At 27.9% G+C, this 45,842-nt stretch carries 42 protein-coding genes and 1 riboswitch (1 of these 43 only partly in view); of the genes, 25 read left to right on the top strand and 17 right to left on the bottom strand.

Annotated elements, in window-relative coordinates:
• Nucleotides 1-230 precede the first annotated feature (230 nt).
• From EG57_RS0211880 to EG57_RS0211850, 7 genes are all read left to right on the top strand, one after another.
• The gene (locus EG57_RS0211880; protein ID WP_032077429.1) at nucleotides 231-1,520 is read left to right on the top strand and encodes an Nramp family divalent metal transporter; all 1,290 of its coding nucleotides are present in this window, start codon (nucleotides 231-233) and stop codon (nucleotides 1,518-1,520) included.
• Between the two features lie 145 nt (nucleotides 1,521-1,665).
• Nucleotides 1,666-1,774, top strand: a riboswitch (SAM riboswitch).
• Nucleotides 1,775-1,890: 116 nt separating this feature from the next.
• Nucleotides 1,891-2,961 (top strand): methionine ABC transporter ATP-binding protein, encoded by a 1,071-nt coding sequence (locus tag EG57_RS0211875; RefSeq protein WP_032077428.1) that lies wholly within the window; start codon nucleotides 1,891-1,893, stop codon nucleotides 2,959-2,961.
• A gap of 29 nt (nucleotides 2,962-2,990) precedes the next feature.
• Entirely contained in the window at nucleotides 2,991-3,671 is a 681-nt protein-coding gene (locus EG57_RS0211870; RefSeq protein WP_032077427.1) for a methionine ABC transporter permease, read from the top strand.
• A 99-nt stretch (nucleotides 3,672-3,770) separates the two neighbouring features.
• Nucleotides 3,771-4,601, top strand: a complete 831-nt coding sequence (locus EG57_RS0211865) for a MetQ/NlpA family ABC transporter substrate-binding protein (RefSeq protein ID WP_032077426.1) — start codon at nucleotides 3,771-3,773, stop codon at nucleotides 4,599-4,601.
• A gap of 34 nt (nucleotides 4,602-4,635) precedes the next feature.
• On the top strand, nucleotides 4,636-5,460 hold the full coding sequence (locus EG57_RS0211860) for an epoxyqueuosine reductase (protein WP_032077425.1): 825 nt from the start codon (nucleotides 4,636-4,638) through the stop codon (nucleotides 5,458-5,460).
• Nucleotides 5,461-5,572: 112 nt separating this feature from the next.
• Nucleotides 5,573-6,751, top strand: a complete 1,179-nt coding sequence (locus tag EG57_RS0211855) for a trans-sulfuration enzyme family protein (RefSeq protein WP_032077424.1) — start codon at nucleotides 5,573-5,575, stop codon at nucleotides 6,749-6,751.
• A 53-nt stretch (nucleotides 6,752-6,804) separates the two neighbouring features.
• Entirely contained in the window at nucleotides 6,805-8,013 is a 1,209-nt protein-coding gene (locus EG57_RS0211850) for a M20 family metallopeptidase (protein ID WP_032077423.1), read from the top strand.
• 489 nt (nucleotides 8,014-8,502) lie between these two features.
• Here the strand turns inward: EG57_RS0211850 and EG57_RS0211845 are convergent, their stop codons facing one another.
• From EG57_RS0211845 to EG57_RS25170, 5 genes are all read right to left on the bottom strand, one after another.
• Nucleotides 8,503-9,459 (bottom strand): polysaccharide deacetylase family protein, encoded by a 957-nt coding sequence (locus EG57_RS0211845; protein WP_032077422.1) that lies wholly within the window; start codon nucleotides 9,457-9,459, stop codon nucleotides 8,503-8,505.
• 122 nt (nucleotides 9,460-9,581) lie between these two features.
• Complete coding sequence (locus EG57_RS0211840; protein ID WP_032077421.1) at nucleotides 9,582-10,559, bottom strand: hypothetical protein; 978 nt, start codon at nucleotides 10,557-10,559, stop codon at nucleotides 9,582-9,584.
• A gap of 152 nt (nucleotides 10,560-10,711) precedes the next feature.
• Complete coding sequence (locus tag EG57_RS0211835; protein WP_032077420.1) at nucleotides 10,712-11,566, bottom strand: hypothetical protein; 855 nt, start codon at nucleotides 11,564-11,566, stop codon at nucleotides 10,712-10,714.
• A 30-nt stretch (nucleotides 11,567-11,596) separates the two neighbouring features.
• On the bottom strand, nucleotides 11,597-12,121 hold the full coding sequence (locus tag EG57_RS0211830) for an RNA polymerase sigma factor (protein ID WP_032077419.1): 525 nt from the start codon (nucleotides 12,119-12,121) through the stop codon (nucleotides 11,597-11,599).
• Between the two features lie 239 nt (nucleotides 12,122-12,360).
• A complete protein-coding gene (locus tag EG57_RS25170) occupies nucleotides 12,361-12,738 on the bottom strand; it encodes a lactate racemase domain-containing protein (RefSeq protein ID WP_052037880.1) in 378 nt (125 codons plus the stop codon).
• A 457-nt stretch (nucleotides 12,739-13,195) separates the two neighbouring features.
• On the opposite strand from EG57_RS25170, the gene EG57_RS0211820 reads away from it, so the two are divergent.
• The 4 genes from EG57_RS0211820 to EG57_RS0211805 all read left to right on the top strand — a co-directional run bounded on the left by EG57_RS0211820 (nucleotide 13,196) and on the right by EG57_RS0211805 (nucleotide 17,396).
• Complete coding sequence (locus tag EG57_RS0211820; RefSeq protein WP_032077418.1) at nucleotides 13,196-14,131, top strand: ABC transporter ATP-binding protein; 936 nt, start codon at nucleotides 13,196-13,198, stop codon at nucleotides 14,129-14,131.
• Nucleotides 14,124-15,287 carry an ABC transporter permease subunit gene (locus tag EG57_RS0211815; protein ID WP_032077417.1) on the top strand — a complete coding sequence of 388 codons (1,164 nt, stop codon included), beginning with the start codon at nucleotides 14,124-14,126 and terminating at the stop codon, nucleotides 15,285-15,287. The genes EG57_RS0211820 and EG57_RS0211815 overlap by 8 nt, the downstream gene beginning before the upstream one ends.
• 68 nt (nucleotides 15,288-15,355) lie before the next feature.
• Nucleotides 15,356-16,045 carry a response regulator transcription factor gene (locus EG57_RS0211810; protein ID WP_032077416.1) on the top strand — a complete coding sequence of 230 codons (690 nt, stop codon included), beginning with the start codon at nucleotides 15,356-15,358 and terminating at the stop codon, nucleotides 16,043-16,045.
• Nucleotides 16,029-17,396 (top strand): HAMP domain-containing sensor histidine kinase, encoded by a 1,368-nt coding sequence (locus EG57_RS0211805; protein WP_032077415.1) that lies wholly within the window; start codon nucleotides 16,029-16,031, stop codon nucleotides 17,394-17,396. The genes EG57_RS0211810 and EG57_RS0211805 overlap by 17 nt, the downstream gene beginning before the upstream one ends.
• A 63-nt stretch (nucleotides 17,397-17,459) precedes the next feature.
• On the opposite strand, the gene EG57_RS0211800 is transcribed toward EG57_RS0211805, so the two are convergent.
• Complete coding sequence (locus tag EG57_RS0211800) at nucleotides 17,460-18,749, bottom strand: lactate racemase domain-containing protein (RefSeq protein ID WP_032077414.1); 1,290 nt, start codon at nucleotides 18,747-18,749, stop codon at nucleotides 17,460-17,462.
• A 598-nt stretch (nucleotides 18,750-19,347) separates the two neighbouring features.
• On the opposite strand from EG57_RS0211800, the gene ilvD reads away from it, so the two are divergent.
• Nucleotides 19,348-21,006, top strand: coding sequence for a dihydroxy-acid dehydratase (gene ilvD / locus EG57_RS0211795; RefSeq protein ID WP_032077413.1), 1,659 nt, complete (start codon nucleotides 19,348-19,350; stop codon nucleotides 21,004-21,006).
• A gap of 261 nt (nucleotides 21,007-21,267) precedes the next feature.
• A complete protein-coding gene (locus EG57_RS0211790) occupies nucleotides 21,268-22,950 on the top strand; it encodes a PocR ligand-binding domain-containing protein (protein ID WP_242859843.1) in 1,683 nt (560 codons plus the stop codon).
• A 334-nt stretch (nucleotides 22,951-23,284) separates the two neighbouring features.
• Here EG57_RS0211790 and EG57_RS0211780 read toward each other — a convergent pair whose 3' ends face one another.
• Nucleotides 23,285-24,007, bottom strand: coding sequence for a phosphatase (locus EG57_RS0211780; RefSeq protein ID WP_032077412.1), 723 nt, complete (start codon nucleotides 24,005-24,007; stop codon nucleotides 23,285-23,287).
• A gap of 322 nt (nucleotides 24,008-24,329) precedes the next feature.
• Here EG57_RS0211780 and EG57_RS0211775 point away from each other — a divergent pair, with 322 nt between their 5' ends.
• The 5 genes from EG57_RS0211775 (at nucleotide 24,330) to EG57_RS25450 (ending at nucleotide 28,876) form a co-directional block, all read left to right on the top strand.
• On the top strand, nucleotides 24,330-24,881 hold the full coding sequence (locus tag EG57_RS0211775) for a biotin transporter BioY (protein WP_032077411.1): 552 nt from the start codon (nucleotides 24,330-24,332) through the stop codon (nucleotides 24,879-24,881).
• The gene (locus tag EG57_RS0211770; protein WP_032077410.1) at nucleotides 24,875-25,276 is read left to right on the top strand and encodes a DUF1284 domain-containing protein; all 402 of its coding nucleotides are present in this window, start codon (nucleotides 24,875-24,877) and stop codon (nucleotides 25,274-25,276) included. The genes EG57_RS0211775 and EG57_RS0211770 overlap by 7 nt, the downstream gene beginning before the upstream one ends.
• Before the next feature lie 218 nt (nucleotides 25,277-25,494).
• Nucleotides 25,495-25,866 carry a BlaI/MecI/CopY family transcriptional regulator gene (locus EG57_RS0211765; RefSeq protein ID WP_032077409.1) on the top strand — a complete coding sequence of 124 codons (372 nt, stop codon included), beginning with the start codon at nucleotides 25,495-25,497 and terminating at the stop codon, nucleotides 25,864-25,866.
• A gap of 5 nt (nucleotides 25,867-25,871) precedes the next feature.
• The gene (locus EG57_RS0211760; protein WP_032077408.1) at nucleotides 25,872-27,371 is read left to right on the top strand and encodes a M56 family metallopeptidase; all 1,500 of its coding nucleotides are present in this window, start codon (nucleotides 25,872-25,874) and stop codon (nucleotides 27,369-27,371) included.
• A gap of 362 nt (nucleotides 27,372-27,733) precedes the next feature.
• Nucleotides 27,734-28,876 (top strand): S8 family peptidase, encoded by a 1,143-nt coding sequence (locus tag EG57_RS25450; RefSeq protein WP_052037878.1) that lies wholly within the window; start codon nucleotides 27,734-27,736, stop codon nucleotides 28,874-28,876.
• A 58-nt stretch (nucleotides 28,877-28,934) separates the two neighbouring features.
• Here the strand turns inward: EG57_RS25450 and EG57_RS0211750 are convergent, their stop codons facing one another.
• Together EG57_RS0211750 and EG57_RS0211745 are read right to left on the bottom strand one after the other, a co-directional pair.
• Complete coding sequence (locus EG57_RS0211750) at nucleotides 28,935-30,326, bottom strand: MATE family efflux transporter (protein ID WP_032077407.1); 1,392 nt, start codon at nucleotides 30,324-30,326, stop codon at nucleotides 28,935-28,937.
• 201 nt (nucleotides 30,327-30,527) lie between these two features.
• Nucleotides 30,528-32,594: a helix-turn-helix domain-containing protein gene (locus EG57_RS0211745; protein ID WP_032077406.1), complete on the bottom strand. Its 2,067-nt coding sequence runs from the start codon at nucleotides 32,592-32,594 to the stop codon at nucleotides 30,528-30,530.
• Between the two features lie 184 nt (nucleotides 32,595-32,778).
• Between EG57_RS0211745 and EG57_RS0211740 the strand changes: the two genes are divergently transcribed.
• Nucleotides 32,779-33,636 (top strand): SDR family oxidoreductase, encoded by an 858-nt coding sequence (locus EG57_RS0211740; RefSeq protein WP_032077405.1) that lies wholly within the window; start codon nucleotides 32,779-32,781, stop codon nucleotides 33,634-33,636.
• Between the two features lie 98 nt (nucleotides 33,637-33,734).
• On the opposite strand, the gene EG57_RS25855 is transcribed toward EG57_RS0211740, so the two are convergent.
• The gene (locus tag EG57_RS25855; protein ID WP_082085029.1) at nucleotides 33,735-33,893 is read right to left on the bottom strand and encodes a DUF1540 domain-containing protein; all 159 of its coding nucleotides are present in this window, start codon (nucleotides 33,891-33,893) and stop codon (nucleotides 33,735-33,737) included.
• 314 nt (nucleotides 33,894-34,207) lie between these two features.
• Here EG57_RS25855 and EG57_RS0211735 point away from each other — a divergent pair, with 314 nt between their 5' ends.
• Genes EG57_RS0211735 through fdhD form a run of 3 tightly spaced genes read left to right on the top strand, consistent with a single transcriptional unit; the run spans nucleotide 34,208 to nucleotide 36,853 of the window.
• Entirely contained in the window at nucleotides 34,208-35,359 is a 1,152-nt protein-coding gene (locus tag EG57_RS0211735) for a sensor histidine kinase (RefSeq protein ID WP_032077404.1), read from the top strand.
• Between the two features lie 17 nt (nucleotides 35,360-35,376).
• The gene (locus EG57_RS0211730) at nucleotides 35,377-36,039 is read left to right on the top strand and encodes a response regulator transcription factor (RefSeq protein WP_032077403.1); all 663 of its coding nucleotides are present in this window, start codon (nucleotides 35,377-35,379) and stop codon (nucleotides 36,037-36,039) included.
• A 25-nt stretch (nucleotides 36,040-36,064) separates the two neighbouring features.
• The gene (fdhD, locus tag EG57_RS0211725; RefSeq protein WP_032077402.1) at nucleotides 36,065-36,853 is read left to right on the top strand and encodes a formate dehydrogenase accessory sulfurtransferase FdhD; all 789 of its coding nucleotides are present in this window, start codon (nucleotides 36,065-36,067) and stop codon (nucleotides 36,851-36,853) included.
• A gap of 1 nt (nucleotide 36,854) precedes the next feature.
• Here the strand turns inward: fdhD and EG57_RS0211720 are convergent, their stop codons facing one another.
• The 5 genes from EG57_RS0211720 to EG57_RS0211700 all read right to left on the bottom strand — a co-directional run bounded on the left by EG57_RS0211720 (nucleotide 36,855) and on the right by EG57_RS0211700 (nucleotide 41,258).
• On the bottom strand, nucleotides 36,855-37,613 hold the full coding sequence (locus tag EG57_RS0211720; protein WP_032077401.1) for a YibE/F family protein: 759 nt from the start codon (nucleotides 37,611-37,613) through the stop codon (nucleotides 36,855-36,857).
• A gap of 4 nt (nucleotides 37,614-37,617) precedes the next feature.
• On the bottom strand, nucleotides 37,618-38,745 hold the full coding sequence (locus EG57_RS0211715) for a YibE/F family protein (RefSeq protein WP_032077400.1): 1,128 nt from the start codon (nucleotides 38,743-38,745) through the stop codon (nucleotides 37,618-37,620).
• A 152-nt stretch (nucleotides 38,746-38,897) separates the two neighbouring features.
• Nucleotides 38,898-39,464 (bottom strand): hypothetical protein, encoded by a 567-nt coding sequence (locus tag EG57_RS0211710; protein ID WP_242859842.1) that lies wholly within the window; start codon nucleotides 39,462-39,464, stop codon nucleotides 38,898-38,900.
• Nucleotides 39,465-39,712: 248 nt separating this feature from the next.
• On the bottom strand, nucleotides 39,713-40,690 hold the full coding sequence (locus EG57_RS0211705) for a TRM11 family SAM-dependent methyltransferase (protein WP_200880550.1): 978 nt from the start codon (nucleotides 40,688-40,690) through the stop codon (nucleotides 39,713-39,715).
• A gap of 244 nt (nucleotides 40,691-40,934) precedes the next feature.
• Nucleotides 40,935-41,258, bottom strand: coding sequence for a hypothetical protein (locus EG57_RS0211700; RefSeq protein WP_029163389.1), 324 nt, complete (start codon nucleotides 41,256-41,258; stop codon nucleotides 40,935-40,937).
• Between the two features lie 286 nt (nucleotides 41,259-41,544).
• Here EG57_RS0211700 and EG57_RS0211695 point away from each other — a divergent pair, with 286 nt between their 5' ends.
• On the top strand, nucleotides 41,545-41,715 hold the full coding sequence (locus tag EG57_RS0211695) for a hypothetical protein (protein WP_032077398.1): 171 nt from the start codon (nucleotides 41,545-41,547) through the stop codon (nucleotides 41,713-41,715).
• Between the two features lie 92 nt (nucleotides 41,716-41,807).
• Nucleotides 41,808-43,841, top strand: coding sequence for a methyl-accepting chemotaxis protein (locus EG57_RS0211690; RefSeq protein WP_032077397.1), 2,034 nt, complete (start codon nucleotides 41,808-41,810; stop codon nucleotides 43,839-43,841).
• 138 nt (nucleotides 43,842-43,979) lie between these two features.
• Here EG57_RS0211690 and EG57_RS0211685 read toward each other — a convergent pair whose 3' ends face one another.
• Both EG57_RS0211685 and EG57_RS0211680 read right to left on the bottom strand, forming a co-directional pair.
• Nucleotides 43,980-44,417: a hypothetical protein gene (locus tag EG57_RS0211685; RefSeq protein WP_032077396.1), complete on the bottom strand. Its 438-nt coding sequence runs from the start codon at nucleotides 44,415-44,417 to the stop codon at nucleotides 43,980-43,982.
• 134 nt (nucleotides 44,418-44,551) lie between these two features.
• Nucleotides 44,552-45,199 (bottom strand): PspA/IM30 family protein, encoded by a 648-nt coding sequence (locus EG57_RS0211680; protein WP_032077395.1) that lies wholly within the window; start codon nucleotides 45,197-45,199, stop codon nucleotides 44,552-44,554.
• A gap of 376 nt (nucleotides 45,200-45,575) precedes the next feature.
• Between EG57_RS0211680 and EG57_RS0211675 the strand changes: the two genes are divergently transcribed.
• On the top strand, nucleotides 45,576-45,842 hold the 5' end (the start) of the coding sequence (locus EG57_RS0211675; RefSeq protein ID WP_032077394.1) for a sigma-70 family RNA polymerase sigma factor. The gene runs 267 nt beyond the window's last position; the window shows 267 of its 534 coding nt (coding positions 1-267); it begins with the start codon at nucleotides 45,576-45,578; its stop codon lies off the right edge, out of view.

Genomic DNA, 45,842 nt, shown 5'->3' with positions numbered 1-45,842 from the left:
TTGAGCAAAGCTCCAAAAGTTATCCACATTTTTCAACTTTCAATTCTGCAATCATCTAAACTATATATATATGTTTGATTATAAGAAAAAATTACTTTAATAAGGTAACATTCTTAAAATGTAATGCATAATTATATTACTGAAACAAACTTAGGCTAGGGTAAGATATTTAACCCCTAATAAATTATATTATATCTGGAAAATAAAATAAATAGCTGAGGTGTATAATGATGAGAAGTGATAGAAGTGCAATTGAGTTAAATGTTGTCTCTGATGAGTTAACAGTCATCGGTGTTCAAAATAATAAAATACTGTTTAAAATAAAACAGTTATTAAAATATCTAGGACCTGCATTTATTATTAGTGTAGCATATATTGACCCAGGAAATTTTGCAACAAATATAAGTGGTGGAGCTAAGTTCAATTATGAACTGATTTGGGTAATATTGTTCAGTAATATAATGGCCATATTTCTACAAACTATGTCTGCAAAATTAGGTATAGCAACAGGAAAAAATCTTCCGGAGATGTGTGCTGAAGTTTTTCCTAAATCTGTAAATTGGATTTTTTGGATTGTTGCTGAATTAGGAGCTATTGCAACTGATTTAGCAGAGTTTCTTGGTGGAACTTTAGGATTATACTTATTGTTTAAAATTCCTTTAATATATGCAGGACTGTTGACTGGAATAATAACTTTTATGATAGTATATATGGAGAAGTATGGTCAAAGAGCTATAGAAATTATTATAACTTTATTGATAACTATAATTTGTATAGCATATACTATAGAGTTATTTCTTTCCAAACCAGATTGGATTGAAGTAGGTATGCATACCATAATTCCTATGTTGCCTAATAATGAAGCAGTTTTAATTGCTGTTGGTATGCTTGGAGCTACAGTTATGCCTCATGTAATATATCTACATTCTCATTTAGTTCAATATAGAAAATCAGGTTCATCTAATTTAGATAAATTGCAACATCTTAAAATGGAAAAGATAGATATAGTTGTAGCCATGAATATTGCATTTATAGTTAATGCTGCAATGCTTATAGTATCTGCTGCAGTGTTTTATAAAAATGGAATAGCAGTTGGTACTATAGAAGAAGCACATAAATCATTACAGCCTTTGTTAGGAGCTTTCTCAAGTGGTGCTTTCGGAATTGCACTTTTGGCATCAGGATTATCCTCTTCTGCAGTAGGAACTATAGCAGGCCAAACTATCATGAAAGGTTTTGTTAATTTAAGTATTCCAATAAACTTAAGAAGACTTATAACTATGTCACCAGCTATGGTAATTATAGCAATGGGAATCAATCCAATGTATGTGCTTGTGCTAAGCCAAGTTGCTTTAAGTTTTATACTTCCATTTCCAATTATTCAAATGTTATATATATCAAATCGTAAGGATTTAATGGGAATGTTAGTTAATAATAAATTTACTAAGATTTTAGGTGGATTGATAGCAACTGTAATAATATCATTAAATATATTATTGCTGTATTTAACCTTTTTTTAGAATATTTTCATACACATTCAATTAAAAAAATATAAATTTTAGTCATAAAAGGTATTGACAGTGTGGCAAATTATAATTATAATGTAAATCATTAAATACTTAAATGTTTGGGACAGAAACATGAATTTAAAAGTGAATATTTTTTACCTTATCAAGAGAAACTGAGGGACTGGCCCTATGAAGTTTCAGCAACCACATGCAGCGAGCATGTAAAGGTGCTAATTCCAGCAGAACTTTGTTCTGGAAGATGAGAGTGGTATAGAAAATTTATGTACTTTAGTACGGTTTTTTATAATGGAAATCCTCTTCTTCGAAGAGGATTTTTTATTTTTTAAATAAATAAGCAAGTATAAATTAAGGAGGGACAAAAATGATATGTTTAAATAACATTAAAAAAATTTATACAAATGGTAATGTCAAGGTGGAAGCCTTAAAAGAAATTAATCTTCATATTAAAGCTGGTGAAGTTTATGGAATTATAGGGTATAGCGGAGCTGGTAAAAGTACTTTGATTAGATGTATAAATTTATTGGAAAAGCCTACTTCAGGAGATGTAATTGTAAATGGAAAAAATTTAACACAGCTTTCAAGAAAAGAGCTCAGAAAAAGTAGAGAAAAAATTGGAATGATATTTCAAAATTTCAATCTTATGAGAAGCAGAACTGTATTTGAAAATGTAGCTTATCCTTTAAAGGGTAAAGGATTGAGCAAACAAGAAATAAAAGAAAAAGTACTAAGCCTTTTAAAACTAGTGGAACTTGAAGAAAAGGTTGATGTTTATCCTTCACAGTTAAGTGGTGGACAGAAACAAAGAGTGGGTATTGCTAGAGCTTTAGCCAATGACCCTGAAGTGCTTTTATGTGATGAAGCAACTTCAGCTTTAGATCCGCAAACTACTGGAGCGATTTTGAAATTGCTTAAGGATATTAATGAAAAGCTGAAATTAACTATAGTGATTATAACCCATCAAATGGAAGTTGTTAAGGAAATTTGTCAAAAGGCAGCAGTAATTGATGGAGGACAAATAGTAGAACAAGGACCTGTAATAGATATATTTACAAATCCAAAATCAGAGATAACAAAAAGATTTATAGGCTCATTATTTCACTATGAAAAAATTTATGATTTCCTTAAAAAAGAAAACTTTGCTTTTAATGAAATTACAGAAGGAGAGAAGGTGGTAAGAATATCTTTTACAGGAGAAAAAACAGGCCATGCTTTCATTTCCAAAATTTCAAGGAAATTTAGAGTTGATGCAAGTATATTATTTGGAAATATAGAAATCATCCAGCATACCCCAATTGGTAATTTAATAGTAAAGTTAAATGGATCTAATGAAGGTATAGCAAATTCAATAAAATATTTAGAAGAAAATAATATTTCTGTAGATACAATAGAGATTAAAAAAGATGATAAAAAATTAAAAGTTAGCAGTAATTAAATGCTAAAAACTTTATGGAGGCGATAAAATTGATTGAATATTTAAATAATATAGCACCAAATTTAGTAAAACTCTATCCTGATATGATAAAATCATTATTTGAAACTTTTTATATGGTTGCCATTTCAGGAATTATATCAGCAATTATTGGAGTTGTTTTAGGAGTTACATTGGTAGTTACAAGGGAAGGAAATATATTAGAAAATAAGATTATTAATGGAGTGTTTGCAAAAATAATTAATATATTTAGATCTATACCATTTATTATTCTTCTTGCAGCTATCATTCCACTTACAAGACTTTTAGTAGGTACTACCATAGGTACTAAGGGGGCTCTTGTTCCACTCATATTTGGATGTACTCCTTTCTTTGCAAGACAAATTGAATCAGCACTACTTGATATAGATAAAGGAGTAATTGAAGCTGCACAAGCTATGGGCTCAAGTCCTCTAGAAATCATATTTAGAGTAATGTTAAAAGAAGGACTGCCAGGAATTATTCATGCTGTAACCATAACAATTATAAGCTTAATTGGATTGTCAGCTATGGCAGGTACTGTTGGAGGAGGTGGACTTGGTGATTTTGCAATACGCTATGGATATCAATATTTTCAAACTGATATTATGGTAGCTACAATAATTGTACTTTTAATTATTGTTAATATTATTCAATTTTTAGGAGATATTTTATCAAAATTAGTAACACATTAAAAGGAGGTTAAAGTCCTAAATGGACTTTAACGAGTAGTTCACGAGCGGGAGCGAGTAGGATTAACGACTCAGTGTTTCCGACTAAAAGGAGGAAGATTCATGAAAAAATTTACAGGTATATTTTTAGCAATAACGTTATCTTTAGGACTTTTATCAGGTTGTGGAGCAAGCAGTGGTTCACAGCAAACTAGCTCTAATAAAAAACAAGTAGTAAAAATAGGTATAACAGGTGATGATCATAAGATATGGGACAAAGTTAAAGAAAAGGTTGCAAAAGATAATATTGATTTGCAAGTAGTTAGCTTTTCAGATTATGTACGTCCTAATTTAGCACTTGCTCAGGGAGAAATTGATTTAAATGCATTCCAACATCATGCTTATTTAGATAAATTTAAGAAAGAACATAATTTACAAATAATTGCCATAGGTGATACTGTGCTTGCACCTCTTGCAGTATATTCAAAAACTTTAAAATCTGTTAAGGATATTAAAAATGGTGGTAAGATAGCTATTCCTAATGATGCAACTAATGAGGGGAGAGGGCTAAACTTACTTCAAAGTGCAGGACTAATAAAATTAAAAGATGGTGTAGGAAATTTACCAACACTTAAGGATATATCAGAAAATCCAAAAAACATTCAATTTGTAGAGCTTGTAGCAACTCAAATTCCAAGATCTCTTCAGGATGTTGATTTAGCTATAATAAATAGCGGAGTTGCAATAGATGCAAAATTTAATCCAGTTAAAGATTCTATACTTATAGAGGATGTTACTAATGACAAAGCTAAGCCTTATATAAATTTAATAGCTGCTAGAGAAAAAGATAAGGATAATGAGGCTTACAAAAAAGTACTTAAAGCTTATCAAAGTGATGATATAAAGCAGTTTATAAAAGAAACATATAAAGGTGCTCAAGTACCTGTGTTTTAAAAGTTAGTGTTTATCTTATGAAGGAGTTTTGGATATGATTGAAAATAATAAGGGTTATGAACTAAAAGCATCTATTATTAAGGAAGTAGAAAAAATGGGAGCAAATCTTTTAGGGTTTGCTTCTGTAGAAAGATGGGAAGAATTTAAAGACACTAAGTCAGAATTTTTTCCTCAAAATATATGGCCTGGAACTAAAATAGTGATTGTTTTAGGACTACAGATATTTTTACCTATGCTTGAAACAACTCCTTCAGTTGTTTATTCTGAATTGTATAATACTACAAATCGGTTATTAGATGATATGGCATATAAGCTTGCCAATTATCTTAATAAGAAAGGTCATAAAGCACTTTTTTTCCCAAGAGATTGCTATGGTGATATTTCTGTACTTGTTAAAAAGCCAGAAGCAGCTTTTTCTCATGTGTTAGCAGGTAAATATGCTGGACTAGGTACCATTGGATGTAATCATACTTTACTTACAAAGGAGTTTGGTCCAAGGGTAAGGCTTGTATCAGTTTTTACTGATGCTGTTATTCCAGAAGATGAAATGTGTGAAGAGGAATTATGTATTAAATGTAGTATATGCAAAAAATGTTGTCCAACAGAAGCATTTTCTTCAAAGGAGGGCTCTATTTTTAAAATGGATAAAGAAAAATGTGCTAAATATCATGCTGAACTTAAAGGTGCTTATAAATATCCATGTGGAGTATGTATAAAGGTATGCCCTGTTGGAGAAGATAGAAAAATTTATGGAATGGATGCTAATAAATATTTAAAGGAAAAAGAAGTGCTTAAGGAAAATAAGGATACATCGGAATATAGTGGATGGATTCACTGCAGAAGCTATGGTTCAAATTGATCATTATATAAGTATAAATTATGCAGACAAAGAGATTTTAAAAATATTTATTTAGGATAATAAGTTATAAAAATGACTATTTAAATAAATGGAAGTTTGGAGGAAGAGTAATATGAAAAAAAGTTTTGCAACAAGTCTTGCTCATTTAGGAGAAAAGAATCCCCCATCAATATCTTCAGCAAAGTCAATACCTATATCAATGAGTTCAGTATTTGTTTTTGATGATGTAGAAACATTAGATGCAGTATATGAAGGAGGAGTTAAGGGCTATGTGTATTCAAGAAATGGAAACCCAGTTCATGATGCACTGCAGGAAATAATTGCAAACATAGATGAAGGAGAAGATGCTCAAGTATTTTCTTCAGGAATGGCTGCTATTACTATGGCTATTATTTCACAAGTAAAAGCAGGGGATCATATAATAGCTTCAAATGTATTATATGGAGGAACTTATCAATTTCTTAAGGTTGAATTAGATAAATTTAATGTAGAGGTTACATTTGTTGATATTATAAATGATGATGTAGAAAAATACTTTAAGCCAAATACAAAATTAGTATATGTAGAAACCATATCAAATCCATTGATGGAAGCTATTGATATAAATGATATTTCTAATAAAGCTCATAATCATAATGCAAAGTTAATGGTAGATAATACTTTTGCTACAGCTGTGGTATGCCAACCACTAAAATTAGGAGCGGACGTGATAGTTTACAGTGCCACAAAATATTTAAATGGACACAGTGATGTAACAGGAGGAGCCGTAGTTTCAGATAAAGAGACTATAAATAAGGTAAAAAATACAGGAGCATTATATGGACCTATGATGAGTCCTTTTGATGCATGGCTTTTAATAAGAAGTTTGAGAACATTAGAACTTAGGATAATTCAGCATTCAAATAATGCTTTAAAATTAGCAGAGTTTCTAGAAAAACATCCTAAAATTGAAAATGTATATTATCCAGGACTTATAAGTTCACCTTCTTATAAAATTGCAAATAAGATTTTCAATAGTAACTTATATGGAGGTATGCTCAGTATTGATTTGAAAAATGGGGAAAAGGGAGCTTACGATCTTATAAGGGAGCTTGAAACAATAAAGTTTGTACCAAGTTTAGCAGGAGTTACTACATCAGTTTCTTACCCTGTTAAAACTTCTCATAGAGCATTAAATGATGAAGAACTTAAAAAGGCCAATATTTCAAAGGGCTTGATTAGAGTTTCAACGGGATTAGAAAATATAGATGATTTAATTTCCGAATTTGACAAGGCATTAAATAAAATATAAACAATTGAAAGCTTATAGATAAGTTTACTTACATTTAAAGGGGGCATTCATACATGAATATACAGAATGTTAAAAAAATTAAACAAGATATAATTGATGAATTAGAAAATAAGAAAGAAAATTATATAGATATAAGCCATAAGATACATGAGCATCCTGAAATAGGAAATGAGGAGGTTTATGCTTCTGAACTGCTTATAGACACTTTAAAAAAAGAAGGGTTTCAGGTAGAAAAAGCGTTAGCAGGTCATCCTACTTCTTTCATAGCTAGAAAGAAATCCAGTAAAAATTCTGGACCTACTATAGGATTTTTAGCAGAATATGATGCTCTTCCAAATTTAGGACATGGCTGTGGTCATAATATTATAGGAACTGCTAGTACAGCAGCGGCTATTACTTTATCTAAATACATAGATGAAATTGGTGGAGAAGTTTTAGTGTTTGGAACGCCTGCTGAAGAAGGAGGAGAAAATGGCAGTGCAAAGGCAACCTTTGTCAAACAGGGATTATTTAAGGGTGTAGATGCTTGTTTAATGGTTCACCCTGGAGGAGAAAACTCTGTAACTCCATATTCTTTAGCTAATAATCCAATACAATTTGAATTTATAGGCAAAGCTTCCCATGCTGCATCTGCTCCTGAAAATGGTATAAATGCACTAGATGGGGTAATTCAGCTTTTCAATGGAATAAATGCTTTAAGACAGCATGTAACAGATGATGTTAGAATGCACGGAATTATAACTGATGGAGGAAGTGCACCAAACATTGTTCCAGATTATGCAAAGGCTAAATTCTTTATACGTGCATTTACAAAAGAAAATTGTGCTTTAGTTACAGAAAAGGTGAAAAATATTGCGAAAGGAGCAGCTTTAAGTACTGGCGCTAAAGTTAATATAAGCTTTTTTCAAAATGAAGTAGATAACTTTGTTATAAATGAAAAATTTGATGAAGTATTTTCAGAAAATCTAAAATTACTTGGAATAAATATAGATAATATTCCTAAAAAAGGTATAGGTTCTACAGATGCAGGTAATGTAAGCCAAGTAATTCCAACCATTCAGCCTATTATAAAAATAGGTGATAAAAGTTTGTGTGCGCATACACCTGAATTTAGAGAAGCTGCTAAATCAAAAAAAGGGGATGAAGCTTTGATAACAGCATCAAAGGCTTTAGCACTTACAGGGCTTACTCTTTTGACAGATGAACATAAGCTATTGGAGATTAAAGAAGAATTCAACAGATGTAGGAATAGAAATTTGTAGTAACATAATATAAGCACATTGCGATGTAACTTAAAGTACAGTGGAAGTTTGAATTTTAACTTTTATTTTGTGATATATTATAAGGGTGTTCTCACGGCTAAATGTATTAAGCAGAGAGCCAAAATCTACGATTTTGTGCGAATCGCTTACTCCTCTGATGAAACGAAGAGAGTTTCCAATTTAAAATAAAGCTCAAAATTTTTGAAAGCCTAAGAACTTTGTCAAACTCGGTTCCCTCAAACAGGACTAAAGTTCTAAGGCTTTCAAAAATTTTCAGCTAAGAATAATACTAAAACAATTTAGTAATGCACAATTCTCCTTTTAAAAGTTCTACTCGTAAGAGTGAAAAATATTCTACTACTTTCTCCTAGAAATTATATAATAAAACAAAAGTTGGGTTTCTTAGCTTGATGGTTATGAGGTCTGATCCATTACAAAAACTGGAATAGTTTTTGTGGCTAATATATCTATGTTATTTACACTTTAACTCTATGACATAGTTCTAAATTCATATCCTTGCCCTTTTAAATACTCTATTATTTGAGGAAGTGCTTTAGCAGTTTCTTCTTTACCATATGTATCATGCATTAATAAAACTATCTTTTCTTTTGTTCCAACGCTTTTTATTACTTCACTCACCAGCTCTGATGCATTCTTTTTACTGCCTTCTGAGTCAAAGTCGTAAGCATTCCAATCGATACTATACATTTCTTTTTCCTCCAATTTAGTATTAAATTCTTCTAAATTAGGATCTTTATAATATTCTCTTGACATATAACCTCCGGGCATTCTTAACACCCTTGTATTAAAGTCTTGTCCAACTATGTTTTTTATTGCAGCGTTAGTTTCTTCCACTTCTTCCATAAAATATTCTACATTTATCTTGTTTTCAGGATATAGATTTTTTAAATTGTGAGAATAAGTATGATTTGCCAATGCATGTCCTTCTTTAAAAATTTCCTTTACTATTTTTTTACTTCCTTCATTAGTATTTATCTCTTTCCCAATTAAACAAAAGGTAGCTTTTACATTATAATTTTTTAACACACTTAAAATCTTAGGTGTTACTGTTACAGAGGGACCATCGTCAAAAGTAAGAAAAGCTATTTTTTTACCATCATTTTTTTCCTTATTATCTAATATATTTTTTATTTTTTTTGCATCATAAGTATATTTTAGCCCTTCACTACTTACATTATTTCTCTTAACTTTTGGACGATCTTCTTTATGATTTTCTTTTTCTTCATTACTAGGTGTTTCTGATTTTATATTATTTACTGTCTTAGTTTTGTTAGCAGCTATTGTTTTATTAGCTTGTACTATTTTACTATTATACTCCTTATATTCTTTATATAATAAAATAAGAACTATAATTAGAAAGGCTAAAATTAAACGTCTTCTTATAAACTTAACCTTTTTATTTTTTCTCCTCTTTTTTACCTGCATTTTATGCCTCCTAATTAATTACTGTAGGTTTTTACTAACAAGCTGTCATCCATGCTGAAAGCATCTAAATATAGGCCTACATTACTTAATGTAAGCCTATTGATATATTTTCACAATATATACTATTTAGTAACTTCTACTGCCAAATTCCCTTCTTTATCGAAAGATAAATTGATAATTTTTGTTATTACTTGTCCATCTTCAAGTTCTACTTCAGCAGTTACTGTATCGCTAGGCAGATTTTTATAATTGCTATAGAAATTTTCTTTCTTTAAGACATCCATGGCCTTTACTGGAAGCCAATTGAATGAAAATTCGCCTTTATTATTGTCATTAACTTTTATCTTTGATCCTCGCTGCATATATGGCTGAGTTTCTTGCTGAGGCTTATAGAATGTTATGACTGAATTACCTGATTCATAGTCTATTTCGCAACCCAATCCATAACTATGGCTATCCAGATCTATATCCTTTCCTTCAAAGTATTTGTTTTTATATTCATCAAATTCTCCCGCCTTCCACATTCTAGTAAAGGTTTTTTCTACATTCTCTATACTTAAATCCGAACCTACTTTAGAATTAGGAAATGTAATCTTACATAAATATATATCTCCATTGTTTTCCATTTTTTTAAACACTTCATTATCAAAATAATAGAGTTCCCCATTAATTGAGCTATAGGTGATAGATTTTATATTTGCTCCACTCCATAATAGTCTTAAATCTGATTCAAAATTCACTTCATATTCTTTAATTTCTTCTCCCTTTTCATTTACATAAGAAATAAGTTTTCCTTGCGTAATTTTACTAGGCATATCTTTTCCTATGTTGACTTTAAGATCAATTTTTGAGTTTCCAGCATTAAAAAAATCCTTATTCTCTACAGTACGAGCAAACACTTTTGAGTAATTATTTGTTATATCCAATAAGTTATATCCTAATACTGTGGTAAGCGCTAACGACGCTGCCACTAACCTAAATGGTAGTATTTTATATTTAATAAACCTTTTCTTATAATTGGATAAAACATTTTGTAATTTATATTCTTTATTCACAATGTTATCCTCCAGCATTCCTTGATAAAATTTATTCTTTTTCATATTAAATTTGCCTCCTTATTCTTCATTTCTTATTATAAATAATTGTAAGTAACTCATTTAGTTCTAGAACTTCTAAATTAAAATTCCTTACACTAATAAAAGAGATAAAAAGTAAGCTTTTTGTTTCAAAGAAACAAATATTTTTATAATATTTATTTCTTAACTTCTACTACTAGATTTCCTTCTTTATTGAAGGATAAATTTATAGATTTTCTTATTACTTGTCTATCTTCAAATTCTACTTCAGCAGTTATTGTATCACTGGGCAGTTTTTCATAATTGTTAGAAAAATTTTCTTTCTGGAGAATGTCCATAGACTTTACTGGATTCCAATCAAGAACAATTTCACCTTTATTACCATAAACTTTTATCTTTGATCCTCTATGAATATATGATGAATTTCCTTGCTGAAGCTTAAAAGATACTTCCCCATTATCCTCCATTTTTTTAAACATTTCATCATCACAATAATAGAGTTCTCCATTAATAGATGTAAATGTAGCAGATTTTATATTTGATGCATCACATACTAGTCTGAAATCTGCTTCAAAATTAACTTCATATCCTTTAATTTCTTCTCCTTTTTTATTTACATAAGAAACAAGTTTACCTTGTGCAATTTTACCATAGGGTACTTCTCTTTCCGTATTAACTTTTAGTTCAATTTTTTTACTTTCATCAATTTTAAGTTTACCATCATTAGCAGAAACCTTATTGTCTACAGCACATGCAAATACTTTGAAATAGTTATTTGATTTATTTACTTCTGATGAGTCCATATTATTAAATGTTTTAGATACACTCGTAGGTTTCATCTTCAATAAATTATACCCAAGAATTACTATAAAAGCTAAGAATACTGCCGTTAATCTGAATGATAGCATTGTATGCTTACTAGATCCATACTTTTTATCTTCATTATAATTAGATAAAGTATTTTTTAATATACGCTCTTTGTCTACAATATTATTGTCTATCACTCTTTTGAAAAATTCATTCTTTTTCATACTAAATTTACCTCCTTATTCTTAAACTCTTTAAAGTTCAAACTTTTTATTTATTTCTTTTATAGTTCGATATAACCTGTTTTTAACCATTGATTCATTAACTTTAAGTTGTTCAGCAATTTCACATATTTTAAACCCTTTACTGAAGTATAATGTGAATATTTTAAAAGTCAGTATATCTCTGCTTTTTATATATTGCCATAACTCCTTAACTAAAAGTGCATCATCATTAATTTCTTCTTTACATAATTGTGACTCAAGTCTTGAAAAATCCTCATCATCAGCTTGAGAAAATACTGGTATAAAGTTTTTACTAAAGCTAAGTAAACCATAATGCTTAAATAATTCGTGCTTTGCAATTTTTATAAGATATTTTTTGGGTTCCTTAACTTGTCCATGTTTTCTTAACCTTTTGTATAAATTCAAATATACATTTTGCATTAAGTCTTGAATATCATCTACATTTCGGCACTTGATAACAACATATCTCAAAACATCATTATATGTATCCTCATAAATACTTGTAAGCAACTCATCTGGTTTTAAAACTTCCAATTTAAATCCCTCCTACTCTATATAAGGATACAAAAAACAGGCATTTTGTTTCAAAGAAATAAATATTTAATTAAAATCTGGTTTATAACATTATATTTTCTGGCAAATTCGCAGAAAATATAAGCTATATCCTTTGAAATACTCTATTCTCTACGTAAATCTTTTTCTCTATCCAATAAATTATCATAATTAAGTAGCATGTCCTTAACATCTTGATTTCCACCAAGACCTTCACTACATTAGCTTAAAATAATCATTGTGCCGCCTTCTTTTACAGCTTCTTTTACATTTATAATAGTTTTACTAGTTTGATAGAAATTTATGTCTTTATCTTTTACTCCACCAGCATTTAATTCTTCTACAATTTTGTATAAGAATTTGTCGGTTTTCTGCCAAGCCCTTGTAATATTAGGTATAATTAAACAAACAGTTTCTCCAGGATTAACTAACTCTTTAAGTCTAGGACTTCCAATAGGATTGTGTAATGCATCTAGAATTATTTCATCTTCTGATTTTGAAACTTTAAATTCATTTCCTTCGATGACCTCAATTATATTTTTTCCATCTAAGGAAAGATTAACTGTTCTTCTACCATAATTTAATTCCATGTTTTTCATAAATATGCCCTCTAAAATTTTGTAATTTTTATTATAAAATTGAAACTTAATAAAGGAATATATTTTCAGTAAATTATCTATAGTTCTTTCAAGTATAATATTATACAATATATATAATTAACTGAATTTTCGTGCATGTAAAAATTTGACTTAGTATAAGCACTAAGCAAAGCTTCGCAAGTTAAGAACTATTCATTCTTACTTATTAACTATAAAAATTAAGTTTATTGTTTACTCAAGGTTTGATAGCTCAACATATATCATTTCTAAATCAATTGTGTTTCTCAATTATCATTCAGATGCAAAGCATCTCTCTATAACTTGTCAGAAATAATTTATATATTTATTCCTTATACGTAAAACTTTATTTTTTATTTATTTTTAATACATTTTTAATATATTTTTATCTTTTATACTTGTAAATGTTAGGAGAAAATAAAATATATTAAAAAGGATGATGAAAGTGACAGAAAAAGTTTTAGAATTAAAAAATATTTCTAAGAAGAGAGGAAAAACACAGGTATTAACTGATGTTGACTTTTCTATAAATAAAGGTGAGATATGTGGTTTTGTAGGGAGAAACGGAGCGGGAAAGACTACTTTGATTAAAATTATAACAAGTATGTTATTTTCTGATGAAGGCGAAGTTATAATATGCGGAAAGAATCTTAAAACTGAAAGAGAGAAAGCTTTGAAAAATATTGGATCAGTAGTAGAAACACCAGAGATGTATGGATATATGACAGGAAGGCAAAATTTAAATTATATAGCTAGCGTACTGGAAAATGTGACAAAAGATGAAATAGAAAGTGCTATAAAATTTTCTAATTTAGGCAGTAAAATTGATGAAAAAGTGAAGAAATATTCTTTGGGTATGAAACAAAGGTTAGGGTTGGCACAGGCAATCATGGGGAATGTATCTTTACTAATACTAGACGAGCCCACAAATGGATTAGATCCTATGGGAGTTTTTGAACTTAAAAACACTATAAATACTTTAGCTAAAGAAAAAGGAGTAAGTATTTTTATATCTTCTCATATTTTAAGTGAAATAGAAAATATATGTACAAAGGTCGTGTTCATAGATGATGGAAAAATTATTAGTATTCAGAAAATAGGTGATAAAGAAAAAGTTAGTACTGAAAAAAATATGTTTATAAAAACTAATTTTCCTCAAAAATCATCAGAAATTATTCAAAAGATACCTTATGTAAAGCTATTAAAAGTAGAAAATGACGGTATTTCAATTTTAATAAATACTGAGTTACATGATATTTTTGAGATATTAAAAAGTTTACATGAGGATGGAGTAAATGTAGAAGGTTGCTTTGAAGTAAAACAAAATTTAGAAGATAAATTTGTAAAGATGATGGGGGAAGGTAGTAATGAGTAAATATATATGGGAGGAACTTAAAAGAGTTATAATTAAAAAAAAGATTTCCATTATTATTATTGTTATGATTACGATAGCTTTTGGAATCATAAATGTTTCAAAAACAAAAACTTTGGAGGCAAATCTTCAGGGAGATAAGGAGATTCTTAATATTCAGAAGAGTGGTAGAGATAAAGCAGAGACAGAGTTTAAAAAAGCAGAATTTTCACGAGATATAATTGGAACTGAAAAAGAAATAGCTGACATAGAAGAACAATTAGACATAATAAATAATTATGATAAATCAAAACTAGATGAACAAATTCAAAAATTAGAAAAAGAAAATAATCCTAAAAATGAATATAAAATAGATCAGTTAAAATATGAAAAAGAATATAATATAGAAAAAAGTGAGTTAACACCTAGAGGAACATATAGAGCTATAGAAATTCTAATGGTATTTATTCCAATGATTTTTTTACTTAGTATGATTGTATTGTTATCTGATATAGTATCAGGAGAATATGCTCCGAATACCATTAAAAATTTGATTACTAGACCTATTTCAAGAAAAAAAATTATAATATCAAAATTTATTGTTTCAATAATTTTAAGTGCAGGTACTATTATTATAAGTACAATAATATTTATTTTGGAATCTGGAATTCATTTGGGATTTTCGGATTATAGATTGCCCTTTGATGTAGGTGCAAAGTATGTTTTGGATAAATCATTACCTTTAACTTCATTAACTTCACAAATGAAGTATGTACCTGGAAGCCGTATAATGATTCCACTTTGGAGTTCCATTATTATATTAGTATTAATTACAATAATTGTTTCAATGGCTATTGTATCAATAATAATATTTATATCAACTGTTTGTAAAAATTCACTAATTTCGGCACTTACAAATTTTATATTAATTTGCGGAACAGCAATTTGGTATGTGTTAGGATTTGCAGGCAGATATCTTGTATCAGCTAAATATGGTGTTTTCGTAAAATTTTTTCCTACTCCGTATATAATTGATAATCTTGAGATTTTAACAGGAGGTATTTCCCAACAACTTACTAGCAACATAAGTATATTATTTGTTTTAATGGTATGTTTTAGTTGGATTTTAATTATGCTGTTTTTAAGTACTTACATTTTTGGAAAAAGAGATTTTGATTAGTTATTTTTTGAGGATGACTTAAGAGTCAGTACCAAAAAAGTGATATAATTTAAAATTGGGTGATAAATGTGAAAGAAAATATATTGATAGTAGATGATGATAGAGACATAAGGGAAATGCTTGTAAATTATTTTAGTAAAGAAGGTTATGCAGTGGAACAAGCTTGTAATGGAGAGGAAGGACTAAAAATTTTAAAGGCAAAGCCCTTTTCTTTAATACTTTTAGATGTTATGATGCCTAAAATGGATGGGTATACTATGCTGCTTAAGCTTAGAGAATCATCCAATATACCTGTTATTCTGCTTACTGCAAAGGGTCAACAAATGGACAAAATAAAAGGATTTATAAATGGTTGTGATGATTATATAGTAAAGCCTTTTGATTTTACAGAACTTTCATTGAGAGTTATGGCTGTATTAAAAAGAACTAAGAGTAATAACAATTCATGTCAGGATATAATAAAGGTTAAAGATATAGAAATAAATACTTTAGAATATGCAGTTAAAAAAGATGATTTGGAAATAATATTAACTCCTAAAGAATATGAAATTTTATATACACTAGCAATTAATAAGGGAAGAGTATATTCTACTAAAATGCTTTATGAACTTTTATGGAAGGATACTTTTATGCAAAATGATAATACTGTAACTATGCATATTAAAAATTTGAGAGAAAAACTTGGAGACAGCGTTAAGCAAGGAAAATATATAAAAACTATTTGGGGAGTTGGATATAAGATTGAAAAGGATCTTTAAACTTAGAAGTGAATTAGTTTTTTCGGCAGTTATTTCAGCTATTATAGCCATTATATTTGCAGTTATTTTGAAAGAATTTATTTTAGGTTCCTTTTTAAATAATTCTAAAAACACTACAGAATATGTACATGATGATATGATTACTGGAATTGAGTATCAATTAAAAAATATGAATATTAATGATTCTAATAAAGTACAGAAATACATGGATAAAGAAAATAGCATATTATACCTTATTTCTATAGTACATAAAGATGGAAAAGTAATAGCTTCAAACAACAAGCAAATTAAAAGTATAGATGCCAACGAAGTTATAGATGGTAAAAAAACATTTAAATTTTTAAATGGCAATAGAAAGAATTTAGTTAAGATAACTAGATGTGATTATTTAAAAGACGGATGCTACTTATATTATATATATGTGGGTTATGGAAAATTAGAAAATGGAAACATTGTAGGTATAATGACAGGCATAATTTTTATAATTGTTTTTTTCTTGATTATATGGAAGCGCATATCTTATATATCTAAAATAAAATCAACAGTGAGAAGTATTGCAGAAGGTAATTTATATGAAAGAGTACCATTAAAATATAAAAATGAACTCCGTGAATTGGCAGAGGATATAAACTATATGACTTCAGAGATGGAAAAAGAAGATAAAAAAAGAAGTGAATTTCTTACTAATATATCACATGATTTAAGAACTCCTTTAACCACCATACTTGGATATATAAATATGATTAAAAATGGTAAGTATGTATCAAAAGATGAACTTAATAGCTATTTGGATATAGTGGATAAAAAGGGTTTATATTTAAAGAATATACTTGATGATTTTTTTCAATATTCAAAACTTTCTTCTAAAGATATTGTGCTTGAAAAACAAAAAATAGAGTTGAATGAATTAGCAAGGCAGATTGTTCAAGAAGAGGTAGATGAATTTATAAAAAATAACTTAACACTTTCTATTAATTTAATGCAGGAATTTATTTATATTTATGTGGACCCTAATTTATTTTTAAGAGCGATAAATAATCTTTTAAGTAATGCATTAAAATATTCAAAACCTAATACAAGTGTTGAATTTAATATAAGTAAAGAAAAATATAATAATAAATTTTATGCAATAATTTCAGTTTGCAATATACCTGAAGAACCAATTACTGATGATGAAATAGAAAATTTTTTTGAAAGGTTATATAAAAAAGATTTATCTAGACAAAAGGAAGGCAGTGGATTAGGATTATCAATTGTTAAAGACATTATTAAGATTCATGGTGGTTTTGTAAAAACATATAAAGAAAATGATAGATTGTTTTTTAAAATATACATGGATATAAAATTTTAATACATTTTTTAGGCAAAAAACTGTCGCACTAATTTTTTTAGTGCGACAGCCTGTCTATTATTACTAGATCATTTTAGGAAATGTACTTGCAGCAGCGGTCATAACATAAGTTTTTAAGTCCTTGCCTTTTTTCTTCCAAGTAAGTTCTAGAGCTTCGTCTAAAGTTTTAACTACTGTTATATTAGCTTTTTTTAGAAGCTCAGGATCTAAATCAGATACAAATATAACATCATATTTGCTAGCAAATTCGCAGAAAATATAAGCTATATCCTTTGAAATACTATATTCTCTACGTAATTCTTTTTCTCTATCCAATAAATTATCATAATTAAGTAGCATGTCCTTAACATCCTGATTTCCACCAAGACCTTCACTACACTGGCTTAAAATAATCATTGTGCCGCCTTCTTTTACAGCCTCTTTTACATTTATAATAGTTTTACTAGTTTGGTAGAAATTTATGTCTTTAGGAAATCCTCCTGCTGTACCAATAACAAGATCAGCTTTTTCCTTTATAGTTACTCCATCTATTTTATCGACTATTTTGCATCCTTCATAAAAAGCTTCTACATAGTTTCCGCTAACTGCAGCAGCAATTTTTCCATCATGTCCAACAACTACATTAAATATAAAAGTAGGTCTTAAAAATGCAGCAGCTTGCATCATATCTTCATGGATTGGATTACCTTTTAAGTTTGAACAAGCTGAATTTGGATTTTTACCTTCACCTAAGTTTGGTTTAAGACAAAGTGAATGATTATGCATTATAGTTTCATAAGAACTTATTCCTGGAAGAACAGTTTTTCTTCCTCCACCATATCCTGCAAGAAAATGATAAACAATACCACCTGCAAGTATTATATGGTCACATTCTAAAGCTTTTTTATTTACCCATACTGGGGTACCATATGTAGTTTCACCAACATAGGCTAAATTTTCCTTATCAAAGCAATCATGATTGATAACAGATAGCCTTTTGGCTAGTTCTTTTCCTAACAGTTTTTCATGTTCCTCTTTAGTTTGTTCCCTGTGAGAACCTGCTGCACTTATAACAGTTATGTCTTTATCTTTTACTCCACCGTCATTTAATTCTTCTACAATTTTGTATAAGAATTTGTCAGTTTTCTGCCAAGCTCTTGTAATATCAGGTATAATCAAACAAACAGTTTCTCCAGCATGGACTAGTTCTTTAAGCCTAGGACTTCCAATAGGATTGTGTAATGCATCTAGAATTATTTCATCTTCTGATTTTGAAACTTTAAATTCGTTTCCTTCGATAACCTCAATTATATTTTTTTCATCTAAGGAAAGATTAACTGTTCCTCTACCATAATTTAATTCCATGTTTTTCATAAATATGCCCCCTAAAATTTTGTGAGTTTTTATTATAAAATATAACTATTAAAGATACATTTTATTAACAATTTATATAATTTTAACATAAAAGTGCATTATTTTAAATAGTCACTAAATTTTTGTTATATTACTATTTTCTTTATATTGATATTTAGTTTTTTAATAAGTTAGCAAATTTACGATGAATATTGTAAATTAAAGTTATAAAATGTTGAAGAAATGTTGTTATATATGCAAAATGTAATTGAATATTAAATATATTGAAAAAATAAAATATTTTAAATTTTAATCATTATGATAACAAGTCTTAAATTAAAATGTAATATATTAATATTTTACAGTAATATTTTCATAGTATCTAAAGCTTAATAAAGAAGTATATTTTCAGTAAATTATCTATAGTTCTTTCAAGTATAATATTATACAATATATATAATTAACTGAACTTTCGTACATACGAAAGTTTGACTTAGTATATGCATAATGAGGTACAACTTTTTCAGAGGACAGAGGACAATTGACTGAGGGACAATGAAGGTAAGCAATTAACATTTGCAGTTTAAATGTAATATAAACTTTTAGGAGGAATTTATTAATGAAAAGTGATGTTGTAAAAGGAGGAGCAAAAGGTGCTCCAACAAGATCTTTAATGTATGGTATGGGATTTACAAAAGAAGAAATAGATAGACCATTAATAGGAATTGTAAATGCTCAAAATGAAGTAATAGCAGGACATGTACATTTAGATGAAATTGCACATGCTGCAAAGGTTGGAGTTACTATGGCAGGAGGAACTCCAATGGAATTTCCATCTATAGGTGTATGTGATGGTATTGCTATGGGACATGTAGGAATGAAATATTCTTTAGCAAGTAGAGAACTTATAGCTGATTCTATAGAAACTATGGCAATAGCCCATGGATTTGATGGATTAGTTTTAATCCCTAACTGTGATAAGATTGTGCCAGGAATGCTTATGGCGGCGGCTAGATTAAACATACCAGCAGTAGTTGTAAGTGGTGGTCCAATGAAAGCAGGAAAACGTAATGGTTGTGATGCAGATTTTACTACTGTCATAGAGGGTGTTGGAACTTATAATGATGGTAAAATTACATCAGAAGAACTTGAAGATATAGCTCAAAAAGCTTGTCCAGGATGTGGTTCTTGTTCTGGTTTGTTTACTGCTAATAGTATGAATTGCTTAACTGAAGTTTTAGGTATGGGTCTTCCTTACAATGGGACATCAGCAGCTCATTCAGGTGAAAGAAAACAATTAGGTAAATATGCTGGAATGAGAGTTATGGAATTATTAAAAAATAACATAAGACCACTTGATATATTAACATTGGATGCTTTTAAAAATGCAATAACTGTTGATATGGCTATGGCTGGTTCAACAAATACAGTATTACATTTACCAGCAATAGCGCATGAAGCTTCCATAGAACTTGATTTAGATTTATTTGATGAAATAAGTTCAAAAACTCCTTGCTTAACTAAATTAAGTCCTAGTGGAAAATACCACATGGAAGATTTACATCTTGCCGGAGGAATTCCAGCTATGATGAATGAGTTATCTAAGAAGGGGCTTATTTGTGAAAATGCGTTAACTGTAACAGGAAAAACTGTAGGAGAAAATATTAAGAATAAGATTGTACAAGATAAAAATGTAATTCATTCTGTAGAAGAACCTTATAGTAACAAAGGTGGACTTGCTATATTAAGAGGAAACTTAGCAGTAGATGGTGCTGTTGTAAAAGAATCTGCAGTAGCTAAAGAAATGCTTAAACATGAAGGTCCGTCTAGAGTATTTAATTCTGAAGAAGAAGCTGTTGAAGCAATATTCAAGGGTAATATAAATAAAGGTGATGTAGTAGTTATAAGATATGAAGGACCAAAAGGTGGTCCAGGAATGAGAGAAATGTTATCTCCAACTGCCGCAATAGCAGGTATGGGACTTGATAAGGATGTAGCGCTTTTAACTGATGGAAGATTTTCAGGGGCTACAAGAGGAGCTGCTATTGGTCATATATCCCCAGAAGCTATGGAGGATGGAATAATAGGCTTAGTAGAAGAAGGAGATAAAATTTTTATAGATATATCAAATAAAAAGTTAGAATTATTAGTTAGTGAAGATGAACTTGCAAAACGTAAAGAAAAGTATGTTAAACCAGAACCTAAGATAACAAAGGGTTATTTAGGAAGATATGCAAAATTGGTTACATCAGCAAACACAGGGGCAGTGTTGAAATAAAATTATAGTAGTACAATTTAATAATAATGTATATTTAGAAAAGGGTTGTTACACTAAGAATAGACTTTACAACATATTGTATGTAAATTTCTTAGTGCTGTAATCCCTTTTTAATTTTTTGTTGAATTCATTTGCTATTATTCAATACTATTGGTTAAATTTTATAGTAGAATTAATGTAAGTTGAGATTTAAAATAAGTAGGATATAATATATTTGTAAAATGGATTTTAACATTTGAATATTTTAGGATTGGTGACATGATGAAAAAGAATAAATATGATATACAAAAATTTGACTGGGGAGAAGTTACATGGCTGCATGAACCAACTAACTTACTTACTCAGAGACTTAGTTCAGGTTTGGTAAAATTTTTTCCAGGTAAAAAGCAGACTAGACATGTTCATTTTGGAGAAGAACAAATATTATATGTGATTGAAGGAAAGGGTATACATAAGATAAATGGAGAGGAAAAGAAGCTAGAAAAAGGTATGTTGATTCATTGTCCGCCTTACTCAGAACATGAAGTTATAAATACAAGTCAAGAGGAATTAGTTTTCCTTATAACATATACACCATCAAAATTAATGGAAATACATCAGAATTTATCTATTGTAAATGATAAACATATATTAGATATAGTTGATATAGAAGTGCTTGAAAACATTCAAAAAGAAGTATCGGAGCTTTTAAAGCTTTCCGTAGTTATTACGGATAATAATAATAATGATATTACAAAGCCTATAAATTTAAATAGGTTTTGCAGTTTGTACAAAGCAGCTGGATTATGTAAAGAAAAGGAAAGTAAGTATGAAAGTGAATTAAATAAACAGGATAAAGTATTTGAATGCTGCAATAATATAATAACTATAATAGTTCCTATTTTAATAGGAGATAAGATTATAGGTTATGTGAAATGTGGACACCTTATCATAAATAAGTCTAAGGGTACAGAAAAATTAATTTCAGAAAATTGTAAAAATAGAAATATAGATTGCAAAGAATTAATAGCTGCATATAATGATATACCTCTAATTCCTAAAAGCAGGCTTTATGCTCTTCAAGAGTCATTAGGAATAGTTTCTAAGTTAATTTCTAATATTATTGAAAGCAGTTTAGTGGAAAAAGAATTAAGTGAAAAAAATAATGAAATACTTAAAAATACAAAGGAAAAAGTTTATTTGGAAGATGCTTTAAAGCAGGCTAATTTAAAACTTTTAAAATCTCAAGTATCTTCAAGTATTCAAAACTATAATTTCCAGTCTAAAAATTTTTTTCACACGGAAACTATGCAATATCCTATTTCTGAAGAAGAAAAGCTGAAAGATTATATTAAGAAGCTTGATGAAAGTGCTTGCCATAACATCATTTTACAGATTATAACTAAATATGAAGGACTATCTATAGAAGAAATAAAAGAAAATTGTGAAGAACTTCTAATAATTTTAAGCAGGATAGTATATTCAGAAACTAATGATAAGGATATGTTTTTGGATATAAGGTACAAGTATAAGAAGAAAATAAAAAATTGTATTGATTATAATAACTTAAAAGACATAATTTTAGAGGCTTGTGAAGAAATTATAAATATATTAAAAAATGTATTATTAAATGGGAAATATGATATTATACAAAAAGTAAATTTATATATAGAAAATAACTTTAATCAAGAAATTACTTTAAATTTTCTTGCAGGGATGTTTTTTATAAGTCCTAATTATTTAAGTAGTATTTTTAATGAAAGAAATGGAATGTCTCTAAAAGACTATATAAATAAGTTGAGAATAGAAAAGGCTAAAGAATATTTAAAGGAAACAAATATGAAAATATCTGATATAAGTAAAAAGGTTGGATATAGTCAATTAAGCTACTTTGGAAGCATATTTAAAAAGATGGAAGATTGTACACCTAATGGATATAGAGCAAAATTGAAAAAGAAGAGTTGAACAAAATAAGTACAATGCGACGTAAGCGAAGTAATTTTCAACTGTATTCCGGCTGATATATGCTGTGAAGGAAAACTCACTTCATTAAGAAGTTCTAATGCTTGAGATATTGAAAAATTTCTACCTCCTCAAATGCGACGTCCTGTCGCTTTCGGAGCTTTTGCCGTCCTGGCAAAAATTACGAAATTTTTCAATATCTCAAGCAAAGAACTTCTAAAATTCGTTCGCATCTTCCTTCACAGCATATATCACGGAATGAAAGTTAAAATCCAAACTTCCACTGCACCTTTATGTCGCATGATTTTTATATTATACAAAGCATTTTGAATTGAAATTAAAGATTTTTTCCTTTAGCTCTTAAAAAATCAAGAAAATCTTCTTTGCTCTTATTTATTATTAGTTCTTCGGGCATATCTATTTGCTTTAATACTTTTATTGCAGCATCAAAACCACCTATGCGATAGGCAAAATGAGAATCGCTATTTAGTATTATTTTTACGCCATGTTCTTTACATAGACTAGCAATTTTTGAACAATTTTTTTCGCTGCCTATTCGTGAGCTTATAAAAGAACTATTATTTATTTCAATAAGTATATTTTTTTCCTTTGCTTTTTTTACTATTTCTTCTTCATGAATTGGAAATTTAGGGTTACCAGAATGACCTAAAATATGTACATTGGGATTATCCATAGCCTTTAATAAAGCAGTAGTATTTAAATCAGAATTTTTATTTGCTTTCATTATAGGTTCATGGATACTAGCTATGAGTATGTCTAATTTTTTTTGCCTGTCAATTGGCAAATCAAGAGTTCCTTCATAATCTATAATATTCGCTTCACATCCATAAAGCATAGTTATACCAAAAAGTTCTCTAGGAAGTACTTTAAGGTTTCCAAAATACCATTCATGAGGAGCACCAGGCATAGAAGGACCATGATCTGTTGTTCCTAAAAGTTTTAGACCTATTTCGCTAGCGTATTTAGCATTTTCTAATAAAGTAGAGTAAGCATGCCCACTCACTATAGTATGAGTATGCACATCAAGAACATATTTCATTTAAATAAACTCCTTTCAAAATTAAAGTGACTTGATATTATTATATAATAAAAGTTTTTTTGTATATTTAAATTTAAAACTCACATAATATTTTACTATAAAATATTAATTTATATATTAATTCTATGAAAATTATTATGAACTTTTTTACATAGGATTATATATATGTTTATTGACTAAATTTTTATATAAATAATTTTACTTTAATTATCAATTAAAATTGGAAATATAATATTTGACAAATAAATAGTAGTTATCTATAATTTAATTGTTAACCTAATTAATAGAATAAGTTAACAAAAATTAAGTAGGAGGGTGGAGTATGAAATTAAATTTATCAACTAAAGAAATGATATTAATATCAATATTTGCAGCAATAACATCAATATTAGCACAAATATCTATAGTTGTGCCTTTTAGTCCAGTGCCAATTACTCTTCAGATATTGGCAGTATATTTGTCAGCAATAATTTTGGGTAGTAGACTTTCATTTATGTCTCAACTTGTTTATATTTTACTTGGTGCCGTTGGAGTACCTGTATTTGCAAGTTTTCATGGTGGAATAACTTCTATACTGGGTCCTACAGGAGGTTTTTTGATTAGTTATCCTATTATAGCTTTTATAATAGGTAAGGTAACAGAAAAAAATCATAATATTATGATGATAATTTTGGGTTTGTTTATATCATTACTGATTTGCTATACTTTTGGTGTACTTCAACTTTCATTCATAACAAAAATGTCTCTACAAAAAGCTATTATGATAGGAGCAGCTCCTTATGTTCTTTTAGATACTGCGAAAGTTATAGCTGCGTACTTATTTGGAGTTAAAGTTAGGCAAGCACTTGTAGGAGCGAATTTAATAAAATGTTAGTTTTAAGAGCTCATCACTTGTTATGTATTCAGGGGTATGAGGGTAATGGTTATAGTTTCAAATTCACTAAAAATATGGATAGAGTAGTGAATACTTTAAGCGACAACACCTATATAAAAATTGTAACAGCAGTAGATGACATTTGTGAAAAATGTCCACATGAATTGAAGAATGACACTTGCAAAAGTCAGGAAAAAGTTTTTGAATTTGATATTAAAGTATTAAATGAGCTTAAGTTGATAGTTAACAGGACTTATTTGTATAAAGATATTTTAAATAGTATAAGAGAAAATTTAAGCTATGAAAAATTCCAAGAGATTTGTGGAAGCTGTCAATGGTTTCATTATGGGTATTGCAAAAATGGAATATTTGGTAATTCTGGTTATATGAAGTGAAGCTTAAAATAGCTAAGTATAGGTTTAATACTGAAATTAAAATTTTCAGTATTAAACTTTTTGTATAAATAAATATTTTGATAAAGATTGTTTTATACAAGTATGGTATAATTTCTAGATTAATCAATTTTATATATTGAAATAATATTGACAATAGTTGATTACAATTGTAGTATAATATTATGGATTACGATTGTAATTAATAGGAGGATTAAAATATGAGCAATATGCCTAAAATATCTGAAGCTGAATGGGAAGTAATGAAGATTATATGGAATAAAAACCCTTGTACTGCAAATGAAATAATAAAATATTTAGAAGGCAGCACAGAATGGAAACCTAAAACAGTTAAATCGCTTATAAGCAGACTTTTGAAAAAGAATGCTATAAGTTTTAATGAAGAAGGTAGAACATATTGTTATTATCCCTTGGTTAATGAGAAGGAATGTATAAAGGAAGAAAGTAAATCTTTTATACAAAGAGTATATAATGGTGCTGCTAAAAATATGTTATTGAATTTTATTGAGGACAATAAATTGACAGAAGAGGATATAGATGACTTGAAACGTATATTAGATGATAGGAAGTAGAGATTATGTTTCATTTAATGGTTTTATATAAATGGGTATTATACTTATCGTTTTCAGCCAGTATACTGATTTTATTTACTTTTTTTATAGTAAAGCTTTTAAAACAAAAATTGAGATTGCAAATTCAATATATAATAGGACTTTTTATTTTAATAAGATTAATTATTCCTATGCTGCCTCAAAGTTCATTTAGTATATTTAATGTAACACCGATTTTTTTAAATAGACCCCCAGTGGTATCTGCAGTAGATAAATTTGATTATGATCAGTATCTCACTGAAAATCCAGATGAGAAAGCATTGAGAAGTGTTCAAGGAAACAAAGAGTATTGGTATTTAAATCCGGCTATTATTGAAAATAGATCATCGGTATCAACTATAAAATTAACATTTATAATATGGATTGTAGGTGTTGCTTTAGGAGTATTTTATATGATTATGTCATATAAAATGTGTTTGAATGAGATTAGCAGATGCAATGAATTAGCAGATGATAGAATTATAGGAATTTTAGAAAAATGTAAAAAAGATATGAAAATAAAAACTAAAATAGCTGTTGTTAAAGGAGAAAATATAAAAAGTCCAGCAATTTTTGGGATTTTTAATCCTAGAATATTAATACCAGAAAATATAATCGAATATATGAATGATAATGATATCAGAAATATATTTCTTCACGAGCTTTCACATTATAAAAGAAAAGATATTTTGACTAATTATATTATTGAAATACTTAATGTAGTTTATTGGTTTAATCCACTTATATGGTGCTTTATAAAAAGGATAAGGAAGGACATGGAATTATGCTGTGATTCTCTAGCACTTTGTTATGTGGAGAATGACAAGCTAAAGGAATATGGATATACCATGTTAAATCTTATTAAATATTCTAAATTTAATACAAAAAGAAAATTGAATATGGCAGTGGGTATTTCAGTAAATGCTGAAGATATGGTTAGAAGAATTAATATGATAAAACAATTTAAAAGAAGTTCGCCTAAGACATTTATAATTTCAGTATTTATTTTATTAGTTTTTGGAACTACTATGCTTACAGAAGCCAAAATAAATAATGTGTTTCCAAGTAATACATTTTTAAGCAATGTTAATAATAACATTGCCTCTAAATATGTAGTGGATGAATTAGGTAGGAATAGAATAATTGACAATATTGATTATCCTTATAAATATGATTCTAAGGTTATTGGTAGCTGGAAATGTGTAGATTCTGTTGGATATATATCAGATTTCAAAAAATATAAGCAATACAATAAGAAAGAAACATATATTAAAGAGCTTAAGTTTTTTGAAAATGGGACAACAGATAAAAAATGGCTATCATGGACCAAGGGGATTATTATAAATAAAGCAGACAAGCTTTCAAGTGAATATCTTATAAAAGATATTGATGGGGAAACTTATATGTTTTTTCAGTGCAAAAGTGGAGACTATGCTTTTGGATGCAGAAGGCCTAGCTATTATGTATTGAAAAAGGTTAAGTCGTAGCGTAAAAAAATGCGAAGCATTTTTTAGAGGACAATTGACAGAGTACAGAGGACAATGAAGGTGAGTTTTCCTCCTTACGTCAGAAAACTAATTTATTTTTAAAGATTGTTTTGCTAAAGCTAAAGCAAAATAATCTTTAGCTGCATATAGGTCAGCAATGTTTAGCTTTAGCGAAACGAGTCATCAAAAATTTAATTGAAGATTTTTCGTAGCAAAGCGGAGAAAAATCATCCTTCACTGACCTCTGTCAATTGCCCTCTTCCTCTGTCCTCTGAAAAAGTTGCGTCGTATTATGCTTATTATATAATCATTCCTAAATCTATTATAGTTGTTAAATTTATAGTAAAGGAGAAGATACAAAAATGAAGAAAAAAATTTTAATTATTACGATTACGATTGTAATTTTGATTTTGATTGGTGGGGGTATTTTTGTAAAGAAGGCTATAGAAATGGGGGATCCTAAAAATTGGGGAATTAATCCTTCAAAACTTCCAGATATAGTGACAGATAAAGTTTTAAAAAAACATCATTCAGAGCTTGAGAGAATATATGGGTTTCAAGGAAAGGATGTATCTAAAAAAGATTTGTCCAAGGTTTCATTGGAAGTAATCTCAAATATAGGTTTTGATAAATCAACAAAGTGGCCAGAAAAAAGCAAACTTCCACAAGGGTATGATCCAGATAAATGGTTTGATATTGGTAAAGATACAGGTCTTAACTTAAGTAAAATTCATGAAAAAGGTATTACTGGAAAAGGGATTAGTGTAGCAGTTATAGATAAGCCTATAAGATCAACTCATAATGAATTTAAAGATAAGATGACCTACATTAAAATAGGTGATCAAACAAACTCTCATTTTCATGGAATGGCTTGTGCCTCCATTTTGGCAGGCAAAACTTGTGGTGTGGCAAGTGGAGCAAAATTATATTACTTTGCAACTCCAGATTCAAGAGATAGGCAAGAATATTATATGAAGGCTATAGATAAAATTATTGATATTAATAAATCACTTCCTAAGAATGAAAAAATAAGAATTGTATCAATATCTGATGGGGTAGAGAAGAAAGATAAATATTATAGTAAATGGCAAGAAACTATAAAGAAAGCAAATTCAGAAGGTTTAACAGTGGTATACTCTAATTTACTTGGAGAAAAAAAGTTTACATGGGGAGGGTGTTATGCTTCAAAGAATAGAGATAATCCTTTAAATTATGAGATTAGTAATTACTTGAAACAATATAGGATAGATAAGTCTACCATAATTGTTCCAGGAGATTTTAGGACTACTGCTAGTAATAGTTCAGATAACGATTATGTTTATTGGGGTGAAGGAGGCTTTAGCTGGGCTATTCCTTATGTTACAGGACTTGCAGCTTTAGCATGGCAGGTTAACCCAAATTTAACATTTGATCAAATAATAGATAAATTAATAGAAACTAAGACAACTACTTCAGAAGGTCTATATATAATTAATCCAGTGAAGTTCATCGATTCTATACATTAAAGATAACTTATAAAAAAATAGCTTCCACTACTTTAAGTAAAGTGGAAGCTGTTTTTTTTTATATATGAGCTTTTATTTTAAGTTTGCGGCTTATTTCTAGTTCGTTGAAGTCTTCTCTCAAAGTTTTACTTAAGAAGTAAAAGGAAGTTAGGGCAGCAATGGCATCAGTTATAGGATAAGCAATCCAAGTACCTTTTATACCAAATAGTTCAACAAATAGTATAGCTAAAGGTATGAAGATTATAATTTCCCTATATATCGAAAGTAAAAAGCTTTTTTTCGCTTCACCAATTGCTTGATAATAATTTATTCCCATATAATATACTCCAGTTAGAGGTATTAAAGAAATACATAATCTGAAAGCTTTAACCGTTTCATTAAGTAAAGTAGAATCTTTTAAGAAAAAACCTATTATTGAATTTGAAAAGAACATACAAATTAACCAAAAACCAAAGGAAGCTACTAGTACAGTTTTAATTGAAGTAATTAAAACCTTTTTTACTTTATCATAGTTTTTAGCTCCAAAGTTATAAGCAACTATAGGTTGCATTGCAGAGCTTATTCCTATTATTGTTACAAACAAAAACATTGAAACTTTAGTTATTACTCCTACTATTACAATGGCAGCTTCTCCACCTTGGGAATAAAGAAGGTTATTTAATACTACAGAAACTAAAGCATCTTCAATTTCTATGATAAAGGTTGAAAATCCAATAGTTATTATACCAGTTAAAATTTCTCTAGTAATTGAAGTATGAATATAATGCATTGAAAATTCAATATTAAAATCTCTTATAATATTTTTGAATTTATAAAAAGCAAAGATAAAGGCAGTTATTTGAGAGATTACTGTAGATATGGCAGCTCCTTCAATTCCGAAGCCAAGCATAACTATTAAAATGTAATTGATTATTATATTCAAAACAGCACCAATTAAGTTAGTATATAATAAAGCTCTAGTTTGTTTTAGAGAAATCATAATATAACAGGCTACTATTGATAAAGATTGAAAAATACCACCTAATAATATTATGGATACATACTTATTTACTAAGGCATAAGTTATGTCACTAGCGCCAAGCATATAAAAAATAGGTTTTCTAAATACAAAAACAATGAATGAAACTAGCGTTAAGAGAGTTAAAACTAAAGTTAAAGAAGTAACTATTAATTTTTTAAATTCTGAAATGTTATTTTCACCTAAGCTTCTAGCAGCATAAGTTGAAGTACCAATAGCGATTAAAAGACCAAGAGCTATAAGTAGCTTTTGAATAGGAAATGCTATTGTTATAGCTGCAAGTGAAGTAACTCCTATGTAGTGACCTACGTATATTGTGTCTACAATATTGTAAAGTTCCGATACTAACAGTGCAAATATAGCAGGTACGGCAAATTTAAAAAGGGTTCTTTTAATTTTTTCTTTTGCAAAAATATTACTGTCAATTTCCATAAATTTCACCTCAAATTTCAGAAAAGTAAGTTAGGACATTTAAAGAATAATCTCTGCTTACTTATCTCTTTAATTAAATTATAATGGTTTTGGGTGAAATTTACATTCACTTAAAGGTTCAGAAGAAAAGTACAATTATGAGGTGTTGACAAAATAGACAAAGCAAGAGAATAGCTTAATAACACCTGTTTTTAGGTATTATTAAGCCTCTTTTATCAAGATAAGTAAAGCTCCATAGCCTCTGAGAGTAATTTGCAGATTAAATACAGTACTTTTCTTTAGATTTTTAAAATGTATATTAGGAAAAGAGGCTTTATGAAGAATTTGTTTTTCTTCTTTACTCAATCTTTTAGGTTTTCCCATATCAACCCAATAGTTGTATGATGAACCGGATTTTTCATTTATTTCGTAAGTAGTTATTTTTATAGATGAAGGTATATTTACTATATTTAATGAAAGTTTTTGTGCAACAGCATTTTTTACAGCTCTAAGCTTTGAAAAATTTTTAAATGGGATAAGTTTATCTATGTCATCATTGTGATTATAAAGTAAAATTTGATATTCTTTATCGGATTTTGTGACTATATATCCATCATTTTTATCAACTAATGTATCTCCTAGCTTGTTCAATAAGTAATAGGCATAATAGGAAGGCTTTTTTATTCCTTTATCATTTATGAGACCAGGATATCCAAAAAATACTTCATTAGTTAAGTTAACCTGTTTATCTAAAACATCAAAGGCTCTTAAAAAATTCAAAGAATTTGTATTTTTTATTACACTGTTAATAATGTATGGCATCATATATGTTGTATCATAAATATATTCTATACTATCATTAGTATAGAATGGCTTATCTGACACTTCTAACTCATAGTCATTACATAAGAGTTCTATTATTTTATTTTTGGCGTTATCTGACACAGTTGAACTGAATTCAAATTTAAAAGAGTATAAATCTAAATTGTCTAATTCGCCAAAATAATTTAAAAATGACTTTAAAACTTTTAATAAATCTTCAGTGGAAAAGTTTTTATCATCTATAACTATAAGTGGATTTATATTAAGGGTATCTAAAAATTCAAATACATCACTGGTTCTATTCCAATTATAAAATTTAGAACCTGGAAAAATACACATATCTTGACTAAAAACATTTAAAAGTCTTGCGTATTCAAAGCCTATTTCTTCCTGAAGAACTTCAAGTATGTCTTTATTATCTTCTAAAAGAAGATCAAAGGCATCTCCTACGTTTAGCACATTTTTAAAGGACTTATTAAATTCACCAATATCTTCACCCATGTTTATATTTATTTTTGTTATTTTATCTTCGTAGTTAAATCTATCATAATCTTCTAGATAATAAGTTATATATTCAAGACTTTCATTTAACTCAAAGAATTTAATGATTTTTTGAGCTTCAAACTTTTCATCATCAACTTTAAATTTTTTTCTATATTGAAGAGGCGTATATTTATAATGAGCTTTAAAATGTTTATTAAAATATCTAGTGTGGGAAAATCCTACTTCTTCTGAGATTTCGGATATAGTTTTATCTGTATCTAAGATAAGTTTTAAAGCTTCTTGAACTCTATTTGAATTCAATAAATCTGTAAAACTTGAGCCTGTAACATCTTTTATTCCATGCGACAAGTAATCAGTACTTAAAAACTCCTTTTTTGCTATGTCTTGGAGTGTTATGTTATCGTTAGAGTTATTAAATATGTATTTAGAAATTCTATGATATCTCTCTAATTGCTCTTCTTTTTCTTTTAAATCTTCGTTTTCATACATCAAATAGTGAAAATTGTTTATAAGGTGATAAAGAAGATCTATGAGAATAACTTGTATTTCTTTATCATAGTTATCTTGTTTTTGAACTGCTTCACAGGTCATTTTAGCCAAAAATGTTCTTAAAGCATCGTATTTTTCACTTTCCTGAGCTCTATCATCTGTAGTGTTGGTGAAGAAAAACATATTTTCAATATCACTGTAATATTTTTCAAAAAAATAAGGATCTATATGAAAAACTAAAACTTTATTATCTTTATCATTACTTATAATACTGTGAGGTTCATCTAAATTTATTATTTCTATGTCCTTTTCTATGAGTTCATAATTATCTGAACTTATAGTGATATTGAGTTTACCTTTAAGAACATAAATAATTTCTATGGAATTATGCCAATGCATGGGATAATTTATTACATTCTCTAAAGATATTGAAACTGGCATATCGGAAGGATAAGTTATATATTTTTTTCTCATAATTATCTCCTTTCTTTTAAATTAATAATAAAAACGACGAATTATATAATGAGATTTTCAATTTATGATTAGTATAATATATAGAAAAACTTTTTTCAATTTATATAATAAATAATAAAGATTTTAATGAGTAATAATAGATATTAAGAAGAAATATTATTTTAAATGAAAGGAAGATAAAAGTATGGATTTCCCAAAAACAATACCTCCTCAGAAGCAGGATAAACAACCAGGATTAGAGTCGCTTATGAATCCAAAACCAATTTATGATAACATTAATTACCAAGGAGCAAATAAATTAAGTAATAAAATTGCATTAATTACGGGAGGGGACAGTGGAATTGGTAAAGCTGTAGCAGTTGCATATGCTAAGGAAGGTGCAGATATAGTCATAGTATATTTTGATGAACATGAGGATGCTAAAGAAACTCAAAAAATAATACAGGAAAAAGGAAGAAAATGTATGATCATATCAGGAGATATAGGAGATGAAAGTCTTTGTATAAAAGCTGTAGAAAATGTAATAAAAGAATTTGGAAAGATAGATATACTTGTAAATAATGCAGCAGAGCAGCATCCTCAAAATAGTATAGAAGACATTACAAGTGAACAGCTTGAAAAAACATTTAAAACTAATTTTTTTGGAATGTTTTATATGACAAAGGCAGTAATGCCTCACTTGAAAAATGGAAGTATAATTATTAATACATCTTCTATTACAGCATATAAAGGTGATAAAATTTTGATAGATTATTCTGCAACGAAAGGAGCTGTAACTTCCTTTACCAGGTCAATGGCACTTTCGCTAGCAAGTAGGAATATAAGAGTAAATTCGGTAGCACCAGGACCAGTTTGGACACCTCTTATTCCAGCTTCATTTACTGCAGATCAAGTTGGCAAATTTGGTACTGATACGGAAATGTGTAGACCAGGTCAGCCTGTGGAGATAGCTCAAGCTTATGTGTTTCTAGCTTGTGAAGATTCAAGTTTTGTTTCTGGTGAAACTCTACATATAAATGGTGGAAAAATGGTTACTTCATAAATTAAAATGTATTGAGATGAATTTATAAAGAAGTGTTGAAATAGAAAAGATGAGGAGCTGTATTGTTATTACAACATCATCATCTTTTTTATTTTTAATTATTGTCTTTTAAAGCTGCCACAATCTGTACACTCAGTACTTGTTGCAGTATTTTCATGTTTAGTAACTTGAATTTTGTCTAAAGTGCAATAATCCTCAGTTCTAGCATGAAATTTACATTCGGAAACAATACAACCGATACAATTATTTTTTTCCATAATAATACCTCCAAAATTTATTTTTTAAAATTCTACGATATTATTATGTGATATTAATTTATATATATTCATGGTATTTTTTTTAGTTAATTGTAATAAAAAAATATTATGTTTTTTATTATATAGTATTAAATATAAAAGAATATATTTTTCAAAATTAGAGATTTATAGTTTTAATAATTGAGAGATTATCTTCTATATAAAATATTCCATAACTTAACTATAATGCTATAATATAATTAAAAAGTGTAGTTAGTTGTTTAAAATAACCAAAATGAAATTTTTAAATTAAATTAAGTGAGGTCGTATAAAAAATGTACATATTGAGAAAATCTGTGGTAGTTTTTAAATATTTATTTTTAGTACTTGTATTTGTTGATATTCATCATGGATTTAATAAAAAAATTTCAATTATGATACTATTATTTTTGTTTAGTACAGTTATAATGATTAATGATTATGTAAGAAATAAAATATTAAATAAAAATTCCAAGTATAAGTATGTGTCATTAGTTTTTACTATTTGTGGAGCAGCAGTGCTAAAATATTTTGTAAGAGGTTTAGGAGCAAGTGGATATATATTCTTTTCTTTGGCTGAACTTTTTGGAGTAAAAGGAAAATTGTTAAAAATTTTTTTCTTGATCCATGGAACTTCATTTTTTATAGTATCTATTTTAAATATAGGTATTCCCAATACTATAGACAAGCTATCAAATGTGGGAATGAGCATAGTAAGTTATTTTGCTGTGGCTAGTATAATATATTCTATAAAAATGATTCAAGTGGAGAAAGAAGAAACAAAGCAATTAAATGAGAAATTAAAATTAGCAAACATAAAACTTCAAGAATATTCTCTTAGAGTTGAAGATTTAACTATTTCCAAAGAAAGAAGAAGAGTTGCTCAGGAATTACATGATTCTCTAGGACATTCGCTTATGGCATTAACTATGCATTTGGAATTTGCAAAGAAAGTTATAGATTCTAAACCTGATAAGGTTAAGGTAGTATTGGAAAAATCAGAGAAGATTGCAAAGGATAGTGTTAATGATTTGCGAAAAGCTGTTAATGCTCTTAAAGAAGAAAGGGAAATAGAACATCTTAATGAAGCTATAAAAAATCTTATTGATAACTTTGAGATAGCTGGTGGAGTAAAAATTAATTTTAATGAAGATATGAGCATGGATAATTTAGATATTAATATTAAAAATTCAATATATAAAACTATAAGAGAAGCTTTAACAAATAGTATAAAGCATGGAAAGTCAACTGAAATTAATATAAACATGATAAAAAGTAATGAGGGGATAAACTTAATAATAAGTAATAATGGAGTTGGATGTGATAAAATTATAAAGTCTAACGGATTAAATGGAATTGAAAATAGAATAGGTTTACTGAATGGAAGAGTAAGTTATTTTAGTGGAAAAAATTCAGGATTTAGTATAGAAGCCAATATTCCAATATAATAGGAGTGTGACAAGTTATGATAAATATATTACTAGTTGATGATCAGGAAATTGTAAGAGAAGGAATTAAAATGATTTTGAGCTTGGATGAAGAAATAAATATCATAGGAGAAGCTGAAAATGGAAGAGAATTAATGTCATTTTTAGAAAAGCAAATACCAGATGTCATTCTTATGGATGTTAGAATGCCTGTGGTGGATGGAGTAGAGGCCACTAAACTTGTTAAGGAAAAATATAAAGATGTAAAAGTAATTATTTTAACTACTTTTACTGAGGATGAGTACATATTTAAAGGAATTAAAAATGGAGCAGATGGATATATATTAAAGGATGCTGGTTCAGAAGATATAATAAAGGCAATAAAAACTGCTTATAGTGGTAATATACTTCTTAATCCTGAAGTAGCAGCAAAAATAATTAAGGCATATAAGTCTATAAGTACTGAAAAACAAAACCTTGATAAATACAAAGTACAAAAGTATAAATTAAACTTGCTTACCAAGAGAGAAATGGATGTAGCAAAATTAGTAGCTGAAGGTAAAAGTAATAAAGATATTTGCAAAGTTCTTTTTTTATCAGAAGGTACAGTTAAAAATTATATTACAAAAATATTTGAAAAGCTTAAATTAAATAGTAGAACGGAATTAGCTGTTTTTATTAGTCAAATACAACTATATTAAAAAAATTTTTAAGGGAGATAGATTTATGGACAAGTTATTAGAATGTAAGGTTGTAAAAATTGAAAATGGTGAAAGTAGTTACATTAGTGAATTAGTAGTAAGTGAATATCCTCTAACAATTTTGCTTAATGGAAAAAAGATAGCCACTCTTCTTTGCAGTCCTGAAAAACTTAAAGAGTTAACTTTAGGATTTTTGTCGACAGAAGGTATTATAGAAAGATTGGAAGATATAAAATATTTTAAACTAGATGACGTGAAAGCTTTAGTTGAAGTGGAGACTTTTGATAAAAGTGTTTTTAGAAAAAACTTTTATTCAAAAAAGATTGAATTAGAAAATTTAGAAGATAATAGTTTAAAAGATTTTAAAAATTTTTTACAGTGTATAGATTGCACACCAGTAGTTAGTAAAATAACTTTAAAAGCAAATAAGGTCTTGGAATTTATGAAAAAAAATCTTAATTTTTCTGAAAACTTTAAAAAAACAGGAGGCTTACATTGTGTTGCTCTTAGTGATGTGGAAGATATTATTATTATTTCAGAGGATGTAGCGCGTCATAATGCATTAGATAAAGTGATAGGAGAAGGGCTTTTAAAGAAAGTTTTTCTTAAGGATAAAATCTTAATACTTAGTGGCAGAGTATCTCTGGAAATGCTTTTAAAAGCAGGCAAACTTCAAATACCAGTTATTATATCCAAATCTGCGCCAACTAGCTTATCTGTTGCTTTAGCAAAAAAGCTTAATATTACATTAGTGGGGTTTGTAAGAGAAAATAAAATGAATATATATTCTGGTGAAGAAAGAATTATATATTAAGTTAAGATTTTGGCTTTAAATATAATATATTTGCTGTAATTAGAGAAGTAACGGGTATTATGAGTATAATGCCTATTCCACCACATAATATTTGAAAAACTTCTGAACAAAATACTTTTGCATTTATTATAGATGACATTGAATAATGGAGTTCATTAAAATAAATAATTAATGTCATAAATCCTCCAATATATGCAAAAAGTAATGTATTTGTCATAGTTCCTAAAATATCTTTTCCAATATTCATTCCAGATTTCAATATAGAAGATTTGCTTATTGATGGATCATGTTTATACATTTCATACATGAAAGAAGATATAGAAATAGATACATCAATTATTGCACCTAATAATCCAATTAAAACTTGGCATATAACTATTTGTGAAAAGTTCAATTGTACATAAAGAGATAGTGCTGAAATTGTTTCTGATTGTTCTACACCAAAACCTTGTATTTTTGCGTTGTTTCCTATGTCATATGTAATAAGCATGGTTATAAATATAACTAAGGTAACTGAAAAAAGGGACGAAACGGTCTTTTTATTCAACCCATTAATATAAAATAAAGTAACATAAGTAATGGTTATACATCCCACAAAGGTTATTTTAATTGGATCCATTTTAGCAGCAATGAGTATAAGCATAAAAAACAAAATTGAGAAGTTAAAAATTAATGTGAAAAATGATTTTATTCCTCTTTTGCCACCTATTATCACCATTAAAGCAAACAATATAATTAATAGTACTATTGATACATTCATAGCTTTAAAATACTCCAATCTTATGATTTTTAAAAAGTATTACGGATATGTAAATAGTAATAGGTATACTTAAAATGATTCCTATACTTCCAGTAAGTGCACGTACAAATTCAAGGGAAAGATTTATACTTATAATATAAAAAATTGAAAAACCATTTTTCAGCAAAAGCAGTATAAGTGGAATGCTGCCACTAATATATGCAAAAACTAGCGTATTTGTCATGGTTCCCATAATATCTTTTCCGATTTCTTTACCCGAGTTAATAAGAACTTTACTTTCAATATTTGGGTTTTTATCACATAATTCTTTTATAGAAGAGGAAATAGAAATTGCAATATCCATTATTGAACCCAAAGTACCTATAAGAATTTCAATATAAAATATTTGTTCTGGTGGATGAGTAAGAAATTCCATTTCTTCAAATTTAATTCCGTTCCAATGATTTAATTGTATTACAAGAACAGCTATCAACATTGACAAAAGGGTTCCTGATATTGTTCCAAGTACAGCAGAAAGAGTTTTTTTATTTATTCCACATACAATTGATATGGATAAAATAACAAACAATAAACTGGCTATTATAGAAATAAATATGAGATTGTAGCCATGTATAAACAATTTAATTATAATGCAAAAAATTATAATGTTAATAATTACGCTGGCTAAAGAACGAAATCCTTTAAAACCACCTACTAACAAAATTAAAAATATAAATATAGATGTAATATATACAACATATTTATCTCTTTTAAGATTAAGTATCTTTCCAGAAATTATTTTATTATTTGTATCTTGTTGTGTTGATATAAAAACCTCGTCACCAACCTTTAAATTTAAATTATTGACTCCAGAATAGGAAGATGAATTTTCTAATTCAATTTCCTGTCCTTTGAAGTTTCCATTCATAATTATTGATTTAATTTGTTGTTTTTTTATTTGTTCTATATCGCCATTAATATTGGTGACTTTAGATGGAGTTTCTCTTATATATATTATTTTTGCTATAGTTTTGTCATAATAGTTTTCATTGTTTGATATAAAACAGTAAATAATGCCACAAATAAGTATTAATGATATAGCAACTATGGAAGTAAATTTATTTTTCTTTAATAATGATAGTATTTTTTCCATAATTTAAGTAACTCCTTTTTACTCAAAGTCTGCTCTTGTTGGTATTTTTGTTTAAAGAATATTTTGTATAATAATATTATGAGCTGCAATTTAAAATTGAAGCCCATTACTTTGATTTTAATAATAACACATTGAAATAAGTACGTAAATTATTATAGTTCTTTACCATCAGCTTCGGAAAGTTCAGATAATAAGGAGCTTTTTAAATTAGATTTTCTGTTATCTAAAGTGTTAAGATTTATATGTTTTATAATCATATCATCATCGGTATTCATTATAAAATCATGTAAATAAATCCTTCCATCTGAAGTATTTGCTACAGCATAATTTTCACTATGGCTTTTAAAGTAAACCCAAGTATAACCATTATTAATTACTTTGTCTAAATCTTCCTTATCAATTATAGCCTTTGATTTTTTTCTGCCATATTTATCTCTTAATATAACAGCAGCAGTTTCTTGGTCTAATAATTCATAATCATTAACATTATTATTTTGATCATATATAGATATGTTACATCTTCTATTGTCTAACGTATCTCCATTGGCATGTCTAATAGGAGCTTTAGTGTGTGCACCTAAAATGAATGAATGTAAGGTCTGCTTTTCACCATGTTTTTTACCATTTATAGAAGGAGAAACTATAGTTTGAACTAAATAGTTATTAAATTCCTTGTTCCATTCAGCAAACCAAGTTCCTTTATCTAAAACTGCTTTCAAATCATCAGCATCTATTTTAGTATCAATAATTGAACCGTCTTTTTTTACTAGTTTTACATATGCAATGTTTCCTTTTATTTCATATTCATTAATTTTTGTTTCATATTTATTTTTTATAATAGAACACCTCTTTCGTTTTTTATAGATTTTATGATAAAAATTTTTAATACCTACTATTATACCATATATAAGCTCTTATAGAATATATTTTATAAGTTATTACAATTTGATAACTTTATATATTGAACTTACTGGCATATAGTTATATGCCTTTTAAATTTACCTTTAGAAACAAAACATTTATAAGAAATATTAAAACCAGATGAAAGAATATATTTATCCATATTTTCAAAAGTAATAATTATCATTTTATTTGATATTTTACGAGCAGTTTTTATTATGGCTACTTGTTCTTCAAGTGTAGTTGATGAAAATAGACCATAAGGTAAATCTATAATTGATACATCAAAGTTATCTTTTATATCATGCATATTACCAGTAGTAATTACATTTTTATAGCAAAAGTACTTTAGATTTTTCTTCGCATTTGCAGCAATCATAGGATTTATTTCCCAACCTTTGATATTAATTCCCAAGGACAGAGCTTCTATAATAACTGTTCCAATACCACAGCAAGGATCAACTAATTTATAATCTAGTTTATTGCAAACAGCAAGATTTACTATTGCTCTTGCAATTCTTGAACTAAGCGCATTAGAATATGAATATGGCTTTCGGTTATGAAGCTTCCATTCTGGATCATTTTTTTCATACTTTCCGAACAGCCATTTTTCATTTACTTTTGTTATACCAAAAAGTAATTTAGGATTTTTCATTTCAGCTTCTCCTATTATATTTTGACCAATTTCATATTCTATTTTACGCCTACTTTCATAACTAAGGGTTTCATCACCATAATTCACATAGGAAACTTTGAAATTTTCATATGCTAGGTTATTTACTGTAATTTTATGAATTATATCTTCTAAAGATTTCCCAGTATACATTACGGATATAGATCCTTTTATAAATGGACTTCTAGATGTGGTAATGTAGTGATAAGAAAAAAAATATTTTTTATTTGGAACCTTATTGAAAAGACATTTCATTTCCATTTTGCACAAACTTTCTTCATCTTGAGCAAAATTAATTATATAAAAGTATGGTTTAATTTTATTGTTGAGATTTACCTTTGGTTTCATATCCATAGGCATTAATTTAAACATAAGCACACCTCTTGTGATAAAAGGGTAACTTGTTATTATTAAACAAATTACCCTTAATATTAATTAATATTAATATTAATCTTCATTATCTCTTAAGTCAATTATTCATAATATATTATAATATGGAAATTTATAAAGTAAATAAGAAAATTAAAATTTTATTGTAAGCCTTGAAAATTGCAAAATAAAATATAAATAAATGAAAGAAATCCCCTTAAATTTGAGGATTTTTCCATTTAACATATTAAATTCCTTTGATTTTACCTTTTAGTGCTTTTATACGGTCATTTACATAGCTAATAAGTTTTCTTTTATCATTTTTTACGCTGTTAGGAGCATTAGAAACTATAGTAATAATATCTAATTTACTTCCTTTTACTTCTTTAGCAACTTCATAGCCTAAGTAAACATTTTTTACCTTCCAATAGGCATTGTTAAACTCATCTGCTTGTTGTTTAGTATAATATCCTTTTTCAATACCAAATTGGAATAAATCAGCGGCTGCTTCTAATTCGTCTAAATTTTCGGCTTCTAAAGTTTCATTAACGAGACTTTGAAATGTTTTCATTATAGCCTCCCCCTTTTAAGTTATATAATAATATTTTAAGCTTACAATATGGCACATATACTGGTATATTTTGGGTTAGGTGCCATTAATATTTCGAAGTTACATAAAATTATAAGTTTTTTTACAAATAAAGTTATAAACAGGGTAACAAGTATTCATGTTATCATATTTTAAGCAAAAAAACCATAATATTGTGTTTTTTTTTATATATTTGTTATTATATATATATTACCAAGTTAAAATGTAAATAAAAAGTTTTATTTTAATATATATGGAGATGAAATATATGACTATAGAAAAGGTACAGTGTAAAAAATGTAAATATTATTATATTACATGGGATAAGAATTTCCCATATGGATGTAAGCTATTCAACGTGAAATCAAAACAAATGCCTTCCGTTATTGTTTATCAATCTATTGGAAAGCAATGTGAAAATTATTGTAATAATTTATAAAATAAACTAATTTGTTCATATACCTTAAGTATTTTTTTAAAGTGTACGAGAATAGGATTAAATAATGTTTATTTATGGGAGGAGTTGTTTTTATGTCTATAAAGAAGAAAATACCCTTTTTAATTGCAATAATAGTTATTGTTTTAATGGTTGTAACTACTATTTTTATTGGCAATAGGTCAAGTAGTATAATAGGAAACAAAACTAATACTGAAATACAACAGATATGTGATCGTTCAGCTGAAACTGTAAGTTCAATAATTGAAAAAGAAAAGTTGGCAGTTAGAATTTATTCAGAAAAAAATGTAGTTAGAAATTTACTTAAGGTAAATAAGGATACTCCAAATAGTGAGGATTTTAATAAGCAGCAACAGGATATGAATCTAGCACTACAAGATTATGTGAAAGAAACTAAAAATCTTGAGCATGTATTTATAGTGGATACCAAAGGAAATATAATTGCAGATAGTGATAAGGATTATCTTGGAAAAAATTTAAATGATAGATCTTATAATAAGCCAAGCTTGGAAGGTAAAGGTTCAATAAGCGAAGTAATTATGTCAAAAGTAACTAACAATCCTATAGTGGTTTTTACTAATACAGTTAAATTAAACAATGAAATTCTAGGATATGTAGGTACAGCTGTATATGGCAGTAGTTTTTCAAAGTATTTAGATAAGGCTAAAGTAAGTGAGTTTTCATCCAGTTATGCATTTTTAATGGATTACAAAGGAAATATGATTTATCATCCTACTAAGGATAAAATAGGAAAAATCACAGAAACTCCTGAAATAAAAGCTATAGCTGATAAACTAAATAAAGGGGAAACTGTAAAGGGAAGTATACTTAAATATAGTTTCAAAAATCAAGATAAAATATCAGGATATCAGGTTATACCTGAAACAAATTGGGTTATGGTAACAACTAGTGATAAATCTGAAGTATTAAAGGATGTTAGAGGTATGACTAGTATCATAATCAGTATATCTATTTTTCTTTCAATTATAGCTATAGGAATAGGTTATGGATTTTCATTAAGGATTACTAAGCCTATTGTTGAAATAGTTAATCTCATAGATAAGACAGCTAATTTAGACTTGGAGAATGTTGAAGAGTTTGATAAGCTCTATAAGTATAATGATGAAGTAGGAATAATGGCTCGTTCTATAGGAAATATGAGAAAAGTTTTGAGAGAAATGGTTGAAAACATAACATCAGCTTCAGCTGCAATAAGTTCAAATGCAGAATTGGTAGATAAGCTGACTATTGAGTTAAAGAGCTATGCTGAAAAAACAGCAGAGGAAAGCGAAAATCTTTCAGCAGGTATGGAAGAAAATGCAGCTACTGTAGAAGAGGTTTCAGCTTCTTCTGATGAAATGGGAAATGCAGTACAGTCTATGGCTGAAAAAGCTGCAGGTGGTTCTGCTAATGCTAACGATATTGCTGGAAGAGCCGAAAGATTAAAAAATGCTGCATTTGGCTCTAACAAAACGGCTAATGAAATATATATGTCAGTAAAAAATGATTTGGAAAAAGCTATTGAAAATTCTAAGTCTATTGAAAAGATAAATTTATTGTCTGCTGATATACTTGATATTACTGAACAAACCAATTTATTGGCTCTTAATGCATCTATAGAAGCAGCTAGGGCTGGTGAATCAGGAAAAGGCTTTGCTGTGGTAGCGGATGAGGTTGGTAAATTAGCTGAAGAATCTGCAACTACAGCTAACAACATCCAGAATGTAGTTGGTCAAGTTGTAGAAGCAGTACAAAATTTGTCAAATAATTCATCAAAACTTCTTAAGTTTATTAATGAAACTGTTTTAGATGATTATAGTAACTTGGTGAAAACTGGAGAAGAATATAATAATGATGCAGAAACAGTAAATAATTTTATGAGTGATTTTAGCGCTGTTGCAGAAGAATTAAGTTCATCTATTGCAGGTATAACTACTGCTATAGGGGAAGTAGCTAACACTGTAAGTGATGGTGCTAGAGGTGTTACAGAAATAGCTAGCAAGGCAGCTGGTATAAATGAAAAGCTTGGCGATATAAAATCTACATCAGAGGATAATAAACAAAGTGCTGATAAGTTGCAACAAATTGTATCTAAATTTAAGATTTGATTCTAAAATCAATTATTTTGTGATTAGTTAAAAATTCATGTAAATAAATAAGCTGTTGCACTAATGATAAATAATACAATATATTGTATGTAAATTCGTTAGTGCAACAGCTATTTTGCATTAAAATGGAATTTATATTTATAATAAACTTAATGCTAGTTTTTTTAATGATTCTATTTTACTTTTATAGTCAACACAAGTTATATCATAAGTATCTTTTACCTTTTTAAAATAGTCTAAAAAATCTTGTTGTTTATCTTTGCTTATGTTAAATTCACAAGCCAACTTGTTTAAGAATTCTATTTCTTTAGAACCATAAGATCCATCTGATATGGCAACACCGACCAATTCAAAATATATTATATTCTTAATTCTGTCTGTAGAAGCTTTCAGTTCACTTATTGATTCTTGAAAAGATAAGCTTTTTATATTTTCATTAGTTAATGAAAGTTCTTTCATATAATCAGCTATTAAGTTTTTTTCATTTTCAGCCAAAATTTCATCTGCATTAGCTAAAAGTTGAACAAGATTAATAAACACAACAGATTCTTTCTTATTAAATTCTTCTAAAAACATATGAGTACCTCCTATAAAAAATGATTATTAACTCAATATTACAATATAATGGATAAATTGTGAATATATTATTTAGAATATTTGTAATTTCTAATTAAATTAAATATTCATAAGGAGTTGATACTCCTTATGAATTATTTTTGATATTTTTTTAATTCTTCATCTAAATTTACTTCATTCAATTTTTCAAATTCCTTATCTAAAGAATTATCTTCTCTTAAGTCATTTAAACCCTCTGCTAAAGCTTCTTTTTTCTCAATCTTTCTTTCGATATCATCTAAATTTATTTTATTACTTCCAGTATCTACATTTGATAAAATTTCATTAACCTTTTTACTAGCTTCTGCATTGTTATATCTCGCGGCAGCTTCATCTCTATAGGTTCTAGTCTTTTGAATTTCCTCTTCTAGTTCTTTTAATTTTTTCTTAATAGATTCACCTTTTTTAAAGGCATCTTCATAGCTCAATTTTAATGAATCATAAGATTTATCAGCTTCAATTTTTTTGGCTAAGGCTTTTTTTGCTAATTCTTCATTACCCTTGCTCATGGCAAGTTTTACTTTTTCATCAAATTCCTCAGAAGTTTTCTTAGCAGTATCCATTTTTTTCTCTATTTCATGAACATTTCCTAAAATTTGTGCAGATGAAATCTTGGCTTTATTTAAACTTTCATCCATGTCTCTTAATTTTTGGTCTAAAAGTTCAATTGGATTTTCTATATCGTCCAATGCACCATTAACCTTTGCTCTAAAAATGTTGTTGATTTTTTTTAATATTCCCATGAAAATTCCTCCTAAAATTACAATTTAAATAATTTTTTAATTTTAAATTATAAACTTATTATATAGTTACTCATACCTTTTAACAAACTTTAAAATATCTCTTTTTAAGTGGTAATAAACTTTATATTGACCTTAAGCTCCTAATATCTTCAAAAATCTTAAAGTTTTGATCTTATGGTAGAATTAAATAACACATTATGAACTATATTATTTATTTGTTATGTGATTAGGATAGTGACAAAATAAAATATAATTGATATAGTACAATATGATATACTGACATTATTAAAAAAGTATGTTTGAAGTGTAACTTTTTATATAGTAAGATTGTCTAATTTATATGGTCTTTGTATTATCCAATTAAAGAGGTGAAAAGATGAATGATATTGATACAGTGATTAAAGCTCAAAAAGGGGATGATATAGCTTTTAGTGAATTAATAGAGTGTCATAAAGAAAATCTTTATAAAATAGCCTTTGCTTATTTAAAAAATGAAGAAGAAGCTTTAGATATTGTAAGCGATACCATATATAAAGTTTATATGGATATAAATAAATTAAAAAATCCAAAATTTTTTAAAACTTGGATTACAAGAATATTAATAAATAATTCTATAAATAGTTTAAAGAAGAATAGGAGAGTT

This window comes from Clostridium drakei, from assembly GCF_000633595.2.
In the GTDB taxonomy this organism is placed as follows: Bacteria; Bacillota; Clostridia; order Clostridiales; family Clostridiaceae; genus Clostridium_AM; species Clostridium_AM drakei.
This window is presented reverse-complemented; position numbering and strand designations above follow the sequence as displayed.

Bases quoted from the DNA above. Each gene is read 5' to 3' on its own strand.
- EG57_RS0211800 (WP_032077414.1), bottom strand. From the start codon at position 18,749: ATGAAAAACATGGAATTAAATTATGGTAGAGGAACAGTTAATCTTTCC.
- EG57_RS0211875 (WP_032077428.1), top strand. From the start codon at position 1,891: ATGATATGTTTAAATAACATTAAAAAAATTTATACAAATGGTAATGTC.
- EG57_RS0211700 (WP_029163389.1), bottom strand. From the start codon at position 41,258: ATGAAAACATTTCAAAGTCTCGTTAATGAAACTTTAGAAGCCGAAAAT.
- EG57_RS0211705 (WP_200880550.1), bottom strand. From the start codon at position 40,690: ATGTTTAAATTAATGCCTATGGATATGAAACCAAAGGTAAATCTCAAC.
- EG57_RS0211745 (WP_032077406.1), bottom strand. From the start codon at position 32,594: ATGAGAAAAAAATATATAACTTATCCTTCCGATATGCCAGTTTCAATA.
- EG57_RS0211790 (WP_242859843.1), top strand. From the start codon at position 21,268: ATGAAAAAGAATAAATATGATATACAAAAATTTGACTGGGGAGAAGTT.
- EG57_RS25450 (WP_052037878.1), top strand. From the start codon at position 27,734: ATGAAGAAAAAAATTTTAATTATTACGATTACGATTGTAATTTTGATT.
- EG57_RS0211685 (WP_032077396.1), bottom strand. From the start codon at position 44,417: ATGTTTTTAGAAGAATTTAATAAGAAAGAATCTGTTGTGTTTATTAAT.
- EG57_RS25170 (WP_052037880.1), bottom strand. From the start codon at position 12,738: ATGAAAAACATGGAATTAAATTATGGTAGAAGAACAGTTAATCTTTCC.
- EG57_RS25855 (WP_082085029.1), bottom strand. From the start codon at position 33,893: ATGGAAAAAAATAATTGTATCGGTTGTATTGTTTCCGAATGTAAATTT.
- EG57_RS0211740 (WP_032077405.1), top strand. From the start codon at position 32,779: ATGGATTTCCCAAAAACAATACCTCCTCAGAAGCAGGATAAACAACCA.
- EG57_RS0211680 (WP_032077395.1), bottom strand. From the start codon at position 45,199: ATGGGAATATTAAAAAAAATCAACAACATTTTTAGAGCAAAGGTTAAT.
- EG57_RS0211720 (WP_032077401.1), bottom strand. From the start codon at position 37,613: ATGAATGTATCAATAGTACTATTAATTATATTGTTTGCTTTAATGGTG.
- EG57_RS0211835 (WP_032077420.1), bottom strand. From the start codon at position 11,566: ATGAAAAAGAATGAATTTTTCAAAAGAGTGATAGACAATAATATTGTA.
- EG57_RS0211865 (WP_032077426.1), top strand. From the start codon at position 3,771: ATGAAAAAATTTACAGGTATATTTTTAGCAATAACGTTATCTTTAGGA.
- EG57_RS0211750 (WP_032077407.1), bottom strand. From the start codon at position 30,326: ATGGAAATTGACAGTAATATTTTTGCAAAAGAAAAAATTAAAAGAACC.
- EG57_RS0211765 (WP_032077409.1), top strand. From the start codon at position 25,495: ATGAGCAATATGCCTAAAATATCTGAAGCTGAATGGGAAGTAATGAAG.
- EG57_RS0211840 (WP_032077421.1), bottom strand. From the start codon at position 10,559: ATGAAAAAGAATAAATTTTATCAAGGAATGCTGGAGGATAACATTGTG.
- EG57_RS0211775 (WP_032077411.1), top strand. From the start codon at position 24,330: ATGAAATTAAATTTATCAACTAAAGAAATGATATTAATATCAATATTT.
- EG57_RS0211860 (WP_032077425.1), top strand. From the start codon at position 4,636: ATGATTGAAAATAATAAGGGTTATGAACTAAAAGCATCTATTATTAAG.
- fdhD (WP_032077402.1), top strand. From the start codon at position 36,065: ATGGACAAGTTATTAGAATGTAAGGTTGTAAAAATTGAAAATGGTGAA.
- EG57_RS0211845 (WP_032077422.1), bottom strand. From the start codon at position 9,459: ATGCAGGTAAAAAAGAGGAGAAAAAATAAAAAGGTTAAGTTTATAAGA.
- EG57_RS0211770 (WP_032077410.1), top strand. From the start codon at position 24,875: ATGTTAGTTTTAAGAGCTCATCACTTGTTATGTATTCAGGGGTATGAG.
- ilvD (WP_032077413.1), top strand. From the start codon at position 19,348: ATGAAAAGTGATGTTGTAAAAGGAGGAGCAAAAGGTGCTCCAACAAGA.
- EG57_RS0211695 (WP_032077398.1), top strand. From the start codon at position 41,545: ATGACTATAGAAAAGGTACAGTGTAAAAAATGTAAATATTATTATATT.
- EG57_RS0211820 (WP_032077418.1), top strand. From the start codon at position 13,196: ATGAAAGTGACAGAAAAAGTTTTAGAATTAAAAAATATTTCTAAGAAG.
- EG57_RS0211855 (WP_032077424.1), top strand. From the start codon at position 5,573: ATGAAAAAAAGTTTTGCAACAAGTCTTGCTCATTTAGGAGAAAAGAAT.
- EG57_RS0211735 (WP_032077404.1), top strand. From the start codon at position 34,208: ATGTACATATTGAGAAAATCTGTGGTAGTTTTTAAATATTTATTTTTA.
- EG57_RS0211760 (WP_032077408.1), top strand. From the start codon at position 25,872: ATGTTTCATTTAATGGTTTTATATAAATGGGTATTATACTTATCGTTT.
- EG57_RS0211715 (WP_032077400.1), bottom strand. From the start codon at position 38,745: ATGGAAAAAATACTATCATTATTAAAGAAAAATAAATTTACTTCCATA.
- EG57_RS0211815 (WP_032077417.1), top strand. From the start codon at position 14,124: ATGAGTAAATATATATGGGAGGAACTTAAAAGAGTTATAATTAAAAAA.
- EG57_RS0211780 (WP_032077412.1), bottom strand. From the start codon at position 24,007: ATGAAATATGTTCTTGATGTGCATACTCATACTATAGTGAGTGGGCAT.
- EG57_RS0211730 (WP_032077403.1), top strand. From the start codon at position 35,377: ATGATAAATATATTACTAGTTGATGATCAGGAAATTGTAAGAGAAGGA.
- EG57_RS0211880 (WP_032077429.1), top strand. From the start codon at position 231: ATGAGAAGTGATAGAAGTGCAATTGAGTTAAATGTTGTCTCTGATGAG.
- EG57_RS0211850 (WP_032077423.1), top strand. From the start codon at position 6,805: ATGAATATACAGAATGTTAAAAAAATTAAACAAGATATAATTGATGAA.
- EG57_RS0211690 (WP_032077397.1), top strand. From the start codon at position 41,808: ATGTCTATAAAGAAGAAAATACCCTTTTTAATTGCAATAATAGTTATT.